At 58.0% G+C, this 57671-nt stretch carries 55 protein-coding genes (1 of these 55 running past the window's edge); 17 read left to right on the top strand and 38 right to left on the bottom strand.

What is annotated here, in order from left to right; translation table 11 throughout:
- Together CLV97_RS09920 and CLV97_RS09915 are read right to left on the bottom strand one after the other, a co-directional pair.
- Positions 1 to 626: the 5' portion of an RluA family pseudouridine synthase gene (locus CLV97_RS09920; protein ID WP_170070446.1), read on the bottom strand. Its footprint begins 301 nt before the window's first position; only the first 626 of its 927 coding nucleotides appear in the window; it begins with the start codon at positions 624 to 626; its stop codon lies off the left edge, out of view.
- 13 nt (positions 627 to 639) lie between these two features.
- Entirely contained in the window at positions 640 to 2322 is a 1683-nt protein-coding gene (locus tag CLV97_RS09915) for a transglutaminase domain-containing protein (RefSeq protein ID WP_106345368.1), read from the bottom strand.
- A gap of 419 nt (positions 2323 to 2741) precedes the next feature.
- Here CLV97_RS09915 and CLV97_RS09910 point away from each other — a divergent pair, with 419 nt between their 5' ends.
- The 3 genes from CLV97_RS09910 (at position 2742) to CLV97_RS09900 (ending at position 6411) form a co-directional block, all read left to right on the top strand.
- A complete protein-coding gene (locus tag CLV97_RS09910; protein ID WP_170070445.1) occupies positions 2742 to 4142 on the top strand; it encodes a helix-turn-helix domain-containing protein in 1401 nt (466 codons plus the stop codon).
- 226 nt (positions 4143 to 4368) lie between these two features.
- The gene (locus CLV97_RS09905; protein WP_170070444.1) at positions 4369 to 5478 is read left to right on the top strand and encodes a YheC/YheD family endospore coat-associated protein; all 1110 of its coding nucleotides are present in this window, start codon (positions 4369 to 4371) and stop codon (positions 5476 to 5478) included.
- Between the two features lie 48 nt (positions 5479 to 5526).
- The gene (locus CLV97_RS09900) at positions 5527 to 6411 is read left to right on the top strand and encodes a HipA family kinase (protein WP_106345365.1); all 885 of its coding nucleotides are present in this window, start codon (positions 5527 to 5529) and stop codon (positions 6409 to 6411) included.
- Positions 6412 to 6448: 37 nt separating this feature from the next.
- Here the strand turns inward: CLV97_RS09900 and ligA are convergent, their stop codons facing one another.
- The 5 genes from ligA to CLV97_RS09875 all read right to left on the bottom strand — a co-directional run bounded on the left by ligA (position 6449) and on the right by CLV97_RS09875 (position 13180).
- Positions 6449 to 8458, bottom strand: a complete 2010-nt coding sequence (gene ligA / locus CLV97_RS09895) for an NAD-dependent DNA ligase LigA (protein ID WP_106345403.1) — start codon at positions 8456 to 8458, stop codon at positions 6449 to 6451.
- Positions 8459 to 8517: 59 nt separating this feature from the next.
- The gene (pcrA, locus tag CLV97_RS09890; RefSeq protein WP_106345364.1) at positions 8518 to 10698 is read right to left on the bottom strand and encodes a DNA helicase PcrA; all 2181 of its coding nucleotides are present in this window, start codon (positions 10696 to 10698) and stop codon (positions 8518 to 8520) included.
- Between the two features lie 77 nt (positions 10699 to 10775).
- Entirely contained in the window at positions 10776 to 11486 is a 711-nt protein-coding gene (gene pcrB, locus CLV97_RS09885) for a heptaprenylglyceryl phosphate synthase (RefSeq protein WP_106345363.1), read from the bottom strand.
- Between the two features lie 232 nt (positions 11487 to 11718).
- Positions 11719 to 12027: a YerC/YecD family TrpR-related protein gene (locus CLV97_RS09880; protein ID WP_106345362.1), complete on the bottom strand. Its 309-nt coding sequence runs from the start codon at positions 12025 to 12027 to the stop codon at positions 11719 to 11721.
- Between the two features lie 154 nt (positions 12028 to 12181).
- Entirely contained in the window at positions 12182 to 13180 is a 999-nt protein-coding gene (locus tag CLV97_RS09875; RefSeq protein WP_146130462.1) for a DUF3048 domain-containing protein, read from the bottom strand.
- A 622-nt stretch (positions 13181 to 13802) separates the two neighbouring features.
- Between CLV97_RS09875 and CLV97_RS09870 the strand changes: the two genes are divergently transcribed.
- Both CLV97_RS09870 and CLV97_RS09865 read left to right on the top strand, forming a co-directional pair.
- On the top strand, positions 13803 to 14723 hold the full coding sequence (locus tag CLV97_RS09870; RefSeq protein ID WP_106345360.1) for a hypothetical protein: 921 nt from the start codon (positions 13803 to 13805) through the stop codon (positions 14721 to 14723).
- On the top strand, positions 14720 to 14911 hold the full coding sequence (locus tag CLV97_RS09865; protein WP_106345359.1) for a hypothetical protein: 192 nt from the start codon (positions 14720 to 14722) through the stop codon (positions 14909 to 14911). Before CLV97_RS09870 ends, CLV97_RS09865 begins: the two co-directional genes overlap by 4 nt.
- Positions 14912 to 15045: 134 nt before the next feature.
- Here the strand turns inward: CLV97_RS09865 and CLV97_RS09860 are convergent, their stop codons facing one another.
- From CLV97_RS09860 to CLV97_RS09850, 3 genes are all read right to left on the bottom strand, one after another.
- Complete coding sequence (locus CLV97_RS09860; protein WP_245891463.1) at positions 15046 to 16380, bottom strand: CDP-glycerol glycerophosphotransferase family protein; 1335 nt, start codon at positions 16378 to 16380, stop codon at positions 15046 to 15048.
- Positions 16381 to 16469: 89 nt separating this feature from the next.
- Complete coding sequence (locus CLV97_RS09855; protein ID WP_106345357.1) at positions 16470 to 17261, bottom strand: SDR family oxidoreductase; 792 nt, start codon at positions 17259 to 17261, stop codon at positions 16470 to 16472.
- Positions 17261 to 17947: an IspD/TarI family cytidylyltransferase gene (locus CLV97_RS09850; RefSeq protein ID WP_106345356.1), complete on the bottom strand. Its 687-nt coding sequence runs from the start codon at positions 17945 to 17947 to the stop codon at positions 17261 to 17263. The genes CLV97_RS09855 and CLV97_RS09850 overlap by 1 nt, the downstream gene beginning before the upstream one ends.
- 349 nt (positions 17948 to 18296) lie before the next feature.
- On the opposite strand from CLV97_RS09850, the gene CLV97_RS09845 reads away from it, so the two are divergent.
- Genes CLV97_RS09845 through CLV97_RS09815 form a run of 7 tightly spaced genes read left to right on the top strand, consistent with a single transcriptional unit; the run spans position 18297 to position 24518 of the window.
- The gene (locus CLV97_RS09845; protein WP_106345355.1) at positions 18297 to 19340 is read left to right on the top strand and encodes a glycosyltransferase family 2 protein; all 1044 of its coding nucleotides are present in this window, start codon (positions 18297 to 18299) and stop codon (positions 19338 to 19340) included.
- Complete coding sequence (locus CLV97_RS09840) at positions 19300 to 20064, top strand: CDP-alcohol phosphatidyltransferase family protein (protein WP_106345354.1); 765 nt, start codon at positions 19300 to 19302, stop codon at positions 20062 to 20064. The genes CLV97_RS09845 and CLV97_RS09840 overlap by 41 nt, the downstream gene beginning before the upstream one ends.
- A gap of 21 nt (positions 20065 to 20085) precedes the next feature.
- Positions 20086 to 20799, top strand: a complete 714-nt coding sequence (locus CLV97_RS09835; protein WP_106345353.1) for a phosphocholine cytidylyltransferase family protein — start codon at positions 20086 to 20088, stop codon at positions 20797 to 20799.
- Between the two features lie 15 nt (positions 20800 to 20814).
- The gene (locus CLV97_RS09830; protein WP_106345352.1) at positions 20815 to 21909 is read left to right on the top strand and encodes an iron-containing alcohol dehydrogenase family protein; all 1095 of its coding nucleotides are present in this window, start codon (positions 20815 to 20817) and stop codon (positions 21907 to 21909) included.
- 14 nt (positions 21910 to 21923) lie between these two features.
- Positions 21924 to 22736 carry an ABC transporter permease gene (locus tag CLV97_RS09825; RefSeq protein WP_106345351.1) on the top strand — a complete coding sequence of 271 codons (813 nt, stop codon included), beginning with the start codon at positions 21924 to 21926 and terminating at the stop codon, positions 22734 to 22736.
- A 2-nt stretch (positions 22737 to 22738) separates the two neighbouring features.
- The gene (locus CLV97_RS09820; RefSeq protein ID WP_106345350.1) at positions 22739 to 23485 is read left to right on the top strand and encodes an ABC transporter ATP-binding protein; all 747 of its coding nucleotides are present in this window, start codon (positions 22739 to 22741) and stop codon (positions 23483 to 23485) included.
- A 7-nt stretch (positions 23486 to 23492) separates the two neighbouring features.
- On the top strand, positions 23493 to 24518 hold the full coding sequence (locus CLV97_RS09815; protein ID WP_245891459.1) for a CDP-alcohol phosphatidyltransferase family protein: 1026 nt from the start codon (positions 23493 to 23495) through the stop codon (positions 24516 to 24518).
- Between the two features lie 183 nt (positions 24519 to 24701).
- On the opposite strand, the gene CLV97_RS09810 is transcribed toward CLV97_RS09815, so the two are convergent.
- The 3 genes from CLV97_RS09810 to CLV97_RS09800 all read right to left on the bottom strand — a co-directional run bounded on the left by CLV97_RS09810 (position 24702) and on the right by CLV97_RS09800 (position 27609).
- The gene (locus CLV97_RS09810; protein WP_106345348.1) at positions 24702 to 25565 is read right to left on the bottom strand and encodes a CDP-alcohol phosphatidyltransferase family protein; all 864 of its coding nucleotides are present in this window, start codon (positions 25563 to 25565) and stop codon (positions 24702 to 24704) included.
- Positions 25566 to 25794: 229 nt separating this feature from the next.
- A complete protein-coding gene (locus tag CLV97_RS09805; RefSeq protein ID WP_106345347.1) occupies positions 25795 to 26685 on the bottom strand; it encodes an LCP family glycopolymer transferase in 891 nt (296 codons plus the stop codon).
- Between the two features lie 225 nt (positions 26686 to 26910).
- Positions 26911 to 27609, bottom strand: a complete 699-nt coding sequence (locus CLV97_RS09800) for a uracil-DNA glycosylase (protein ID WP_106345346.1) — start codon at positions 27607 to 27609, stop codon at positions 26911 to 26913.
- Positions 27610 to 27788: 179 nt separating this feature from the next.
- On the opposite strand from CLV97_RS09800, the gene CLV97_RS18795 reads away from it, so the two are divergent.
- Together CLV97_RS18795 and CLV97_RS09795 are read left to right on the top strand one after the other, a co-directional pair.
- Positions 27789 to 27914 (top strand): hypothetical protein, encoded by a 126-nt coding sequence (locus tag CLV97_RS18795; protein ID WP_281257604.1) that lies wholly within the window; start codon positions 27789 to 27791, stop codon positions 27912 to 27914.
- 16 nt (positions 27915 to 27930) lie between these two features.
- Complete coding sequence (locus CLV97_RS09795) at positions 27931 to 28863, top strand: prohibitin family protein (RefSeq protein ID WP_170070443.1); 933 nt, start codon at positions 27931 to 27933, stop codon at positions 28861 to 28863.
- 125 nt (positions 28864 to 28988) lie between these two features.
- Here CLV97_RS09795 and modB read toward each other — a convergent pair whose 3' ends face one another.
- From modB to CLV97_RS09740, 12 genes are all read right to left on the bottom strand, one after another.
- Positions 28989 to 29645 carry a molybdate ABC transporter permease subunit gene (gene modB, locus CLV97_RS09790; RefSeq protein ID WP_106345344.1) on the bottom strand — a complete coding sequence of 219 codons (657 nt, stop codon included), beginning with the start codon at positions 29643 to 29645 and terminating at the stop codon, positions 28989 to 28991.
- On the bottom strand, positions 29642 to 30439 hold the full coding sequence (gene modA / locus CLV97_RS09785) for a molybdate ABC transporter substrate-binding protein (protein ID WP_170070442.1): 798 nt from the start codon (positions 30437 to 30439) through the stop codon (positions 29642 to 29644). The genes modB and modA overlap by 4 nt, the downstream gene beginning before the upstream one ends.
- A 13-nt stretch (positions 30440 to 30452) precedes the next feature.
- Positions 30453 to 31466, bottom strand: coding sequence for a GTP 3',8-cyclase MoaA (moaA, locus tag CLV97_RS09780; protein WP_106345402.1), 1014 nt, complete (start codon positions 31464 to 31466; stop codon positions 30453 to 30455).
- 241 nt (positions 31467 to 31707) lie between these two features.
- Positions 31708 to 32334 carry a nucleotidyltransferase family protein gene (locus CLV97_RS09775; protein ID WP_106345342.1) on the bottom strand — a complete coding sequence of 209 codons (627 nt, stop codon included), beginning with the start codon at positions 32332 to 32334 and terminating at the stop codon, positions 31708 to 31710.
- A gap of 19 nt (positions 32335 to 32353) precedes the next feature.
- Positions 32354 to 33169: an XdhC family protein gene (locus CLV97_RS09770; RefSeq protein ID WP_211295721.1), complete on the bottom strand. Its 816-nt coding sequence runs from the start codon at positions 33167 to 33169 to the stop codon at positions 32354 to 32356.
- Entirely contained in the window at positions 33166 to 33558 is a 393-nt protein-coding gene (locus tag CLV97_RS18355) for an XdhC family protein (protein ID WP_211295720.1), read from the bottom strand. Before CLV97_RS18355 ends, CLV97_RS09770 begins: the two co-directional genes overlap by 4 nt.
- 5 nt (positions 33559 to 33563) lie before the next feature.
- A complete protein-coding gene (locus tag CLV97_RS09765) occupies positions 33564 to 34844 on the bottom strand; it encodes a vWA domain-containing protein (protein ID WP_146130461.1) in 1281 nt (426 codons plus the stop codon).
- A 49-nt stretch (positions 34845 to 34893) separates the two neighbouring features.
- A complete protein-coding gene (locus CLV97_RS09760) occupies positions 34894 to 35850 on the bottom strand; it encodes an AAA family ATPase (protein ID WP_342749791.1) in 957 nt (318 codons plus the stop codon).
- Positions 35851 to 35892: 42 nt separating this feature from the next.
- Positions 35893 to 36750 (bottom strand): FAD binding domain-containing protein, encoded by an 858-nt coding sequence (locus CLV97_RS09755; RefSeq protein WP_106345340.1) that lies wholly within the window; start codon positions 36748 to 36750, stop codon positions 35893 to 35895.
- Positions 36747 to 39095 (bottom strand): xanthine dehydrogenase family protein molybdopterin-binding subunit, encoded by a 2349-nt coding sequence (locus tag CLV97_RS09750; RefSeq protein ID WP_106345339.1) that lies wholly within the window; start codon positions 39093 to 39095, stop codon positions 36747 to 36749. The genes CLV97_RS09755 and CLV97_RS09750 overlap by 4 nt, the downstream gene beginning before the upstream one ends.
- A 2-nt stretch (positions 39096 to 39097) precedes the next feature.
- Positions 39098 to 39637 carry a (2Fe-2S)-binding protein gene (locus CLV97_RS09745; RefSeq protein ID WP_425440559.1) on the bottom strand — a complete coding sequence of 180 codons (540 nt, stop codon included), beginning with the start codon at positions 39635 to 39637 and terminating at the stop codon, positions 39098 to 39100.
- A gap of 26 nt (positions 39638 to 39663) precedes the next feature.
- Positions 39664 to 40116 (bottom strand): SRPBCC family protein, encoded by a 453-nt coding sequence (locus CLV97_RS09740; protein WP_106345399.1) that lies wholly within the window; start codon positions 40114 to 40116, stop codon positions 39664 to 39666.
- Between the two features lie 398 nt (positions 40117 to 40514).
- On the opposite strand from CLV97_RS09740, the gene CLV97_RS09735 reads away from it, so the two are divergent.
- Complete coding sequence (locus tag CLV97_RS09735; RefSeq protein WP_106345338.1) at positions 40515 to 41258, top strand: ABC transporter permease; 744 nt, start codon at positions 40515 to 40517, stop codon at positions 41256 to 41258.
- Positions 41259 to 41671: 413 nt separating this feature from the next.
- Complete coding sequence (locus tag CLV97_RS09730; protein ID WP_106345337.1) at positions 41672 to 42490, top strand: ion transporter; 819 nt, start codon at positions 41672 to 41674, stop codon at positions 42488 to 42490.
- A gap of 178 nt (positions 42491 to 42668) precedes the next feature.
- Here the strand turns inward: CLV97_RS09730 and CLV97_RS09725 are convergent, their stop codons facing one another.
- The 3 genes from CLV97_RS09725 to CLV97_RS09715 all read right to left on the bottom strand — a co-directional run bounded on the left by CLV97_RS09725 (position 42669) and on the right by CLV97_RS09715 (position 46104).
- A complete protein-coding gene (locus CLV97_RS09725; RefSeq protein ID WP_146130460.1) occupies positions 42669 to 42971 on the bottom strand; it encodes a hypothetical protein in 303 nt (100 codons plus the stop codon).
- Positions 42972 to 43145: 174 nt separating this feature from the next.
- Entirely contained in the window at positions 43146 to 43496 is a 351-nt protein-coding gene (locus CLV97_RS09720) for a hypothetical protein (RefSeq protein WP_106345335.1), read from the bottom strand.
- On the bottom strand, positions 43483 to 46104 hold the full coding sequence (locus CLV97_RS09715) for a phosphoenolpyruvate synthase (protein ID WP_106345334.1): 2622 nt from the start codon (positions 46102 to 46104) through the stop codon (positions 43483 to 43485). The genes CLV97_RS09720 and CLV97_RS09715 overlap by 14 nt, the downstream gene beginning before the upstream one ends.
- A gap of 308 nt (positions 46105 to 46412) precedes the next feature.
- On the opposite strand from CLV97_RS09715, the gene CLV97_RS09710 reads away from it, so the two are divergent.
- Positions 46413 to 48170: an ABC transporter ATP-binding protein gene (locus CLV97_RS09710; protein ID WP_106345333.1), complete on the top strand. Its 1758-nt coding sequence runs from the start codon at positions 46413 to 46415 to the stop codon at positions 48168 to 48170.
- 286 nt (positions 48171 to 48456) lie between these two features.
- Here CLV97_RS09710 and CLV97_RS09705 read toward each other — a convergent pair whose 3' ends face one another.
- The 10 genes from CLV97_RS09705 to CLV97_RS18350 form a co-directional block, all read right to left on the bottom strand.
- A complete protein-coding gene (locus tag CLV97_RS09705; protein WP_106345332.1) occupies positions 48457 to 49509 on the bottom strand; it encodes an aromatic ring-hydroxylating oxygenase subunit alpha in 1053 nt (350 codons plus the stop codon).
- The gene (locus CLV97_RS09700) at positions 49506 to 50648 is read right to left on the bottom strand and encodes a GNAT family N-acetyltransferase (RefSeq protein ID WP_106345331.1); all 1143 of its coding nucleotides are present in this window, start codon (positions 50646 to 50648) and stop codon (positions 49506 to 49508) included. Before CLV97_RS09700 ends, CLV97_RS09705 begins: the two co-directional genes overlap by 4 nt.
- On the bottom strand, positions 50639 to 51109 hold the full coding sequence (locus CLV97_RS18600; RefSeq protein ID WP_245891458.1) for an ATP-grasp domain-containing protein: 471 nt from the start codon (positions 51107 to 51109) through the stop codon (positions 50639 to 50641). The genes CLV97_RS09700 and CLV97_RS18600 overlap by 10 nt, the downstream gene beginning before the upstream one ends.
- 30 nt (positions 51110 to 51139) lie before the next feature.
- Complete coding sequence (locus tag CLV97_RS18595; RefSeq protein WP_245891457.1) at positions 51140 to 51781, bottom strand: ATP-grasp domain-containing protein; 642 nt, start codon at positions 51779 to 51781, stop codon at positions 51140 to 51142.
- Between the two features lie 73 nt (positions 51782 to 51854).
- Positions 51855 to 53198, bottom strand: a complete 1344-nt coding sequence (locus CLV97_RS09690) for a F390 synthetase-related protein (RefSeq protein WP_106345330.1) — start codon at positions 53196 to 53198, stop codon at positions 51855 to 51857.
- Positions 53195 to 54055 carry an MBL fold metallo-hydrolase gene (locus tag CLV97_RS09685; RefSeq protein ID WP_106345398.1) on the bottom strand — a complete coding sequence of 287 codons (861 nt, stop codon included), beginning with the start codon at positions 54053 to 54055 and terminating at the stop codon, positions 53195 to 53197. Before CLV97_RS09685 ends, CLV97_RS09690 begins: the two co-directional genes overlap by 4 nt.
- On the bottom strand, positions 54021 to 55019 hold the full coding sequence (locus CLV97_RS09680; RefSeq protein WP_106345329.1) for an NAD-dependent epimerase/dehydratase family protein: 999 nt from the start codon (positions 55017 to 55019) through the stop codon (positions 54021 to 54023). The genes CLV97_RS09685 and CLV97_RS09680 overlap by 35 nt, the downstream gene beginning before the upstream one ends.
- Positions 54916 to 56160, bottom strand: coding sequence for an ATP-grasp domain-containing protein (locus tag CLV97_RS09675; protein ID WP_146130459.1), 1245 nt, complete (start codon positions 56158 to 56160; stop codon positions 54916 to 54918). Before CLV97_RS09675 ends, CLV97_RS09680 begins: the two co-directional genes overlap by 104 nt.
- On the bottom strand, positions 56150 to 57139 hold the full coding sequence (locus tag CLV97_RS09670; RefSeq protein WP_106345327.1) for a beta-ketoacyl-ACP synthase III: 990 nt from the start codon (positions 57137 to 57139) through the stop codon (positions 56150 to 56152). The genes CLV97_RS09675 and CLV97_RS09670 overlap by 11 nt, the downstream gene beginning before the upstream one ends.
- A 253-nt stretch (positions 57140 to 57392) precedes the next feature.
- Positions 57393 to 57671 (bottom strand): hypothetical protein (locus CLV97_RS18350; protein ID WP_211295719.1); only part of this gene is annotated, 279 nt, incomplete at its 5' end.

The raw sequence follows: 57671 nt of genomic DNA, 5'->3' as shown, positions 1-57671 counted from the left end.
ACCGCCGGGGCTCCCCCTTCCATCACGCAACGGCGGGAGGGACGCTCCGGACATCGGGCGATCGGAGCGTCGATGACGCCGGTCTCCTCGTGCACTTCGCCGTGAACGACGGCCAAATACCCCCGCATGTAGCGGCGGCGGGACATCTGTCCCGCCAAAAAGTCGTGGGCATAGGCGTGTTTCGCGATCACCATCAGACCCGAGGTGTCCTTGTCCAAACGGGTGACGGGGTGGATTCCGTGGGCTTCACCCCGCTCCGTCCAGCGGTGCACCAGCCCGTTGGCCAGGGTATACTCCCTGTAATCCTTGGTGGGATGAACCACCAGTCCCGGCGGTTTGTCGACGACGACCAGATCCTCGTCTTCGTGGACGACGGCAAAAGAGACCGGCTGTGGAGGAATATCGGTACGTTCTTCCGGCAGCTTCACCTCAAGAAGGTCCCCTGCCTCCACCCGATCGGCCAACCAGACGGTACGGCCGTTCACCGTCACCCCGCCGGACTCTTTCAGCCTGCGAAAAAGACGACGCGAAAAACGGTAACGGTTTCGAAGGACGTCCCGGACCGTCCTTCCGGACTCCCGTTCCAGAACGCGGTGAACAAAATCGGCAGTCTCATCCCGGCTCACCGGCACTCCCCCTTCAATACATCACCCCGGTACGGGTGTGGGTTTTCCGGAATTCGGCGGGAGATGGATCGAAGTATTCGGGATTGTATCTTTTCACAAACCACCCGTTCGGATTCAGGTAACCGGAGCCCCAGGTGGGATCCATGGTCAGCCATCGGCCGTCCACCTTGACCTCCACCCACGCGTGGCGGATGCCGTCGGCAATCCCTTCGACGAAACGGGCCTCCATTCCGATTGAACGCAGGAGAGCGATGGCGAGGAAGGAGTAGTCCTGGCAAACCCCCTTTTTCCGCTCCAGGGTTTTCAGGGCGCTGTCGTCCAGGGCGAATTCGTCGTTCCTGTATTTTTGCACGTCGTAGGTGATGTTCTTGGCAACATAGTCGTAGATCGCCCTGGCCTTGCTCCGCTCGCTCTTTTTCCCGGCGGTCAGCCGCTCGGCGAGCTCCTTGATTTCCGGCGCGTCGGACTGAATCCCCCGGGACGGCAGCAAATAGCGTTTGTCTTCCTTCGCCGTGCTGATCACGCTAAATTCGGCCACGCTGTAAAAGCGGAAGTAATCCCGCCGTTCATCGGTAATCTCCGGCACATTGACGGTCACTTCATACTTGCCGGGTCCGAAGCGCAACCAAAACTCCCCGTCAAAGCGGTAATTTTTTACCGGTATGAAATAGGTCGCCTCTTCACCGTTCTTTTTGGTCTGGATAATCAGGTGGGTGGTTCGGGAAGCATCGGGCGCCTGCGGATCGATCGTTCCGGAGATCCGGTAACTCAAGCCGGCCTTCTCCCCGCCCGCCACGGGATGTTCCAGATGAACCCCCCGTTCCTCGTACTGTTTGTAATATTTGATCGGCTCCCGCTTTTCGGTGGAGGTGTTTTTCACCAAGAGGGAGGCCCCTTCTTGGTAATAGCTCTTTCTGTCCGGGATGGGAACCATCACTTTCAACTCGTGTATGCCCTTGCCGAAATAGAGGGGAACCTTCACTTCAAACCGGCCGTCCTTCAACCGGACCATCCGCTGCCATTTCTCGGAACCCTTTTGCACCAACACCATGATATAGGGGCTTCCGTAGGAGTTCGAAATGCTGCCCTCCAGAACAAAGATGCCGTCCACCGCTTGGTACCCCGTCTTCGGCCGGGTCAGTTTCAGCCCTGCTTCCAGGCCGGCGGGAGTCCAGCCAATATCCCGCTTCACTTCCGGATTGACATTGACCACCCTAAACCGGGCAAAGTCGTGGTAATACCCTTCCGTCGCCTCGCTCGGCATCCGGACGGTGACCAGATATTCCCCCTTGCCGGCGAACAGCTGCACCCTCTGTTGGAAGGTCCCGTCCTTCAACGGCGTGTAGTACGAAAATTTCTCCGCGCCGGGGATTTTACTCCCGCCCGTTTTCCTGATATCGATCCACACGTGCTTCGACTTCATCCCCGTCGTTTTCTTCACCGAACCGGCCACCGTAAAGGAACTGTTGACCGCAAATTTCTGATAACGAGGCTCCCGCAGCTCACCCCCCACCTCTTTGGCGTAGGGTTCCAGTTTCAGCGGCTTCAAACCGATCTTTTCGTTTTCCTGCTCCACCAGCTGCTGCCATTTGTCCTTCGGCTGTCCGCTGAGCACCCCCAACCCGCTGCAGGCGGCGACGAAAACGAGAGAAAAAATCAACAGACCAAAAACCGTCAAACGAAGCCGATGTTTCACTGACTTTCCCCCATCTTTCTCGTTTCTACATTATATTTCTTCAGGGAATTCCCGCGATGCCGTTCCCCAAAACATCCCGCACGGAACCGTCAGTAACATTATATCGATTATTCCCCGGCTCGACCTCCCCGATTGGAAAAAAAAGAGGGATCGCCTTCAGAAGGCAATCCCCGAGGTCGAGACCAAGATCAAAAGACTCAGTTTCAAAGCTGAGGCTATCTTTATTTTACTATGAATCGGGAAAACTTTGTTTTTAAAACTTCGACTCATTTCGACAACAGACGACACGTTTTGCAAGCCAAATCCCCTCCTATGGGACAGATGTTTTAAAACATCTTAATGAAAGCCCTTTCATTTGGCACTTTTTCCTTGACAGTCGATTTGTTCCGGGTATGATTGTTTGTACAGTATCACATCCTGTGAAAATTGCTCGACAAGGGGGGTGGCAGCCGATCGGCCTAGGCAACAACATTCGCCGCCGGCGAAAAATCCTGGGCATGACCCAAAGGCAGCTGGCGGAAGGAATCATATCCGTTCCTTATCTCAGTCTGATCGAAAACGAAAAGGCGCTGCCCGGCGAAGACATTTTAAAACTGTTGGCGCGGCGGTTGAATACGGATCCGGAAACGCTGATGGGCATCCGGGACGCCAAAAAGGCGGAGCAGTTCCGGGAACTGGTGGAACAGGCCCGAACCGCCCTGAATTACGAGGAGCACTCCTCTTCCGAAAAGACGATCCAGTCCCTTCGCGACCTGGCGTCCACCGTTGCGGACCCCGACATGCTGGTGCAGATCGAACTTCTGGAACTCAACCTGTTGGAACACCGAAGCACTCCCGAACAGTCCGAGAAATTGCTGGAACAATTTGAAGAGCGGTGGAAATCTGCCCTGGATCACCCCGCTGTCAAAGTCCCCTACCTGCGCATCAAAGGAAACATCCAATATCGGAAAGGCCATTTCGAAAAGGCGCTTCACCATTATTTGGCGGCAAAACAACACCTTCCCGAAATTACAGATGATATTGAAAAAGGATACGTTTACAGCAATCTTGGAAAAACCTACGTTCTCCTGGCCCACCCGTCGATGGGCATTCTGTACGCGGACAAGGCCCTGGAGATCATGAACCGCCACGACCGACTGCTGGAGGTGTGCAACCTCCTGCACCTGAAGGGAACCTGCCTCTGTCACATCGGAGAATACAACGAGGCGATCCTGCTGTTCGAGCGGATCATCCGCATGTGCAATCAGTTTTTGTTGTGCCAACTTTTCGCTTCCCGGGCCTATCACGGAATGGGCATCTGCCACATGAAACGCGGAAACTATCACACCGCCATCCGCCTCTTTCACCAATCGATCCGGGTTGTCAGTCCGAATAAACTGCCGGAATGGGAAATCGGAGTCGTCCACCAAGCCCTGGGATATACCCACCTGAACGCGGGCAACCTGAAAAAGGCCAAAAGATATGTCAAATCGGCGATGAGGCGCTTGAAGGATCGGCCCAACCTGTATGCCGAATGCCTGGTGTATCTCGGCATGATCCATCATGCGGAGGGAGATCTCAGGCGCTTTGAATTTTGCTACCGCCGGGCGATTGACATCTTTCTCTCCCTCGGCATCCATGAAAAAACGGCGCGGGCCGCCCAAACCCTCGGGGAGTTTTTGAGCAGAGCCGACAAACCGTACCAAGCCGTCCGGTACCTGAAGATCGCCGCCGAACACTTCAGCAAGCTGGTCCCCACCGTCGACTTCGACTCCGAATTGCCGGGATGGGACAAAAACGAGAGGCAAACTTCAAAAACAACACAACATCGCATCGTGTGAAATCCTTCCAACCACCTCCTCCCTCCGGCCCATCTTTTCATCCTTCGATTATTGAAATTTCCGTCACTAAGACCGGCGTGTGTGCCGGCCTTCTTTTTTTTCAGGGATCGACTTTACCCGAAAAAACCTCCGATACGCCGAAGCGGATATTGAGGAATCCTCCTTTCCCGCCTATACCGCAATCCTCCGGAAACATAAGTTGATAGAAGGAGGGGAGGTGTCCCTTTTGGAGAATCACTCGGTCGGTATTTTATTAGGAAGTCCGGTGGTTCACAAAATCATTTCCGGAAAACCGACCTATGAAAAGGCGGAACTTTATTTTGAATGCGGTCAACGAATCGGTATCGTTCCGATTCTGTTCGATCTGAAGGGTTTGGATCTGGTAAAGGAACAAGTGTCGGGATTCGTCTGGAGTCCAACAAACAAACGATATCTTCAGTCGGTTCAACCCATCCCCCCGGTGATCCACAAGCGAATCTTGTCTCCCTCCCCGAAACTGGCCACCCTCTCCCGGCAACTGGGCAGAAGATTGTTTAATCCTCCGATCAACCGCAACAAATTACGGATTCATGAGTTGCTCCAACAAAATGCGCGTCTTCAACCCCACCTCCCCGACACCCGCAAAGGAAGCGATGGGGATCCGGTTCCGGAAATGTTGCGGCAGTACCCCGCGATCTTCATCAAACCCGTTTACGGATCCCTCGGGCATTCCATCCTCAAAATCGAAGCGACGGGGGATGGCCGATATCTGCTTCAATCTCATCAGGGTAAGAAACGAATTCTCTCCAAGGATCAATTGAAAAGGATCCTCGCAAAACGGTTTTCCTCCCAACGCGATTATTTCCTCCAACAAGGCATCCCCTTGGCCAAATATCGCGGATCTCCCTTCGATCTCCGGGTATCGGTGCAGAAGGGAGAGGGAGGACGTTGGAAAATCAGCGGAGTGGTGGCCAAGGTGGCTCCGCGAAGGGGAATATTGACGAACCTGGCGCAAAACGGAAAGGCCGTGCCGGCAAAAACCGTTTTATCCCATGCATTTCCCGGCAGAAATCCCGAAGATCTCCTGGAAATGATAAATCGCCTCTCTCTGGACATTTGCCAAACCTTGGAGAAAGCCCATCCCGGTTTCGCCGACGCCGGACTGGATATCGGAATCGATCAAAAGGGAAAGCCCTGGTTTATCGAAGTGAACTTCCGCGATCTCAGATATTCCTTCCGTTCGGCCGGAGAATACCAAATGTTCCAAAATACCTATCTCAACCCCATGTGTTACGCAAAGTTTTTAATAAGTCGCCGAACAGTCAAATCCGGCCGTTTCGAACGCACCCACCGATGAACGCTCCTCAGGCCCGTTTAAAATCCGTTGAAAAAGGATGATTAAATCATGACGATACGACCTGTCAAGCATATCCGGGGGATGCCCAGGGGAAGCTCGCGTCCGCAACTGATCCTCTTCAGTGACGGACGCCACTATATTGTCAAATTCAAAAACAATCCCGTCCAGGGGACCCGGGCCCTCGTCAATGAATACGTCGCGGGCCGGTTGGCACAACTCCTCGGCCTTCCCGTCCCGCCTTTCAAGATCGTTCATATAAGCAAACACTTCTTTAAAGAGAATCCCGTTTTATTCCGGCATCGCTTTCTGCCCGGCCATCAGTTTGCCAGTGAATACATCCCCGACTGCCTCAAAAAAATCGACAAGGAATCCCTGTCCGGATTGAACATCGTCAACCGCAGACATCTCGCCGGAATCATCGTGTTTGATCAATGGGTCAACAACGTTGACCGCCGGAGAGGAAACATCCTCCTGCGTCCGTTATCCGGGAACCGCGGCTTTTGGCTTTATATGATCGACCAGGGCCACAGTTTCTCCTATTATGATTATCTGAGCCGCAGACGGGAATGTCGTTGGACGCCGGCGGGGCTTCGTATCCTGCCGCAAAAACTGAAGTCCAACGCCTTTTATCGCTGGTGCAAGCAGCAGAGCCGCGAGGAAGACTTCGCTTACTACCTGGATAAAATTCAGCAGCTGTCGGAGCAACAAATCCGCCAGGTGATCGCTTCCATTCCGAAGGATTGGAACGTATCGCGGGTGGAAAGAGAAGCCCTGTACAAATACCTGATCAGGGCGAAAAAAATGCTTCCGGACTTGATCAAACCCTATCTCCGTAAGACCGATGAACAAGCCGGACCCGAAGAAAATGCGCACCCCTTCCTGTCGAAAAGAGTGCGCGTCACGAAAACTACCAGGCAGAGGAAAGCCCGTTGACAGGTTCCCCCCGGTGTTTGCGGGCCGGTCTCGAACGTCACCCCTCCTGCCCCAGCATCTCCAGGAAGGTTTGCTCGTCAATGACCTGGACGCCCAGATCCTGGGCCTTTTTCAGTTTGGATCCCGCCTTCTCCCCGGCGATGAGCAGGTCGGTGTTCTTGCTGACGCTGCCGGTCACCTTGCCGCCGAGGGCTTCGATCCGCTCCGAAGCCTCCTTGCGGCTGAAGTGCTTCAGGGTACCCGTGAGGACGACGGTTTTGCCGGCGAAGGGGCTTTCCGCCGCCTCTTCCGGCCTCGTCCCCTTGAAGGAAAAATTGACGCCGGCGGCGCGCAGGCGTTCCACCACCTCGCGGACCTCGGGCTTGGCAAAGTAAGTGACGATGCTGTCAGCCATCTTGGGGCCGATCTCGTTGATCGACTCCAGCTCCTCCCGATCCGCCTCCATGATCCGGTCCAAGTGACCGAAATGGCGGGCGAGGATCAAGGCCCCCTTCGACCCGACAAAGCGGATACCCAGGCCGAAAAGGAGACGTTCCACCGAATTCTGCTTGCTTCGCTCGATGGAGGCGAGAAGGTTCTCCACCGATTTTTCCCCCATCCGCTCCAGGGGAAGCAGGTCTTCCTTCTTCAGGTAATACAGGTCGGCCACGCTGCGGACCAGGCCGGCCCGAAACAGCTGGGTGACCACCTTTTCCCCCAGCCCCTCGATATTCATCGCACCCCGGGAGACGAAGTGAATGATTCCCTCCCGGGTTTGCGCCGGACACTGGGGATTGATGCACCGCAGCGCCACCTCTCCGTCCAGGCGGACCAGCCGGCTGTTGCATTCCGGACAGTACTCGGGCATGCGGTAGGGGCGTTCCTCCCCCGTCCGCCGTTCCGGCAGCACCCCGACGATTTCGGGAATAATGTCCCCCGCCTTCCTCACGATGACGTGGTCGCCGAGAAGGATGCCCTTTTCCCGGATGATGTCCTCGTTGTGGAGAGAGGCCCGCTTCACCGTCGTCCCCGCCAGGGTGACCGGATCCAAAAGGGCGGTGGGCGTGACCGCGCCGGTGCGGCCCACGTTGATCTCGATGTCCCGCAGGATCGTCACCGCTTCTTCGGCGGGAAACTTGTAAGCGACGGCCCAACGGGGGCTTTTGGCCGTCGTCCCCAGGATTTCCCGCAGGGCGAGATCATCCACCTTGATGACGACCCCGTCGATCTCGTATCCCAAGTCCGCCCGCCGCTGCCGCCATTCTTCGACGTAGGCCATCACGTCCTCGATCCGCTCCACCGCCCGCCACGCGGGGTTCACCTTGAAACCAAGGTCCGCCAGGAACCGGAGAGACTCCGCGTGGGTTCCGGGCACCTCCCCTTCCATCCAGCCGATCCCGTACAAAAAGATGTCCAGAGCCCGTTCGGCGGCGAGCCGCGGATCCAGCTGCCGAAGGGAGCCCGCCGCCGCATTGCGCGGGTTGGCAAAGAGGGGTTCGCCCCGCTTTTCTTTTTGCGCGTTGATCCGCTGAAACTCCCCTTTGGGCAAAAAGGCCTCGCCCCGCACCTCCAGTGTGACCGGGCGCCTCAGCCGCAGGGGCAGGGAGCGAATCGTCTTCAGGTTTTGCGTGATATCCTCCCCGGTCTGTCCGTCCCCGCGGGTGGCCCCCCGGACGAACACGCCGTTTTCATACCGGAGGGAGACGGCCAGTCCGTCGATCTTCAGTTCACACACGTAACGGACCTTATCCACGCCGGTTGTCCGCCGGATCCTCCGGTCAAATTCCTTCAGATCCTCCTCGCTGAAGGCGTTGCCGAGGCTGAGCATGGGAACGGAATGCTCCACCTTTTCAAAGAAGGGCAGGGGTTCACCCCCCACCCGCTGGGTGGGGGAATCCGGGGTGATCAGGTCGGGAAAGGCTTTCTCCAAGGCGGTCAATTCCCGCATCAGTTGGTCGTACTCCGCATCGGTGATGACCGGATCGTCGAGGACGTAGTAGAGGTAATTGTGCTCCTCGATCTCCCGGCGGAGCTCTGCGATCCGTTTTTCGGCTTCTTGCCGGTCCAACGCCATCGGCCTCCTCTGCATGACAGATCCAAACGCCAAAGATCTCTCGCTTCAGGGCATCACGCCCGGCTGATCGGCGCGAAGCGGGCGAGCAGCCGCTTGATGCCCACGGGACTGGGAAAGGCCACATCCAGTTCGGCATCTTCCCCTTCGCCTTCCACCTTGACAACGGTACCCGTTCCCCATTTGGAATGGCGCACCTTGTCCCCCACCTTCCAATCCGCGGTCGAACCGCCGGCCGGGCGGACCGGACCCCGTTTTTGGGGCGGGAAGTGGAACACCTGGGTCCGGGGTTTGACGGGTTCCAGGAGATGTTCCGGTATTTCGTCCAAGAAGCGGGAGGGAGGATGGCTCACCGTATGTCCGAAGACGGACCGGATCCGGGCCCGGGTGAGATACAGCTCCCTCTTCGCCCGGGTGATCCCGACATAGGCGAGCCGCCGCTCCTCCTCCAGGGCATCGTCATCTTCCAGGGAACGGATGTGGGGGAACAGCCCCTCCTCCATGCCGACGAGGAAGACGCAGGGGAATTCGAGCCCCTTGGCGCTGTGCAGGGTCATCAGCACGACCGCTTCCTCGTCCGCCTCCTCGTCCAGGGTGTCGATATCGGACAGGAGCGCCAAATCGGTCAAAAAATCCACCAGGGACTTGTCCTCGCTCCGCTGCTCAAACTCCTGGACCACCGACAGAAATTCACCGATGTTCTCCAGGCGTCCCTCCGCCTCCAGCGTTCCTTCCCGCTCCAGGGATTCCCGGTAACCAGTCTTCTCCAACACTTCTTCGGTCAATTCCCGGGCGGACAGATATTCCGCCATTCCATGCAGGTCGCGGATCAGGGCGGTGAAGGACTGAAGGGGCCGGAGAAAGCGGGGAGCAAGCCCCATTTGCTCCGCCTCCAACAGGGCGCGGTAGAGGGAAAGCCCCCTTTCTTCCGCGTAGCGAACGATCTTTTCCATCGTTCCTTCCCCGATCCCTCGGCGCGGCACGTTGATCACCCGCCTCAGGCTGAGGTCGTCATCGGGGTTGACCACCAATCGAAGATACGCGAGGAGATCCTTGATCTCCTTCCGTTCGTAGAACTTGATGCCGCCCACGACCCGGTACGGGATGTTGGACTTGAGCAGCACCTCCTCCAGCACCCGGGATTGGGCGTTGGTCCGGTAGAGGACGGCGTAGTCGCCGTAGTTCCTGCCTTCCCGCTTGCCCTGGAGAACGGTTTCCGCCACGAAGAACGCCTCTTCGTGTTCGTTTTCCGCCTCAAACAGGCGGATCGGTTCGCCGGTACCGTTTTCCGTCCACAAATTTTTCGGCTTTCGCTGGGTGTTGTGGGAGATCACGCCGTTTGCCGCATCCAGGATCGTCTGCGTGGAGCGGTAGTTCTGTTCCAGCCGGATCACTTCGGCGTCGGGATAATCCCGCTCGAAATCCAGGATGTTGGTGATATCCGCCCCCCGGAAGGCGTAAATCGATTGGTCCGAATCCCCCACCACGCAGATGTTCCGGTGATGGGCCGCCAGAAGTTTGGCGAGAACGTATTGGGCGTGGTTGGTGTCCTGGTATTCATCCACGTGGATGTACTGGAATTTCCTCTGATAATAATCGAGGGCATCGGGCACCTGGCGAAACAGCCGGACCGTCTCCATCAGGAGGTCGTCGAAATCCATCGACTGATTGGCCCGCAGCTTGTTCTGGTAGGCCTCGTAGATCCGGGCGGCGATCTCCTCCCGGAAGCCCTCCGCCTGTTCCTGCATCTCCCGGGGCGTTTGGAGACGGTTTTTGGCCCGGCTGATCCAATAGAGATAGCTCCGCGGATCGTGCTGTTTCGCATCCAGGTTCTGCTCCTTGAGGATCTGCTTGATGACGCTCACCTGGTCCGGCACATCCAGAATGGTGAAATTGCGGGAATAGCCGATCCGCTCCCCGTCCCGCCTCAGGATGCGCACGCACATGGCGTGGAAGGTGGAAATCCAAATCTCTTCCGCTTCCGGCCCCACGAGGGCGGTGATCCGCTCCTTCATCTCCCGCGCCGCTTTGTTGGTAAAGGTGATCGCCAGGATATTCCAGGGGTGGACCCCCTTTTCCGAGAGCAGATAAGCGACCCGGTGAGTCAACACCCGCGTCTTTCCGCTCCCCGCGCCGGCCACGATCAGCACCGGCCCTTCCGTCATCTCCACCGCTTTTCTCTGCACCGGGTTCAGCCCGGCTAACAATTCCCGTCCCGTATCCGTGGGTCGGCTCATATTCGCACTCCTTTTTCCTCCGGTTCAAATGAAAGTAAACAGAATCGAAGACCACCCCCGGACAATCCTCCGAGGGGTCAGGACATCTCCTTTGGAGTCTCCTTCACATGGCGAACGGTTTGCACCGCGGCATCCACATTGTAGTAAATCAGATTGCCCACGACCACCGTATCCGCCAGGCGGGCGGCCTCCCGGGCCTGCTCCGGGGTGCTGATCCCTCCGCCGTAAAAAAGCCGGCTTCGGGAAATCCCCGCCCGGGCCGCCCGAATCAACCGGGGGTCGCCGAAACACCCGCTGTACTCCACATAGACAATCGGCATCCGAAAGAGGTGTTCCGCCAAGCGGGCATAGGCGGTCACCTCCTCCTCGGACAGGGAAGATCTGGCCTGCGTCAAGCGGGCAACCTTGGAATCCGGATTCAGGATCACATACCCCTCCGCCGCCACCCGCTCCCAGGGGATAAAGCTGCCGTATACCTTGACCGCTTCATGGTGGGCGCCGATCACCCAATGAGGGTCCCCCGCATTGAGAACGACGGGGATCAAAAAGCCGTCAAATTCGGGAATCACTGCCGACTTCTTAGAGATCTCCTGATAACAGGGCACATCATAGCGGCGAACCCGCTTGAGCAATTCCCAGGTGTTTTCATAGGTAATTCCGTCGGTTCCGCCAATGACCACCGCATCGGTCCCCGAACGGCAAATCCGGTCCAAGGCCCCGTCGGATATGACCCGGTTGGGATCCAGCTTGAACACGTGCCGCCACGAAGCCACCCGTTCCGCCAACATCTCGGGCTCCCCCCTGTCGTCGAGCGTCCAAACCCATTATACCTCATTGTGACAGGCGCCGCGCGCCATGGCAAGGCGTCGGCAACCCCCTCCGATTTCACCGTTTCCCGGAACAAAAAAAGCGGGATCACCCCGCCTCCTGGATCTATGCCGAAGTGCCGCATGAGGCAACCCCTTCCCCGCCGGAGCCCCATCATCCCTTCGGCCTCCCGTCGCTCCAGCTCAATCCCCTTCACTCGCTTTCGGATGCTTCCTCCTTGAGCCGGTCGAGGACCAGTTCGTAGCCGTTCATGCCATAATGCAGACAACGTTTCACCCGGGAAATGGTTGCCGTGCTGGCGCCCGTTTCAACCTCGATCTGATTGTAGGTGTAGCCTTCCCTGAGCATGCGGGCCACCTCCAACCGCTGGGCGAAGGCCTTGATCTCCCCGACGGTGCACAGGTCGTCAAAAAACTGATAGCACTCGTCGATGGTTTTCAAGCTCAGGATCGCCCGAAACAGCTGGTGCAGCTCCTTTTTGTTGATTTTATCCAACGGCATCCATCCTCTCTCCTTCCCGACGGGAGGCTCTTTTGCCCGATAAAAACGATTCGACCCGATCCGTCGAAATTCCTCCCCGTCGAGAAGGAACGGTCTTCACCCATGATATCCCGAACGGCCGGAAAATTTCCTCCCGGCCGAGCCGGAGGAGAAATCAGCGGTATGAGACTTTCCCCGTTTCCGGCAGGATATTGATCCAGGTTTTCCCGGGAAGGAGGGGAAGCATTTGCCCGTCCCGGACGGGGACGATCACCCCGTTTATATTCTCCCACTGAATCGGTATCGCTTTCCCCCGCTGAAACAACACACCCGATCCGGGCCCCTTCAAATCCACTTCCCGGTGTCCCGCAGCATCCGTCACCCGGTGCTTGGCCTTGATCACCAACACGTTATCCATCGTCAAGGGCTCGCCGCTTTCCCGATCCACCTGTTTTTCCCCCTGGGTATAGCGGACGTATTCCCCGGATTCCTCGTCATAACGGTATCCTGCCTCATAGAGCTTGTGATAAACCAGGTCGATTTCGGCCGCCGGCTCCCCCTCCGCCGTCGCTCCGTTCTCGTCGAACCGGAAAACCGGCTTCGTCTCCCGGTCCCCGTACCCTTTGGTCCTCGCAGCCTCCTGCAACCGACTCAAGTCCGTGTAGAGATTGTGGGGTGCGCGCCGGTCCCTTTCCCTGCGGAAATACCCGGCATCCTGATGGATCCCGTCCAGGCTCGGCCAATCGCTGGAGCGAACCTCCTGAAGCGCCGCCGTGGACCCACCGGCATGGACCGCCACCGCGTTCAATCCCCGGCCCAACTCCAGATAATAGGGGCGCAGACTGCGGACCGGTCCCACTTTCCCCTCGGTCCGGCTGTGATAAAAGGCGGCAAAGCGGGTGATCTCCCCCTCCGCCAGAATCTCCACGACCAGATCCGCCCGGTTCAACCCGGATTGGGGCCTCGCCTTCCGGTGATTGTTCACCATCACCATCAACGTGGGGTGAGCAGGCCCCTCCGAAGGCAACCCGGTGAGCGGATCCGGCGGAGGCGGTTCAGCCGTTTCCCGCGGTTCTCCCGTCGTCTCCTTCTCGGTTTTGGAGGGCATCCATCCACATCCCACCGGCAACATCAACAGCACCACAGCGAGCAGAAGTGCAGCCCCTCTGCGCAATGCGATCACGCTCCTTCTGAAAACCGAAGGGTTTTCTCTCCAGTATTGCCAAGAACCTTTTGATGGGCATCACCCGATGTGTCCGGACAAACGAACTTCAATTCCCTTTAATGAAAATAAATGGAATTGCCGGGCAAAAAGAAAAGCGTTCCGCTATCCCGGCCTTTCCATCCACGGTTCCATCCTCCGGAAGAAGGGATGGCCCCTTCCACCTACTTCTACTTTCTTCCTCCCCATTCCTTTCCCGATGCGTCGGGGTCGCGGAAAAGAGTTGACCCGGCATGCCGCCTACCGATATATCATAAGCATATGAAAAGGGAGCGCGGGAGGCTTCAAGGGGCAACTCGCCGCAGGAGCAACCCGGGCCGCCGATACGGCCACATTGTTCAATAATCCCTCCGATCCGCATAAAACATTAGCGTTTTCCGGACGGAACACCCTGCCGCGCGACACATCGACACTCCAATGTATACCTTATTATTCTTCCTCATAAATATTGCTTTTCGTTGCAGAAAAAATGGCAGCATAGTTTAAACTTTTATTATATAATATAAAATAGGAAGGAAACGCCCAATTGACAATCGAATAAAATTGTACTACAACTGGCTTCGGAGGAGATGCGATGCCGTCGTGGGATCAATATATCATCGGCAGCCTGGACGAATTTTCCTGGATGAAATATGTCATTCTCGGGTTTGCCTTGGTGCTCGTCTTCGCAGCAATCGCAATTTGTTACCGAGTTTTCACAGGAAAATGGATCCCCTACGGGTTTCAAACCCCCGAAAAAAAGGGTATGGACAAAACGACGGGATCCGACGTGGAAATCAGCAGTCTTCCGGCCGAGATGGAGTTTGCAACCGAGGTTGCCCCGGGACTGCATCCGCTCAAGGACTACATGAATGAAAAGGATCGGAAGATCGACACATTGAAAAGAATATTGCAGGACATTGAGCGGGACATGAAAAAGGAGGCCGATCGGAACAACAATTTTATCGCCGTGCTGGAAATCCTGGCGGATGGGGTATCAACCGCGCTGACCCGTTCGTACAATAAATCGGGAGATGCTTTTGAGATCGACTACCCCTACGTGATCGACAGCATCCAGTCGGCCATGGCCAATGAGATTGCCGTTCATCCGGGTGTCGCCGTTTTCATCGTCGATCCGGAGGACCAAGGACGACTCCTTCCTTATCAAATGATCGGCTTCGGCTCCAGCTTCCGCAATTATCGCCCCTCCCTGACCGTCAAATCACCGGAAGGATGGGTTTGGCTGAACGAATCCACCAAGTATTGGGACAAACTATTGGACAGCGAAGTCCCCTTTACCGAGCTCCCGCCCCAAACCCGATCGATGATCGCCAGCCCGATCTTCGCAAACGAAGAGAAACTGGGCATCCTGACCGTGAACGCCGACGTGACCGGTGCTTTTGAGCACCCCCTGGATCCCCGATACGTTGCGGCCTTCGCAAAGGTGTTCAGTTCCTTGCTGTACATCGATCGGAAATTATCGCAAGGATCCTTTGAGGAGGGTAAACACGGATGAGAAAAAAGCCGACCTTCCACCAACGGGTCAAGGCATTGCACGACCAGTACCGAGCCGGTGAGATCAGCAGAGAAGAGTATATGGAGATGGTGAAAGCCGGCCGGTTTGACCAGGTGATCCAGTCTATCGACAAAAAATTTGAGCGGTATCGCCGAATGCTAGACAACCAAGCGGACAACAAGGCTTGATACACACCCGTTTGTTTTGGTTCGGCTTCCTGTCGACATCCACGGGAGAACGGCGAATCTCTCCCATTCCTTTCTTCTGCCCAAAATCTAGCCATGAAAAAAACCGGGATCCGTCATCCCGGTTTTTTCGTGGATCAGCCGACTTCCCGCTTCAGCTCCCGGATGGAAGCATCCTGAACTTCGGAATCCGATTTCTCCGCGGGAGACAGCTTCAAAACGTTGTTGTAGATGAAATCCACCTGTTTGTCGGTGACCGGAGACTGATTCTCTTTGGCGTAGAAGATATTGAGAACCCGTTTCCGTTCTCCGGCGTATTCGTCGCGGCCTTCTACCGCATCCGTCATCGCTTCGAGCAAAGCGTTGAAGTCCTTCACCCTGGGCCCGGGCGTCACCTCGAAATAGTCGAAATACATCTCGTTGGACTGCTCCAGGTACCGCTCCAGGTCGTAACAGTAGAAGATGACCGGCCGGTCGAGCAACAGGTAATCCGTGTAGCAGCTGGAATAGTCAGTGATGAGGACGTCGGTGTATTTCAACAGCAGTTGCGGATCCAAATCCTCCTGGCTGACATCCTTGACATGTTTCAGCGTTTCCGGGATCTGCCCCCTGCTGTACATGTGGCGCTTGATCAGGAAGATATACCCGTGTTCTTCGCAGAATTTGTCGATCTTCTCCAGATCCAGTACCTCGCTGATTTCACGGTCCAGTTTCCCGTAATATCGGTGGGTGGGCATGTAGGTGATCACGCGGTTGTTTTTGATGTACTCCGGAAACTGGTCCTCCTCCTCTTCAAACTCGCCGAAAAAGACGTCATTCCGGGCTTGCCCCAGGGAAAAGACATTCTCCTCGGAAACGAGGAAGGTTTCGGGGTAATAGGAGGAGACCCTTTCGCTCGTCGAGATGACGTAATTTTCCCGCCCGAACATCGTGCGGACCAGCAACATCCCCAAAAATTTCTTGATCGGGTTGGTTTCGTGAAGCACCTTGTAAGTGAAGGTCTTCTTATTGGCCGCCCACACCTTTTTCAGACCGACTCCGTGCCAGGTGTTGACGGAAATGGCCCCTCCCAGGAAAAAGCGGTCGAAATCGTCGTGGAACGAATGGGAATGAATGAACACCTTGGCGCGAAGTTGATAATAGATCCCCTTGAGGGAATGATAATAGTAGGCCTCGATTCCCTCACTGTTCAGGCGCTCGACGACGCTCCGATCCTTCAAAATCCAGATGCACCGAATTCTCGGATCCCGCCGCATCCGCAAAAAGAGGTATTTGGGATTCCCTCTGTACCCCCGTCCGCCTTCCGAACCAAATACGACGATCCTCCCGTTTCTCGGGAAAAGGCGGACGGTGTTGTACAGGAGAACACCCACCAGCCTTCGGGTGTGAACCTTTATTTTCTTCCTGTAGACCCCAACGAATACGCCGAACAGAAATGCCGCCGCGAGGCTCAGGAGGTACGTCAAATCCATCAATGGTATTACCTCTTTCCACGTTTTGTTTCCGGCTACGAAAGAGGACCTGCCCGAGATGCGCAGATCCCCTCATCCCATTCTTATTTTTACGCGGTGATCTCCTTTTCCAATTTCTCTTCGGCTTTGTCTTCGGCCTTTTTTTTCGGTTCCGCGTCGGACGGCTCCGCCTTTTTTTTCGGTTGCTGTTGCTGACGAATGACGATGTTTTGGCCGTCCAGGCAGATACCGCTTTCGGAAAGCAGATTGTTTACAACATCTGCCACGTGTTCCGGCTGCATGATCTTGGATTGATCCTCATCGGGGGCCAAAATCCTCCGCAGTTCCGTCGCGCACCGTCCCGGCGAAATGCAGTACACCTTGATTCCGTATTCCGCCAGCTCATCGGACAGCGTTTGCGACATGCTGATCACGGCCGCTTTGGAGGAGGAGTACGCAAGCCATCCGGGCCGCGAGGACATTCCGGCCGTGGAGGCCACGTTCAGAATCTTCCCGCCGGTTTTCTTCATGTGCTTGACCACTTCCCGGGTGATAAAGAACAGGGAGTGGACGTTGATGAGATAGGTCTGCGTCCAATTATCGATCGTGGTTTCCAAAAGGGATTTGGGCTCGGCATAACCCGCCACGTTGAGCAGGTAATCGATCCGGCCGTAATCCCGGATCACCTGATCCACGATCTTTTGGATCTCCTCAAACCGCGTAACATCCACGCTGTATAAATCCACCCGCTTTTTCGGGTTCATCAGCCTCTTCGTCTCCTCCAGGCCCTTTTGACTGCGGGACAGGAGGACAAAATTCTGGAAATCTTCCCGTTCGCTCAGCTTGATAGCGATCGCGCGGCCAATTCCTCTGCTGGCGCCGGTGATCAGACAAGTCGACATTATTCTCCCCCCAGAATGTACTCTTTGTATATGATCTCCCCGATGGTCTGGTCGATGGGCATCGTGATTTTGATGTTGTATTCGGTGCCTCGCAAGACCTTGATCCGTTCACGGTTGTAGTGGAAATAGAGGCTGACATCCTCCGTGAACGATTTTCCGTCCCTGATCGCCTGTTCATGGGCCGCAAGCAGCTTTTTGGCATCAAACTTCTGTGGCAGCTGGATGTTGATCAACCGGTCTCGGTCCAGGTTCCTTTCGATATACTCCTTGCCTTCCAATACCGTAAACGGAATATCCAAACCGTATGTTGCATTCTGCTCCCCGGTGCGGATCAGGCGCTCAAATTCCTCCTGCGTCACGAAGGGGCGAACCGACTCATGAATCAACACGTTCTCTTGCGTCACGCGCTTGAGCGCTTTATATACAGACTCCTGCCGAGTTTTTCCACCCTCGATCACTTGAACCGGCTTGCTGAATTGGTAATTGCGGATCACTTCGCTTGTTTGTTCCATATAATTTCGCGGAGAAGGAACGATCACTTCAGAAATTTCTTCAATATTCTCCAATTTTTCCAACACATGAACGATAATCGGTTTGCCGCCAATGGGCAAAAACTGCTTCGGAACACTCGCTTTCATCCTGGTTCCAATTCCGCCGGACAACAGAATCATGCTGATTTGTTCCATTTCCTCTTCCCCGCTTTATAAAATGTGTTAAAAAATCAAGGAACGATGGATACCCCTTTTTGTTCGGAAATAAGTATTTCACATTCATTACAGTTTGTCAACAAACACCCCCTCCCTCCTCCCCCGGAAAATCCCTCAATCCCCGGCACTTCAGAGGATCGGAAGGAAAGGGGAGATCAGGGTGGTTGTAATTTAAATAATGATTGGGAATATACCTAATTTTATCAATTTCGTTTTCCGCCAAGTTTTTCACTGTCGGAAAAAGAATTGTCGTAACAACGGGTACGTGTTATCATAGGTACGACCGAGGGATTAACTGCCGCAGTGCAGAAGAGAGAAGTGATCCGCCATCGAGGAGAAACCGATTTTTTCGTTTCTGCTGGTTGTCCGAAACGAAGAAAAATATTTGGAAAACTTGTTGGAAGCGATCTTAAATCAGGACTTTCCCCGGGACCGGTATGAGATCATCGTGGTGGACGGGGAGTCCATAGACCGCAGTCCGGAGATCATCGAATCGTTCCGGAAGCGTCACCGGGACCGGATCCGCGTATATAAAAATCCGAAGAAAACATTGGCGACGGGATGGAACCTCGGCATCCAGCATGCCAATGGGGAGTACGTGATTCGCGTTGACGGACACAGCCGGATTCCCCGGGATTTTCTGTCCAGCACCTACCGGGTTGTGCAAAGGGTGCCCTCCGCCTCCTGCGTGGGCGGAATCGTGGAGACCGTTGGCACCGGCTTTTGGGGGGAAGTCAACGCTTATGTCTATTCCCACCCCTTCGGGGTCGGCAATTCCAAGTTTCGAACAACCAAAGCGGATTGGGAAGGATATGTGGATACCGTACCTTATGCGGCATATAAAAGGGAAATTTTCGACAAAGTGGGCTACTTCGACGAGACCCTGAAACGAAACGAAGACCTGGAGATGCATGCCCGGATCCGAAACCGTGGAGGAACCTTTTTCCTATCCACCTCCATTCGTTCCACTTATTTCGTGCGCAGCACCCTGTCCGCCTTCATCAAGAAATCCTTCAGCGACGGCAAATGGACCATGGTGGCCAGCAAAAGGGGAATCGGGGTGCTGAGATGGCGCCATCTCATTCCCTTTTTGGCCGTGCTGGTGGGACTGGTTTTGAGCATCGGATCCTTTTTCAGCGCTCTTGCCGGTTACACCTTGCTCGCGCTGATCGGCACCTATCTCATACTGCTGACGTACTCTTCCTGGGGCATTGTCAAAGAAAAAGGCTGGAAATACTTTTTCCCCTGCATGTTGAGTTTTTTCCTTCTCCATTTCAGCCGGGGTTTCGGTTCCGCCGCGAGCCTACTGAGCAAGCACTACTGGAGGAATCATGAAAGAGCTCCCCAAGAACTTGCCGACGCTTCCCGTTGATTCAGCCAAGATCCTTGAATATCGCGCTCGGTGCCAGAAACCGCGGTGGAAGGAAGATCTCTGGACCTGGTATGTTCTCAGGAGAATCTCCATCTACGTCACCCTATTGCTTCGCAGTACTCCGATAACCCCCAACGCAGTAACCTGGTTCAGCCTGCTCTTTTTCATCCTTACGGGCTGGCTCATGCTCTGGGCAGAGCCCTGGGCGATGTTGATGGCCGTCCTCGCCTACAACCTCGGCTATCTGTGCGACTGTGTCGACGGCGAACTGGCCCGACTCAGGGGGACCACCAGCAGGCAGGGAGTATTCATCGACACGCTGATCCGTGCCACAAGCATACCCATTTTGGCAGCCTTCTCCCTGACGATTCATGCCTTGACCGCGGAAACTCCCCTTGGCCTGTGGACCGCCTCGGGGATTTACCTTACAACCCTGGTTGCCACGATGGGCTTGGCCATTCCCCTCGCCTACAACTACACCGATCTCAAAAACGATGAAAGCGATCCGGTAAGCGACATGCGGACCACATCCTTCTTTTGGGAATGCGTCGCCTTTGTCACCGGGCTGCCCGGCTTCTTCGCCGCGCTCCCCCTGCTGCTCTGTCTGGAATACCTGTCGAATCTGCCTGTGACCGTCTGGTTTATCGCTGCCTTTCTCGTCCTGTGGGGAGTAAAGACAGCGTTTCGGTTATACCATGTGCTGAAGGCACTGAATTCGAATTGAGGGTTCAAGGAGTGTCGTAAAATGAAAGTAGTGATTCTCGCAGCCGGTGTGGGCAGCCGATTGCGGCCGGAAACGGAAGATAAACCGAAGGCGATGATTCGGGTTCAGGACAAACCCCTGGTGCAATATCAGGTGGAAAGCGTGTTGAAGGTCGGTTTCAAGGAAAAGGACATTCACATTCTCGGCGGCTACAAGATGGAACGGATTCGGGAGCACTTCGAGGGCACGGAGATCCAATTCATCTACAATCCCCACTTTGACACGATGAACAACATCTACTCCTTTTTGCTGACTGAATCGATCGGAGATGATTTGCTCCTGATCAACTCCGACGATTTTTACGACGAGCGCATGATCCCCCTTCTCCTGAACCACGAGGCCCCGACGGCTATCCTCGTGGACCAGCAAAAGGAGCTCACCGAAGAAGCCATGCGCGTCAAGCTTGAAGACGGCCGGCTGACGGAGATCAACAAAAAAATCCCGCTGAATGAAGCAAACGGGGAATACATCGGAATTTCGAAACTGGCGAAGGCCGATCTGGAAATTCTCTACCGCACGGCCCGGGAGATGATCGAGGCCGGTGACACCGATGCCTGGTACGAGAACGTATATGAGGCCTGCGTCAATGCCGTGAAAATCGCCGGCGTGGATACCCGCGGATACCCCTGGATCGAAATCGACGACTTCAACGATCTGGATACCGCCCGCAAAATGGCCGCAACCGTGTTGAAATAAAACGGAGTGATCCCATTGGCGAACAAAATTCGCATACCCATCCATCTGATCATTGAACACGGCGCCGTCTCCCGCCTTCCGAAAACCCCGATATACGAAGGGTTGAAGGATAAAAAGGTGTTTCTGATCTGCGGGAGCAACAATACCCACCAATTGGCCGAAATGATCCGAGACACCATCCGGCCCCAGGCGAGAGAGGTCCACATCCTGTCCTGCGAAAACAACACGCTGGACATCATCAACCGCTTGGAACGGAAGGTGTTGGAGGAAACCCCCGATTACATCTTCGGCATCGGCGGCGGAAAGGCCCTGGACGTGTCCAAGGTGGTGGGAACCCGGTGCAACGTGCCGGTGGTCCTGTTCCCCACGGCTGCTTCCAGTGACGCCATCTGCTCGCCGGTTGCCGTTATCAAAATGAGGAACAGGAGCACCAGCATCGGAGTCCGGATGCCCTTGGCGGTGGTAATCGATCTGGACATCCTGGCATCCTGTCCCCCCCGGCTGGTGTCCGCCGGAATCGGCGATCTTCTGTCCAACAAAACCGCCCTGTTCGATTGGCAACTAGCGCACCAGGCCGGCGTTGAAGAAATGAACACCTTCGCCGCCTTGATGGCCAAAAATGCGGTCGAGTCCTTCATGAACACCGTCAACCGGCGGGACCTGGACCGGTCCCGCCTGTTAAAGTCCGCCGCCGAATCGCTGATCATGAGCGGGATCGCCATGTCCGTGGCCGGTTCTAGCCGCCCCTGCAGCGGGTCGGAACATCTGATCAGCCATGCCCTGGACTTCCACTGCGGAGCCAAGGCCCTGCACGGAGAGCAAGTGGCCATCGGCGTCCTGATCTCCCAATATTTGCAGGGGAAACGGCAACAAGTGGAGGAGCTTCACCCCTATTACGAAAAGCTGGGACTGCCGACGCATTATGAGGATATCGGCTACACCAAGGAGGAAATGCGCCGGGCCATCCGTCTGGCTCCCTCCATGCGAAACCGGTACACCATCCTCGATGAATTCAACCTGACGGACAAAGAGATCGATTCCATTTTGGAAGAAGTCTTCCCCGAGGAAGCGAAAAACCGCTATCGCTCGATCGGTTCATCAGCGAAATAAGGAGTTCATCCGGAATGCTTGCAGAGATGATGAAGTACAAGGAATTGCTTTATTTTCTCGTCCACAAAGAGGTACGCATCAAATACCGCAACTCGTTCTTCGGCTTTTTCTGGTCTCTCTTGGAACCGCTGGGACTGATGGTGATCTACACGATTGTGTTTTCTCTTATTCTGGGAATCGATGGAAGAGGGGGGGAGAAGATTGAGCATTACCCCCTGTTCATCCTTTCCGGGCTCATTCCATGGACCTTTTTCAGCAACGCGGTGAGGGCGGGAACCAAAGCGCTTTCCAGCAACTCCTCCCTCATCAAAAAGGTGTACTTCCCCAGGGAGATCTTTCCGATCACCATCCTGCTTTCCAACCTGGTGAACTTTATCCCGGCCTTCGCCTTGATTCTCTTGGTCGCACTGGCCTTCGGCCATCCGATCCACTGGGACAAATTGGCCTTGCTTCCGGCCTTTTTGACGTTGCAGTCCGTCTTTACCCTGGCCTGCATGTTTCTGGTTTCCATGCTCAACGTATTCTACCGGGATGTGGAATTCATCACCAATCTTCTGATGCGGGCCTGGATGTACCTTTGCCCCATCATTTATCCGATCAGTTTCGTCATGAACAGCGACTCTCCTTTCGTCGAGCGGTTTGCCGATTTCTATCTGCTGAATCCCATGGCTGTCATGATTTCCCTGTATCACACCATTTTTTACGGGGATACTCAGGGAGTCGATATGAAGTGGATTTTTTACGCCATCATCATTACGATCGTCATCTTTTTCATCTCCTGGGGGGTCTTCAAGCGGCTCAATCGTAGAGTAGGGGAAGTGATTTGACCATGGATGCGATTGTGGTCAGGAATCTGACCAAACATTTCCGAAAAGCCTACGACAAGACGTTGAAGGGATACCTCATCTCTTTGACAAAGGGAGAAAAGCGATACACGGAGTTTACCGCCCTGAAAGACGTCTCCTTCTCCATCAGGCAGGGGGAATCCTTCGCCATCGTCGGCAATAACGGAGCGGGGAAAAGTACCCTGTTCAAAATTCTGAGCGGAATCATCTATCCCGACAAAGGAGAGGTGCAGGTCAACGGAAAAGTGGCCCCCCTCATCGAGCTCGGGGCGGGGTTGAGCCGGGACCTGTCAGGAGCCGAAAACATCCGCCTCAACTGCGCCATTTTCGGACTGAACAAGGATCAAATCCAAGAGGTTTATCCCAAGATCGTGGAGTTCTCGGAGCTTGAGGAGTTCATCAACACGCCGGTGAAATTCTACTCCTCGGGGATGAAGGCCCGCCTCGGCTTCTCCATCGCCATTCACATCGACGCGGACATCATCCTGATCGACGAAGTGCTCGCGGTGGGTGACAAGGATTTCAAGAAAAAATGCTACGCCAAAATGGAGGAGCTGCGGGATTCAGGGAAAACGCTCGTGATCGTGTCTCACAGCTTGTCTCCCCTGAAGAGCATCTGCGATCGGGGGCTGATTTTGGAGAAGGGACAAGTCAAGGACATCGGGGACATCGATGCCATCATCGACAAATACCAGAAGGAAGGAAAGAAAAAGAAGAAGAAAGGGGCGTGATCCCAGATTGAGCAATAAACGCACTTATACAATGGAGGATGTGAAGGAAACCTTTAAAAAGAAAGACGCATGGTGGACCGTGCTGTTGGTGGATCCCATCGCCGCGCGGCTGATTCTGCCGGTGGCCAACCGGACCAACATCACCCCCAACCAGCTGTCCATCGCGTCTTTTATTATAGGGATGACCGCCGCGCTCTGTTTTTACCTGGGCTGCTATCTGGCCCTGGTCATCGGGGCGCTTTTGTATCACATCAGTTTCATCATCGACTGCATGGACGGAAAAATCGCCCGGCTGAAGGGAACCGGGACCAGTTTTGGGATCCTTTTGGACATCAGCCTGGACCATGTCCGCGTTGCCCTTTGCGGCGTGGCTTTGGCCTTCGGCCAGTTCCGTCTCACCGGTGACGTGACATACCTTTACCTACTGACTCTGTTTTTGATCGCTTACTTTGCGCGTCACATCAACGCCCTTCACCTGTACAAACTGCGCCGGGAGATGCGAAAAAAGCTGCGGAAAGCCCGAAAGGAGCTGTATGAAACGGCGGAAGCCGCCGGAATCGTTCTGAAACCGGAAGAGAAGAAAGCGGAGGAAAGGGAAGAGGACGAGGAGTCCTCCGAGGATGGGCTCCAAGAAAAGGGTGGGCCAAAATCCCTCGCTCCCCTGGACATCCCGGTAAACTCCAGAGCCGATCTGCAACAGGCGTTTAAGTCCAAATTCACTACCTACATGAAAATCCGGGAGTTTTTGCTCGCGAAGCGGATCCGCATGCACCTCTTCAGCGGCATCGAATTCCAGATGTTCATCTTCATCGTTGCGCCGATCCTCGGGATCATCAAGGAAACGATCCTCGTCGGCTCTTTCCTCCTGTTCGCCTTTGAGGCGGCCATCATATATAAGATGTGGCTGAGCACCCAGGATTTCGAAAGGGAGCACAACAAAATTCTCAAGTCCAGGGAATCGATCGCGGCGACGCTGCCGAAAGATCCGAAAACGGAAGAGGCCGCCAGCCAACAGACCAAACAAACCGGTTGACGGTCCGTTTTAAACTGCGCGGGATATCGCCGTCAAAGAAGCGCAGGATGGGGCCGCTTCCCCTTCAACGGAGAGGAGATTGCGCCGTTGCCTTTTTAACAAGGTTGCGGCGCAATTTTTTCATCCGGCACCCTAGGCGGGGGCGGATCCCCCGCCGACGACACTCACCTTCGGGAGATACCATCACGTGACATTTTGCAGGCTATGTTTCAGTTTTTCCATCTCTTTTTTGAAGTCCAGGGTGCTGAGCCAAAGCTTATACAAGATGGCCAGCTCAAAGATGAGAAGCAGAACGGAGCTGATGATAACCATCTCTTCAATCAATCCGACAAGCGGCCCGATGATGAAAATGAACATTTGATACTCGATCCCGCTGAACAGATGAGGCCGGACCCGATATTTCTCCAACCAGTCTCTCACGCGAAGATAAAACCCGAACTTGGATTTGAAGTATTGATTCAGGTCCACAACCCTCGAATTTCTTTCCCCGACAGACTCCTCCTGCTCCTCGGACTGCTCCTGCTGAGTTTCACCGTAAATTTGCCTTAAGGTCTTCCGGACTTCCTTCTTCATTTTGGAACGAATCTTGAATATGTGGAGGGCGTTCATATACCGAGTCATGTCCAAAAAGACGATCAGAAAGGCCAAGTAGATGAACAAGGGTTCATTGGTTTTTAAAAACTGGCCCGTCATCAACGCCAAACTACACAAAGCGACCCGCGCCCGGTCAAGCATGTAATCCAGCCACATGCCGAACATGGTTCCGTTGCCTTTGAGCCGGGCGAGCTTTCCGTCAATGCAATCGAAGGTAAAGCTCAAATGAAACAGCAGGGCCCCGGCGATCAAAAAAACGGGGGTTCCCTGAAAAAAGCAGACGGCAGACAAAATCCCCAGTAGGAACGCAATCACCGTAATCTGATTCGGCGTGATATTGGTGTGGTTGGCGATGGGCAGCATAATCCGAGAAGCGATCGGATCCACCAGAAAAACGGTCCACCAGGCATCGCGTTTCTTGTAGGTCGATCGCACATCATCCATTGTGTACATGCATGACTCTCTCCCCGTCAAAAACGTCTAAAATTTAGTTTAGCACACTCAATGAATTCATACAAGTAAATCTAATTATTTATTTTTTATCTCCCTTTATGCGGACAATTTGTTTTCCATCATAAAAAATTTTATATTTTGTTTTCCAACAATACCCTTTCGTGTGCCTCCGCCGGATCGGGTTTCAGCCGCAGACCTTCAGACAGGTCCTCCGTCCATGAAACGGGATTTATTCCAGTTCCAGCTGTTTTTTGACCAGAGACCGTATCCGCTTCTTTTCTTCCTCGCTGACGATCAAATAGTAGATGCCGTTAATCTTTTGTCCGCGCCCCTTGATTTCCAAGGTGTCAACCTTCCGAATGGCGTTTCGGTAGTCATCTCCCAATTTTTTCATTTCATCAAAGGTGATGTTGGTCGTCACGCTGGATCCCAGGCTCTCCAATATGGTGCCCAGATTGGCCACGATCCCGGGCGATGCCGCCTTCTTGATCATCGACTTCAACACCTGGCGCTGGCGTTCATTTCTGCCCAAATCCCCGCGCGGATCCTCATAGCGCATGCGCGCATATTTCAAGGCCGTGTCGCCGTCCAGATGGATGCGCCCCTTCTCAAAGGTGTGTCCACCATACTGAAAGGCGAAAGGATTGTCCACCTCCACCCCTCCCAGCGCATCCACGATCCTCGCAAATCCCTGCATATTCACCTTTGCGTAGTAATCGACCGGGACATCGAGAAATTGTTCCACCGTCTCGATGGACATCTTCACCCCGCCGTAGGCATAGGCGTGGTTGATTTTGTCCTGGGTCCCGCGACCTACGATTTCGGTGCGCGTATCCCGCGGAATGTTGAAGAGCAGGGCGGACTCCTTCCGGGGATTGACCGCCATCACCATCATGGTATCGGAACGGCCGCGATCGCCCTTCCTTTCATCCACGCCCATAATCAAGATGCAGAAGGGCTTCTCCTTCTCGATGATTTCCTTGGCCTCCGTTTCGCCCGTGACGGGTTGATACATCCGATCGGCCGTCTTTTCGATCGATTTGTACAAATAAAACGCATACCCCCCGACGGCCCCGCCGGCGACGATCAACAGCGCGAGGAAAATTTTCAACCATTTCATGCTCAACGGCCCCTTTTCCAAACAGATCATCCAATCTTTACTCTATTCCTTGTCGCGAAGCAAAATCAAGTAGGAAAGCAAATCCTTCCTCGCCGGAAAGTCGCCGGTTTTCCATTGACGTTTATTGCTTTGCGGTCCGGACACCCCGCCTCCTCCTGGAAAAGAGCCAAGAGTCGGTTCCCGGTGACAACCTGTTCCGCGCATTCGATGATATCGCCCTAGCTCTTATATCCTCCCTTCACCTTTTAGACGTTGCAACTGCTCAAAAAAGTTGCACTTTCCTCCGTAAGATGGGTGGCGAAGGAAATAAACCGTTTTACGCAAACCGTTTTCCTTTTCAAGCCGGCGAAACACCTCCCCCGCCCTTTCGCCTGCTGCCAAGACCGTGTCGACGGACGGAAAGAGGTCGAAAAGGGCTATCAGGTAAGGAAGCCCGAAGGCCAATGTTTCCGCGACCAGCGCCGGGAGGCGGTTGCTCCGGGGATTGCCGGAACGGTGCGGATGGAAGGGAAGGACGTTCCACAAAAGGGGCGGATCCTCAAAATAGCGGTGAATCCCCTCCCAGATGATCGATGCGGACGCCTCCGAAACGGGAGGGCGGTCGGACGGAATGAAGTACCCCACCCCCGGACCCACGACGGTACCGGAGCACGCCAGCCGCTCGCCGGAAGGAAGGGTTCCCCGGGCGGCGATCGCTTCGCTGGTAAAGGGGATTCCGGTGAGCGCGCATCCTCTGTGGCCGGGATCCCGTCCCACCAGCAGTACGCGGGGGCGCCGGCGCCTCATGAGGGTGAGATAGAGGCGCAGATTCTCCCGCCGGCGGGGATCCGAGTAGGGATTTCGCAGTTTGTCCTGATACGGACCGGGCACGCGAAACCCGGCCAGCCTCGCCACAAACAGCGACACGGGATCTTCAAAAGCCATGACCGCCACCTCCTGCCGCCGTCCATTCCGCCTCTTCGGCGGCCAAACATTTTTCGACGGATTCCCTGAGGCATCCATTTTTGCCCTCACAATTGGTATATTTATAATTATCCGCAGGTTGGTGCGGGAAAAAGCACCCACAAGCTCTTGCCGACAAATACCGGATGGGAGGGTCACCCGTGATCGCCGGCATCCTGTTGGTCCTTCTCGGCCTGATCTTTATCTATGTTTTGCTGGCCAAAGCAGGGATTTTCCAAAAAGTGGGGGATTTTGTGATCAGGTTCTTCAATTCTTTCAAACAATAACGAAGGAGCGATGCCCTTGAACAACGCCGAAAACGTTCAACACCCCGCACTCCCGGACCGTCCCAACCGGTCCTTCCGGGTCGGCGCAGCCGCGGTGGGAGTGGCCTTGATCCTGATTGTGATCCTCGCCTTTCTGATGCTTGCCCGAATCGAACCGGGATTCGCCGGAGTGGTGTACAGCCCCAGCGGTGGTGTGGAGGAGGACGTGCTGAACCAGGGGTGGCACGTCATCGCCCCCTTCAAGCGGGTGACGGAATATCCCGTGTCGACGGAGACCGTCTATCTTTCGAAGGATGGCGACGATGAGGACAACAGCTTCGACATCTCCACCAAGGACGGAAAAAATGTGAATGTGGACGTGGTCTACTCGTACCACATGGACCCGGAAAAGCTTCCCGGCATCTTCACCAAGTTTCGGGGGCAGGAAAGCGATCTGATCGAAGCCGGCTTCATGAAGGACCGGCTGAAGGAAGCGATTCAGGAGATCACCACGCAGTACGACGTGATGGAAGTCTACGGGGAGAAGCGCTCGGAGCTAAACCGGAAGGTGTTTGAAAAGTTCCGGGATTCCCTCAAGCCCCACGGGATCATCGTGGAAACCTTCAACTTCTCCGCCATCCGGCCGGATAAGGAATCCCTGAAAGCGATCCAGGAAAAGGTAAATGCCAAGCAGCGCCTGGAGACCCTGAAGGTGCAGCGGGAACAGGCCAAGGTCCAGGCGGAAAAGATGAAGATCGAAGCCCAAGGAAAGGCCGAGGCCAAAGTGATCGAAGCGAAGGCCCAGGCGGAAGCCAACCGGATCCTCCGCGCCTCCCTCAGCCCGGTTCTCGTCCAGTACGAAACCGTGAAGCGCTGGAACGGCCAACTCCCCATGATGACCGGCGGAAATGCCATGCTCAACCTGCCCTCCAACTGGTTCGTTTCTTCTTCGGAATCGAAGGGCAAGTGAAGGTAAAGCCGGACCCAAGGTCCGGCGGGGGCTTTTTCCTTCCTGTATCCGTCCCGCAAGGGGCGGGGAAGCGTCCAACCCGGAACAGAAGGCACCGCCTATGGAGGCGGTGCCTTTTCATGCCGTCATTTCATCCTTTGCACAATTCCCAGCAGCAGAAAAGAGAGGAAGACGACAGCCATCACCCAGGAGGCGGCCAGGTCCATGCGCCCCGTCTCCACGGCGATGTAAATGGCCGTCGGAACCGTTTGCGTCTCCCCGGGAATGTTGCCCGCCACCATCAAGGTGGCGCCGAATTCCCCGATTCCCCTCGCAAACCCCAGTACCGTTCCCGTCAACAAAAAGCGCCAGGACAACGGAAGGGTGACGTGCCGGAAGACTTGCCCTTCCCCCGCCCCCATCGCCCGGGCCGCATCCTCCAGATCCCGATCGACGGACTCAAATCCCGCTTTGAAGGTCTGATACATCAAGGGAAACGCAACCACCGCCGCAGCGACCACCGCCGCCCACCAGGTAAAGATCACCGGTTGATGCAACAGCCACTCGACAAACCGTCCGACGGGTCCGTTTCGTCCCAGAAGCACGAGCAGGCCGAAACCGACGACGGTGGGCGGCAGGACGAGGGGGAGCATCAAAAGGGTCTCCAGGATCGTTTTCCCCGGAAACGACCGGTCTTTCAGCCACCAGGCGAAGGCCGTCGCGGCCGCGAAGGCGATCAGGCTGGCGGTCACGTTCACTTTGAAGGACAGGAGAATCGGATTCCAGAAATCGGTGGAAATCATTTTGAGGACGGTGCCGCAACTCCTTTAAACCCGTACTTTTCGAATATGGACCGGGCCTCCTCCCCCTGCAGCCAGCGATAAAGGGCCTGCGCTTCCGACGGGTGTTTCGTCCCCTTGACCACCCCGAGGGGATACACGATCCGTCTGTGGCTTTCGGGAGGAATCTCCGCGATGACCGAAACTCCGCCGTGCCGGCTGTCCGTCCGGTAAACGATGCCCGCATCCGCATTTCCCGTCTTCACGTAGGCCAACACCTGCCGGACGTCCCCCGCGAAAACCAGTTTCCGCCGCAACTTCTCCCACAGGCCGAAGTGCGCAAGCGCCTCCCGGGCGTATGTTCCCGCCGGGACCGTTTCCGGATGGCCGATGGCGATCCGCTTCGTCCGGTGCGAGGCCAAATCGGCCAAGCCCTTCAAGGACGTGCCCTCGGGCGCGATCAGAACCAGTTCGTTTTCGAGAAGTTCGACATGAAACCGGGAATCGATCCGATTCTTTCCGACCAGTTCCTCCATCTCCCCGGTTCCCGCGGACAGGAACAGGTCGGCGGGCGCCCCCCTTTCGATCTGCTGTTTCAGCCGGCCGGAGGAGGCGAAGGTCGGAACGAGCCGGACGCCCGGATGGTCGGATTCGTACCGGGCTTGAATCTCCCGGACCGCATCCGTCAAACTGGCCGCCGCCAGCACGTAAATTCGAACCTCATCGGCGCGCCCCTCCGTCGTCCCGACGGAACAGGCGGAGGAAAAAAGCAGGGAAAAGGAACAGAGCAGCGCCGCGATCCGTCGGAATCCGAGCATCCCCCGCCTCCCCTCACCCGCCGATATAGGACATTTCCACTTTCCTGCGATGGCGAAGCTCCGCATCATGAAGCCGCTCCTCCGAATACCGGTCCCGCCGGCGATTCCACACCCGCCGAATGCGCTCCTCGATCTCCTCATCGCTCTCCCCGGCCCGCAGCGGCCCCCGCAGGTCATACCCCTCGGAGGCGAACAGGCAGGTGTACAACTGACCGTCCGCGGACAGCCGCGCCCGGGTGCAGGTGGAACAGAAGGAATCGGTCACCGAGGAGATCACCCCGATCTCCTCGTCGCTTCCCCGGAAGCGGTAACGGGAGGCGACTTCGCCGTAATGGGTCGGGTTCACCGGTTCCAGGGGCATCTCCCGATGGATCCGCTCGAGGATCTCCCGCTTGGAAACCACCTGCTCCAAATTCCACCCGTTGTTGTTGCCCACATCCATGAATTCGATGAAGCGCAGGATGTGACCCGTACCGCGAAAGTGGCGGACCATGGGCAGAATCTGTCCGTCGTTGACCCCCTTTTGGACCACCATGTTGATCTTCACCTTGAGACCGGCCCTCGCCGCCGCTTCGATGCCTTCCAACACGGGGCGGACAGCGGACCGGCCCCCGTTCATTCGGGCGAAGATGTCATCGTCGATCGCATCCAGGCTGACATTGACCCGCTTGAGCCCCGCCTCCCGAAGAGCCCCGGCGAATCGTGCCAGCAGGGTCCCGTTGGTCGTCAGGGCGATGTCCCGTATCCCCTCCACCCCGGAAATCATCCGGATCAAATCGGGCAGATCCCGCCGAAGCAGGGGCTCACCCCCGGTAATCCGGACCTTCTCCACGCCCAGTCCGGAGAAGATCCGCACCAAGCGGGTGATCTCCTCAAAACGGAGGATCTTTTCCCTGGGCAAAAAGGGATAATCGGGACCAAACACTTCTTCAGGCATGCAGTACCGGCAACGAAAATTGCAGCGGTCCGTCACGGAAATGCGCAAATCCCGAAGCGGACGGCCAAGGGCGTCTTTGATCCCCGTCATTTTTTTCACGCTCCCCCATTTTTACCGCATTTCCCGCCATGACCGCCGACCACAGCGCCCGTCGACAGGGTTGAAAAGCGAAAGATTGAAAGGGAACAGGCAACATCTCGATCGGTGAACCCTTGGCGACTTGACGGATGTTTCTCCAGGTCATGCGGATCTTTGCTGTCTCCGACAGCCGATCGCAACTCTCTTTTCAGTATATCACAGGAGGCCTCGAGACCCCGGTCCACGGGATCGCTCATTCCTGCGAAGGAAAGGCGAGAAGCCGAAGGCTTTCGTAGGCCTGCGGGGTGTCCACATCCATGACGACCCCGGGATCCTCCACGGGAAGAAGGGTCCGGTTCCGCACGTGGCAAAGCAATCCCCTTGCCCCCGTATCTCCCCTCAGTCGGACCCAATCGATCCTCCGGCAATTCCCGAGAAAAACCGGATGCCCCGGAACTCCGCGAAAGGACGGGCGGACCACCGCGGGCTCCGAGGAATCCCCCAGCCGGAGCCTGGATATGCCCTCTTCGGCAATGCGGCGAATCGTCTCGCCCTCGAGCAGGGGCAAATCCCCCAAAAAGATCATCGACGAATGGCCCTTCCCGGATCTCACCCCGGCCAGAAGCGAACTGCTCTGCCCGGAGGAGTAACGGCGGTTGACGACCCAGCGGAAGCGTCCGTCTTCGATCCGGATCGCGCTTTGGATCTCCGCCGCGCGGTAACCGATGACGGCGATCACTTCCGAAAAGGGGTGGTCCAGCACCTTGCGGATCACCGCCTGGAGCAGCGGGACACCTCCCCAGTCGAGGAGCTGCTTCGGCCTTCCCATCCGGGAAGACGTCCCCGCCGCAAGGATGACGGCAAACACGCCCGTTTCCATGCCCAACACCCTCTCGGCCTCACAGGGGCTGATGGATGCTGTCCCGGCTGCGCTCCCGCAGAAAGCCGCCCTTATGGCCGCTGCGAAAGGCCAACACCTCGGCCAAGATGCTGACCGCCACTTCCTCCGGAGTTTCGGCGCCGATGTCGAGACCGACCGGACTGTACATCCGGGACAGCTGCTCCTTTTCGAAGCGGACCCCTTCCTTTTCGAGGGCCTCCAGCATCCGCTCCCGGCGGGACCTGGGTCCGAGCACACCCACGTAGGGAGCGGGCGAATTCAAGGCGAAGCGGATGGCGGCCCGATCCCGCTCCAGGTGGTGATTCATCACCAATACAAACGTCCGCCGCCCAACCGTCACCTTTTCCTCCCACGAATGGCGATCGGCCAGGATGATCCGGCTTCCCGGAAAGCGCTCCCCGGTGGCGTACGCCGGCCTCGGATCCACCACCGTCGTGCGGAATCCCAGCTCCAGGGCAAACTTGGCCACGGGAACGGCATCGTGGCCGGCGCCGAAAATCATCAGCTCGAAGGGAGGGAGGTTGATGTCGAAAAACACCTGCACCTGTTCTCCTCCGGGCAGGGAAACGGGACAGGTTTCCGAACGCGGGTACAAGGTGGCCAGTTTTTCCCGGGCCCGTTCGATCACCAACCGGTTCAGGGAGGGGTCCCCCAGATCTCCCATGGGCTCCCCCTCCTCGGGGATGAAGAGGCGGGCGCCCGCCTGAAGATCCGGCGAAGAGGATTCCAGAAGGCGGGCGAGCACCGCGGCCCGCCCCTCCCTGAGACAGCGGAGCCACGATTCATAGAGCTCCTTTTCCCTTTGCCCGCTCACGAGGATTCCTCCCTTCCCTCAAGCCCTTCCGCTTTCCGCGCCTCGCGAAGGGTGCGCGGGACATCCGTGTCCGGAACCGGCTCGATCCAGATGTCGACGGTTCCCGGACAACCCAACCCCAGCCCCCAAACCAGTTCCTCGTCCAACTCGTAGCTCTTGAGGACGGGTCGCCCGTCGGCCATCACCTTTTTCGCCACCTCCGCCACATCCGGTTCCAGGCAACCGCCGGAAATTACGCCGACGGTGTTTCCTTCCTCATCGATCAGCAGTTTGGCGCCCTCTCGGCGATAAGCGGACCCCTTCACGCGGACGACGGTGGCCAATGCCACCTTCCGGCCCGCCCGCTTCGCTTCCTCCATCGCCCGGGCAATGTCCCGATTCTCCTTCACGTCCGTCACCTCCGGAAGGAAATGCGTTTGGCCAGTTTTCGGAAGGAAGGGGGATCGCAAGCCTCCGAAAAGATATCGATGTATGGAAGCGCCGCCTTCATCCCTTCCGCCTCCGGACGGTAGCCCCGGAGGGAGAGGAGCGGATTGAGCCAGACCACCCCGGCGGACCGGCGGCGAAGCTCGGCCATCGAGCGGGACAGCCGGTCCGGCCCCCCGGCGTCCAGGCCGTCGCTTGCGATGATCACCAGGCTGTCCCTGCCCAGCATGCGTCCCCCGTGTTCCCTCAAAAAGCGTTCCAGCGATTCGCCGATGCGCGTGCCTCCGTCCCACTCCGTTCCCAAACCCGTCAGTGGGGGCAGCCGCCCCTTCGCGTCCCTGCGGAGCTCGTCGGTGACGCGGCGGATATCCGTCGAAAAGAGAAAGACTTCGACGCGGCGGGCCTTTCGGGTAAGGGCGTAGGCGAATTGGAGAAAACGTCCGGCAAAGGGAGCCATCGACCGGCTGCCGTCGCAGAAAAGGATGAACCGGGCCTGGCGGCGGCGATAGCCCGACCAGGCCGGAAGGGCCAACTCCCCTCCCGAGGTGGCGCTTTCGCGAAACACCCGGCGGAAATGGAGGCGGCTTCCCCGCCGCATCGGCTTCAGCCGGCGGCTTCGCCGAATCCGGATCCGGGAAACCAGAGCGGCGGCCGCCTCCATCATTTCCTCCAGTCCGTCCGCGGGGATTTCGGCGGTCGATCGCCCGGACAGACGGGCGGCGCTGTAGCGGGCCACCCGCGCGAGGGGAACATCCCACTTCTCCCCCTCCCCTGCCGGATGCCCCTTCCCGTCTCCTCTCCGGGAACCCTCCTCCGCCCTTCCGGAATGCGGAAACCCTTCCGTCCCGGTCCGCTCCGATCCCGCGAATTTCCCTTCCGCCCGGACGGCTTTTCCCCCTTCCCGGCGGGAAGGCCGTCCGTCCGGCGGAACCTTCCTTTCCCCTTCTTCTTCCGCCGCCCCCGCTTCCGGGATGAGCTGGATGGAACGTCCGCCCGCATCCGATTCCGCCGCCAGGAGAAACCGTTCAAAAAGGGTGTCGAACAGCGCCTGTTCCTCCCGGCTGGAACACAACACAAGGCGCAGGGCCGAAGCGAACTCCTCCCGGTCCCCGATATCGACCGCCTCGAGGGCGCGAAACATGTCGATCTCCTCGCCGGGACCGATGGAAAAGCCCCGGGAGCGGAGAGCCCGGCACAGCCGGAGCAGATGATCGACAAGGTTGGGGGGTGCAGAAGAAGATCGGATCATGGACGGACGCTCCTTTCGATAGACCCTCACGGCACCGGCGACGCCCTCCTCATGTCCCCGTTCCGGCGTCCCGAAGCAGGTTCCCCTTTTCCAGCTCCCCCTCGAGGGCCTCCCAATCTTCCTGATCCTTCACGAGACAACCGAGGGTTTCCCGGATGGAATCCCTGTCCAGCTCCCCCCGGTGCAAGGCCATCAGCGCCTGGGCCCAATCCAGGCTTTCGGCGACTCCGGGCACCTTGTGGAGGGCCATCGTCCGAATCCGGGCCATCACGCGGGCGATTTGTTCCGCCAGCCTCCGCCGGATTCCCGGAAGTCTCGCCTCCAATATCCGGACTTCCTTCTCCGGGTCGGGGTAGGGGATCCACAGGTAGAGGCAGCGGCGGCGCAGGGCATCGCTCAATTCGCGGGTCCGGTTGGAGGTGAGGACCACATAGGGCTTGTGCTCGGCCCGAATCGTCCCCAATTCCGGAATGGTCACCTGAAACTCCCCGAGAATCTCCAGCAGAAACGCCTCAAATTCCTCGTCCGCCCGGTCCACCTCGTCGATCAGAAGGACCGGTGACGCCTCCTCGTCGGAGATGGCCTCCAGAAGGGGCCTGCGGAGCAAAAAGGAGGGGCTGAAAATCTCCTTTTCCCTCTCTTCGACCGTCGCGCCGCTGTTTTCCGTGAGGCGGATGTGCAGCATCTGTTTCGGATAGTTCCACTCGTACAAAGCCGTGTGCACATCCAGTCCCTCGTAACACTGCAGCCTCACCAGCCGGGTGTCGAGCACCGCGGCCAACACCTTGGCGATTTCCGTCTTTCCCACCCCGGCCGGACCTTCCACCAGCAAGGGTTTACCGAGGGTGCTCACCAGATGAAGGGCGGTCACCAGGGGACGGTCGGCGATGTACCCCTGCTCGCGAAAAGCCTTCTCGATGGACTGAATGCGATCCAGTATGTTCCGGCACCCCCTTTGGACAATACAGGGAAAGAAAAGGCCGGGACCGGCACGACGTGCCCGCACCCGACCTTTCGGCCCTCTTGCGTTGCGGTCAAAACCGAACGGCTAGCCCAGCAGCTTTCGCAGCGCCCGCGCGGTATACACCTGAACCAGATGGCGGCGGTAGTCGCTCGAGGCAAACAGATCCCCGTTCATCTCCCTGCCTTCCGCCGCCCGGGCGGCCGCCTCGCGGATCGCCTCCTCCGTCGGCTTTTTCCCCAGCAGGGCCTGCTCCGCCGCCTCCGCCCGGTAAGCCGTGTCGGAGGCGCCGGTGATGCCGATCCGGGCATAGTTCACCGTCCCGTCCGCCCCGGTGCCCAGTGCGGCCGCAACGCCCACCACGGCGTATCCCGAAGCAGGATGGGGGTATTTCACATAGGTGCTTTTCACTCCTTCCGGCGGGATGGAGAAGGAGACCGACGTCAGGAGGCCGTCTTCGGGAAGGGCCGTAACCAGCGGGCCGAGGAAGAACCCGTCGGCGCCGAAGGTTTGCTTCCCGTCCGGGCTCTGCACCTCCAATTCCGCCTCCAGGGCGACGGCGACCGCCGGCAGGTCGGAGGCGGGGTCGGCGTGGGCCAGATTCCCTCCCACGGTCCCCCTGTTGCGCACCTGAAGATCCCCGATCTGAGACGCCGCCTCGGCCAGGACGGCAAGGTGCTCCCGAACGAGGGGATCGCCGGCCACTTGGCGGTGGGTGGTGAGGGCTCCGACCACCAGGCGGTCTCCTTCCCTGCGAATCCCCCGGAGCTCCCGGATCTGGCCGATGTCGATCAGCTTCCCGGGGGATGTCAGCCGAATCTTCATCATGGGCAGGAGGCTGTGCCCTCCGGCCAGGAGCTTCCCCTCCCCGTCCGCCTCCTTGAGCAGCCTGAGGGCTTCTTCCACCGAACCGGCCCGCGCGTATTCAAAGGTGCTGGGAATCACGCGTCTCCCCTCCCCTTCTGCATCGCTTTCCACACCTTCTCCGGCGTCAGGGGCATATCCAAATCCTTCACGCCAAAGGGTTTCAGGGCGTCCACCACCGCGTTCACCACGGCGGGGGTGGAGGCGATGGTTCCCGTTTCCCCGATTCCCTTCACCCCGAGAGGGTTGACGGGAGAGGGCGTCTCGGTAAACGCCGTCTCGAAGTTGGGGAAGAAACGGGCCTTCGGCATGGCATAATCCATGAAGGTTCCGGAGATCAACTGCCCCTGTTCGTCATAAACCGCTCCTTCCCAGAGCGCCTGTCCGATCCCCTGCACGATTCCGCCGTGGACCTGCCCCTCGGCGACGACCGGGTTGATCACCGGTCCGGGGTCGTCGACGGCCACATACCGCTTCAGCTCCACCTCGCCGGTCTCTCCGTCCACTTCCACCACGCAGATGTGGGTGCCGAAGGGATAGACGAAATTGCTGGGATCGTAGAAGGCCTGAGCTTCCAGGGCGGGCTCCACACCCTCCGGCAGGTCCCAGGCGAGATAGGCCTTAAGGGTGACGTCCTGGAAGCTGATCTTTCTGTCCGGAACCCCCTTCACCTGGAACGCGCCCCCTTCGAATTCCAGATCGGCTTCGGAGGCCTCCAGGGCGTGGGAGGCGATTTTTTTCGCCTTTTCCAGGACCCGGTCGCAGGCGATGGCGATGGCGCTGCCGGCCACCGGCGTGGTCCGGGATCCGTAGGTGCCCCAGCCCATGGAGATCCGGTTGGTGTCCCCGTGAATGATTTCCACGTCTTCAAAGGGAACGCCGAGCTTCTGGGACACGATCTGGGCGAAGGTGGTCTCCTCCCCTTGTCCGTGGGGGGACGCGCCGGTGAAGACGGAGACTTTGCCCGAGGGATGGACGCGGACCGTGGCGCTTTCCCAAAGCCCCCCCTGGAAGCCGACGGCGCCGGCCACCTTCGAGGGGCCCAGCCCGCAGATCTCCACATAGGTGGAGAAGCCGATTCCCAGGTAGCGCCCCTGTTTGCGCGCTTCCTCCTGCTCCTTGCGGAACGCATCGTAGTCGATCATCTCCAGCGCCTTGTCCAGCGCCCGGTGATAGTTTCCGGAGTCGTACTGGAGTCCCAGGGCGTTGTCATAGGGGAACTCCTCCGCCCGGATCAGATTTTTCCGCCGCACCTCCACCGGATCCATGCCGATCTCGTCGGCGAACAGATCGACCATCCGCTCGATCTGATAGGTGGCTTCCGGCCGACCGGCCCCGCGGTAGGCGTCCGTCGGGGTGGTGTTGGTCATCACCCCGATCACTTCCACCCCCACCTGGGAAATCTTGTAGGGCCCCTGAACGATCAGTCCGTGCAAAATGGTCGGAACCCCCGGCGCCGCCGTCGACAAATACGCCCCCATGTTCGCCGTGTTTCTGATCCGGAGCGCGGTCAGGGTCCCGTCCCGCCTGCCGGCCAGCTCCACGTCGAGGATCATGTCCCGGCCGTGGGTGGTGGCCATGAAATTCTCCCGCCGCTCCTCCGTCCACTTCACCGGGCGGCGCAGATCCCGGGCCACGTAACCGGCCAGGGCCTCGTCGGGGTAGACGGGAATCTTGCAGCCGAAACCGCCCCCCACGTCGGGTGCCACCACCTGCAGCTTCGACTCGGGAATCCCCAACACGCCGGAGAGGATGAACCGGTGAATGTGCGGGTTCTGGGAGGTGCACCAGATGGTCATCTCCCCGGTGGAGGGGTTATACTTGGCCACCGCCGCCCGGGTCTCCATCGGGTTGGGGATCAGGCGCTGCTGGCGGAAGCGCTTCCGGATCACCACCTCCGCGTTTTCGAAGACCTCGTCGGGCACCTCTCCCGCCTTCCAGCGGAAGGCGATATTGTTCGGCACGTCCTCGTGAAGCTGCGGCGCTCCCTCCTTCATCGCCTCCTCCTGGTCGACCACCGCCGGAAGCTCCTCGTATTCCACCTCGATCAGCTCCAGGGCGTCCCGGGCGGTATAGCGGTCCTCCGCCACCACCAGGGCGACGCCGTCCCCCACGTAACGCACCTTGTCGACGGCCAAGGCGTGGTGAGGAGGCGTTTTGATGTCGGAGTCCGGCACCAACCACGCCGTGGGAATGGTGCCCATCTTCCCTTCCAGATCCTTGCCGGTGTAGACGGCCACCACCCCGGGCGCCCGGCGGGCAGCGGAAACGTCAATCCGCTTGATGCGGGCGTGGGCGTGGGGACTGCGCAGAACCGCCATGTACACCATGCCCGGCAGTTGGATGTCGTCGGTGAAATTCCCCTGTCCGGTGATCAGGCGGGGATCCTCCCGCCGTTTGAGCGGAGTGCCAAACACATTCGGCATCGTCAGCGTCCCCCCTCTGTTCCGCCGTCACTGCCGGCAGCGGCCGCTTCCCGCCGCCCTTCCTCCTCGGCCAGGCGCGCGGCCGCATATTGCACGGCGCGGACGATATTCTGGTAACCGGTGCAGCGGCAGATCACCCCTTCCAACCCTTCCCGGATCTCCTGCTCCGTCGGGTTGGGGTTTTGCTTCAAGAGCTCCACCGCCGTCATCATGACCCCCGGCGTACAGAATCCGCACTGCAGTCCGTGCTTTTCCCAGAATCCCTCCTGAACGGGATGCAGGTTCTCCAGGTCGCCCAGCCCTTCCACCGTGGTCACCTCTGAGCCGTCGGCCTGAACCGCGAGGACGGTGCAGGATTTGACCGCCTCCCCGTTCAACAGGACCGTGCAGGCCCCGCACTGGCTGGTGTCGCAGCCGATGTGGGTGCCGACGAGGCCCAGCTGATCTCTGAGAAAGTGGGCCAACAACATCCGGGGCTCCACTTCCGCGCTCCTCCGGACGCCGTTGACCGTGATGGTCACGTTCACCTTGCCGGTTTCCAAAAAGCCCACCTCCCAAAAGACTTTGGCTACCTGTCCACCGGGTGTCGTTGAATTTCCTTTTCCACCGCCTTGAAGAACTGTCCGAGGATCAGCTTGGCCACGCTGGCCATGATCCGCTGTCCGACGGACGCCAACACGCCCGTCACCTGAGCTTCCGCGTCGCAGACGAGAAGCGTCCCACGCTCCGCTTCTTCGAGGCGAATCCGGGCGTCTCCCCGGATCTCGCCGGGTTTTCCCTTACCGCTCATGGTGAGGCGGTAGGATTCCGGCTCCTTCAGCTCGGACAGCTTTACCTCCCCTGTAAACACGCCCTTGACGGGCCCCACGTTCAGCCCCAGTTCCGCGTCATACGCGCCTTCCGACACTCCCTCCAGCTTCCGGCAACCCGGCAGGGAGCGCCGCAATACCTGCTCATCCTGAAGAGACGACCAGACCACTTCCCGCGGAGCTGAAAAGGTGTGCCGAAACTCCAGCTTCAAATCATCCCCCCCTCGCGCCAACGGATGAAAAAAAGCCTTTGAAGCCTCATCGTGTTGCACCCAGTTATCCATGCAAAATGTGTACCAATCCGTCCTCCCGCCATTCTGCCGGGAAACCGCCTCTCGCGGCTGTTTCACAAACTGTTCCGAAAATTGTTTCGGTGTTTCGTTTTGGTACAATCCCTCGAACACTGAGATCCCCTCTACTTCGCCGAAGCCGACCGGATCGGCGCCTTGGACGAATCGCCCCTTCCGGGTCTTCAGGAGAAGCGGAGACATGAAGGTCTTACTCCTTTTCGCTGCCCCTGACTGCCCGTCAAAAAAAAGGGGAACAAGAAAAATGACGTTGAACGTCGCCGTTCCATCACGCATCCACTCCACTAAACGGAAGGGTTGCCATGAATATCGATTTGACTGTGCTCATGTTGACAGCGACCGTCGTGATCATACCGCTGTTCATCTCCTACCGTCAGCACCTCGGCCTGGAAAAAGACATCCTGTGGTCCACCCTTCGGGGATCGGCACAGCTTCTTGCGATGGGCTACCTGATCGCCTGGATCTTTTCCATCGAAACGGGATGGCTTTTGGCGGGACTGCTGCTTTTGATCATCACCATCGCCTCCCGCACCGCATCCAAGCGCGGCAAGTGGCTCAAAAAACCCTTCGCGATCGCCTTCGTTTCCATTTTTCTGGGCCAGGCCGTCTCCCTCTCCGTTTGGCTGCTCTTCGGCGTCGTTCCCTTCCAGGCGCAGTACATTCTGCCGATGAGCGGGATGATCATCGGAAACGTGATGGTCATCGCCGGGCTCTCCTTCGAACGGCTTTTCCGGGAATTCCAGCAAACAAAAGATCAGGTCATGGGGAAGCTGGCCCTCGGCGCCACGATCCGCCAGGCCAGCCAAGACCTGATCGAAACGACGGTGAAAGCCGCCCTGATTCCCAGCATCGACTCCTTCAAAACCATCGGCGTGGTTCACCTGCCCGGAATGATGACGGGCATGATCATCGCCGGCACCTCCCCGATCATCGCCGTCAAGTATCAAATCGTGATCCTGCTCAGCTTGATGGCCTCTTCGGTGACCTCCGCCTTGACGGTCAGCTTTCTCAGTTACACGCGCTTGTTTAAAACATCGATGTTCTAATCGCTGCGGGAAAATCAAATCCCGACGGTCAGCCCCTCGCGGCTGAAGGTCGGGATTTTACAACGGATATACGGCAGCGGTTGCTCGCCAGAAATATCCCCCCTGAACGGCGAGGGTGTGGTAATATTAAAATGAACGGGAAAGATTTTTGAAGGGCCCGTTTCACACGGTCCGAACCCATCGCGTTTCGGATGACCTTCCAGTTGACTGATCCCCTTCCGTCCCCCCGCATATGTGCAGAAAATCGACCAGCGGAGAATCACTCGTCTGTTGGTGAAAAAGGAAAACAACGTGAGCACCCCAAAGAACTTAGGAATCCCCGGGGCTAATGCCGTGAAAACGTCGAAAATTCTTAAAGGAAAAAGCGAAGGAACCTATATACTTAGAATTTCAGTAAGAAAGGAAACTGTGGGATGTCAGAACTGCAAGTGGAAAAACAACGTGTGAGATGGTGGAGTAGATATTGGATTAAAAAAATTGTTAGGCATCCTCTCTTCTCAAATACCGTCATCGTGATGATTTTGCTTAACGCCATTCTTGTTGGCTTAGAGACCTATCCTCAAATAGCAAATAAACATCATACGTTGTTTTATATAATGGACCAATGTATACTCGCTGTATTTACAATCGAATTGGGACTCCGCCTCTTGTCGGAAAAGCCGTTTTATCGGTTCTTTCAGGACCCCTGGAACGTCTTTGACTTCTTTCTAGTGGTTAGTGGATATGTCTTTGTCAGTGCTCATTTTATGACTGTGTTTCGAGTCTTACGTATTATCCGCGTTCTAAGAGCAATCTCTACCATTCCTTCGTTACGCCGCTTAGTAGAAGCTCTCATCTTGACGATCCCAACCTTAGGCAATATTTCGTTATTACTCGGATTATTCTTTTACATATTTGCTGTAACGGGTACAATTCTATTTGCTAACGCTTCTCCAGAGTATTTTGGTTCGCTCCATCAATCTTTCCTCACTCTCTTTCAAATGGTTACGCTGGAGGCTTGGGCGAGTGACATTATGCGGCCCTTACTGGAGAAGGTACCATGGGCTTGGATCTATTTTGTGTTATTTATCATGATGGGTACCTTTGTCATTTTAAATTTGTTTGTGGGAATTATTGTCAATAAAGTAGAAAACATAGAAGATACGAAGGTAGATGATCTGTACCGAGAAGTTCATCTATTGCGTTTAGAGATCGCTGAGTTAAAAAAACTGATTCACCAGGCTAAAGAATGACAATTAGACTAAAGTATAGACAAAGGTGTGAGGCTGATCCTGCATATTATGATAAGAGCGTTTGATTACACATGATTTTCCCCTACATGCCAATAAAGAAAGCCAGGCAGGGAACATCCCCGCCCGGCTTTTTTGTGCCATTGGTCTCTGATCTTGGCCCCGAATCCAATTTTACTGCCTACATGCTAAACCGCTCCATCACGATCTTGTCCTTGTACTTCCCGATGTTTTCCTTGACCAGATCCATCACAATCCCTTTATCGGTAAAGAAACCGATCTGTTTGCCGTCGACGTAAAAGAGGTTATAGTTCCGGGTGGCCCCGGGGGCGGATCCGGATTCTTTTTCAGCCCGAAGATTTCTGCCAGGGCCGCCGCCATCTCCCGGGCGAATCCTTCCAGGAATGCATCGTTCTTCAACAGGTGACAGTTCCTTCAGCCCACCCTCCATCGCTCCCGAGGACATGCCCGGGCGAGTCATCATCCGGGGTTTATACACTCCCCCGGCACATCCGGGGGAGCGGTCTTCCGACGCACCGCATGGACGTTGATGTTTCACGCCGCACTGCAGGCCGTCGCGACCCCGATGGCCATCTTCAAGCCCGGAGCACCTCACGATACAAAGCGAAACCCCGCCATGCCGGCAAAGAGCAACACATCAATAATCCCGGCGAAATCGTTTCGCCAAAGGTGCGGCGATGAAGCTGGCCAGCCAAACTCCCGACCGGCGAATCATTGAGGCCGGCTGGAGGGATGCAGCCCTCGCCATAAATGCGTCATGGGCTGGACGACTAGGGGTATTCGCTTGAGATGACCGCTTCACATACCGAAGAGCGGGATCGTCATCGTGGACATGAGCCGATATCCGCCGAAAACGGAACAGAGGGGAATCCCCCAGCTCCACGACCAGCGGCAAAATGGTTGCCACGACGACTTTCATCATCGGTTCGCCGCCGCCCCCGGCAAGATCCCCGTGAGCACCCGGGCGGGCCTGTTTACTTATCGGCATCCTTCACAATCTCCACATATCCCCGGTTTCCGTCCACCCGGATGCGCTGTCCGTCCCGGATTTTCCGGGTGGCATCGTCCACCCCCACCACGGCGGGAATTCCGTATTCCCGCGCCACCACGGAGCCGTGGGTCATCAGCCCGCCCACTTCGGTCACCAAGGCCCTGGCCGATTGAAACAAGGGGGTCCAGCCGGGATCGGTGTGGGGGGCGACCAGGATCTCCCCTTCCGAAAGCGACGCCCGCTCCGGGCTCAGGATGACCCGGGCCTTCCCTTCCGCCACGCCGGCGGAAGCGGGCATCCCCACCAGCGCCCCCTCGGGATATTCGCCCCGGCGGGGGGTGCCGGTCACGATCTCCCCTTCACTGGTCATCACCTTGGGGGGTTTCAGGGTTTGGTGCCATGCATATTGCTCTTTCCGCTCCTCGATCAACGCGGAAACCTCCCGGTCGGACTCCCCTTTGGTCAGCCGGATCAACTCATCCAGGGTCAGGAAAAAGGCGTCTTCGGGCTCCTTGAAAACCCCCTTTTTCGTCAGTTGCTCCGCCTCGGCCAAAATCGCCTTCCGGCACTCATCCAACACGGCAGTGATCAGGTACTTGGGATGCTCCCGAAGCCCGCCCATCTCGCGGTACACCACCATCAACCGCTGAACCCGCCGGGCGCGGAAGCCGCGACGCCCCACGCGGTCCAGGATTCGTTCCGCCGCCTCCCGGGCCTCCCGCTCGCCCTCCTCAAACCGCCGCCGGTGCTCCCCCGGCTTCACGCTGCGCATGTGTCCCAAAATGGCGGAAACCAGCAGGGTGGGCGCCTCGCGCCAACGGGGCCGGGTCAGGTCGATTTCCCCCGGACAGCGGTGACCGTATTTGTCGAGAAAGTCCTCGAAAGCCTCTTTAAACCGCTTTCCGCCCTCCACTTCCGTCAAACCTTCGAAAAATGTCTCATCCTCCGCCCGCTTCAGGTACGCCTCCACCTCCGGCAGTTCCCGGAGCAGGTCGGCCAGATCGCCGATCGCAAGCCCCATCTCGCTGGTGACGTTGCCGGGAAGGGATTTGTTCAGCTGATTTAGTTCGTCCACGTCCCCCAGGAGCCGCCTGAGCAGCAGGAAGGAAACCGGATAGCTGAGCACGTAGGGAAACAAATTGGGCACCACTTCCCTGGGCAGAAGACGAACCTGCCGCCGGACTTCCTCCAGGCGGCGGGGGCCGCTCACCCCCTGCAGGGCTGCGCGGACCTCCTCCCGTTTTTCCCGGATGAAACGCTCCACGTTCGCTCTCACCGTCTTCGGATCGTTTTTCCAGAGGTTTTTCCACAGAGTCTTCGCGATGGGAAGCACGTGCCTGCGAAAAAACCGACCGGTCCCCGGCGGCGGGGGAACGCGGTGAAATTCGGGGCGCCGGATCACCTCTTCGACAGCCTGGCTGATGGATTCATCAAACACGTTTTTTAATGCTTTGGGAAACAGCTTGCGGCCCGGTCGGGTGCGAAGCACCGCCGTCGGGTTGACAAACAGGCGCCCTCCCGCTTCATACAGGAACGTTTTCGGAAAAACGGTGCGAAAGATGGAAAGGGCCAGCGGCTTCATGGCATCGGTCATCATCTGGAAGTGGCCGAAGGACATCAGGACGCTGAGGGGTTCCTGCGGCAGGTCGGCGGGCAGGGGATACAGGGACGTGATCGGACGGCTTTGCACGACATAAATCTGTCCCCGTTCCACGCAAAACTCGATGTCCTGCGGCGCGCCGAAATGCTTTTCGATGCGCTTGCCCAGCTCCGCCAGGCGCAGGATCTGATCGTCGGCGAGAGCCGGCCGGTTCCTTTCCTCCGGCGGCACGTCTTCGGTGACCGTCCCCCCCTCCGGCAGGGAGCGGATGACGATTTTTTTCTCCGAGATCTTTTTCTGAAGGATGTTTCCCTCCTTCACCTTGTACAGATCCGCCGACACCTTTCCGGAAACGATCGCTTCCCCCAGCCCGAAACTGGCGTCGATGGTGACGACCCGCCGGTTTCCGGTCAGCGGATCGGCGGTGAAGAGGATGCCGGAAACCTCCGGGTTCACCATCCTTTGCACCACGACGGACAAATACACCTGCCGGTGGTCATAGCCGTTTTTCATCCGATACGCGATCGCGCGGTCCGTAAACAACGAAGCCCAGCATTTTCGGATGTGTCGAAGCAGCTCCTCCCGACCCTTCACGTTCAGATAGGTGTCCTGCTGTCCGGCGAAGGAAGCGGTCGGCAAATCCTCCGCCGTCGCGCTGGAACGGACGGCGTAGGCATGCGCTTCACCGGCCCGTTTCCAGGCGTCCGTAATTTCCCGCTGAAGGGATTCGGGGATCTCCAGCTCCAGCAGATGGGTGCGGATCCGCTCGCCCAGCGCCCGCATCCCCTCCACATCCTCCGGATCCAGGGCGCCCAGTTCGTCCAGAAGCCCGTCCATTTCGGAACTGGCGGCGACAAATTCCCGATAGGCGGAAGTGGTCACGCAAAAGCCTTCCGGGACGGGAAAGCCCGCCTTGGCCAGTTCCCCCAAGTTGGCCCCCTTTCCCCCGACATCGGGCAGACTGGAGCGGTCCACTTCTTCAAAAAACAACACGCGGGGTTTCATGAAGGAATCACCCTTTTCAAAAGGAATTCGGCGGACAATGAAGAGCGGAGCTTTGCTGAGCGGTGATCGAGGAGTGGTCATTCCAAATCCATTGTAATACGAATTCTCTTGGCAGTAAAGTGAGTACTCACTTTTTATTGGTGAAAGGGACGGGAAACGGCAAGTGTACTATAATTAAAATTGGACTTTCATCCGGAAAACACCGGCGGGCGGGGGGCCGGGAAAAGCTTTAATGCCGTCATCCCGCCGCTTGTGCCTCCGCGGCACCTCCCGAAATGTTGTCATCCTCCCCAGAAAGGAACGTGTCCATGCAAGAACGCGATCGGCAGCAACCCGGGAAACCGTTCTCCTCCTTTCTCAAGCTGCTTCGCCTCGGCAAACCCGCCAAGGGAATCTTCGCCGTCGGGATCCTCTTCAGTCTGATCGAAGCGGCCTCGGGCTTGATCGTCCCCCTCCTGACCAAACAGCTCGTCGACGCGATCACCGCGTCCGGATGGAGCCTCCTGCCGGTGCTGTGGCTTGTAGCCGCCTTTTTATTGCAGACGGTATCCGGAGGCTTGTCCCACTACTTGATGGCCTACATCGGGGAAGGGTTTGTCCGGAACATCCGGGAACATCTCTGGGACCACATCCTGAGCCTTCCCATCCCCTATTTCGACAAGCACCAGTCCGGAGAGACGATGAGCCGCATCACCCAGGACACCAACACGGTGAAGGCGCTGATCTCCCAACACATCATCTCCTCCCTGTCCAGCATCATCACCGTCCTGGGATCCGTCGTCATCCTGTTCATCATGGACTGGCAAATGACCCTGATCCTGTTTACCGCCGTGCCCCTGTCGCTCCTGGTGATCATGCCCCTCGGCCGGGTCATGTACCGGATCTCCAGGCGCACCCAGGATGAAATGGCCTTCCTCAACGCCAATCTGGGCCGGGTGCTGGGGGATATCCGCCTGGTCAAATCCCACAACGCGGAGGACATCGAAAAGCGCCGCGGAAAAGAGAGCATCCGGAGGCTTTTCTCCTTCGGGCTGAAGGAAGCCAAGGTGATGGCCATCATCTCCCCGCTGATGACCACGGTCATGATGCTGGTCCTGGTGATCCTGATCGGCTACGGCGGCGTCCGGGTGGCTTCCGGAACGCTGACGACCGGCTCCCTGATCGCCATCATCCTCTACATGTTTCAGATCATCGTTCCCTTTACGCAGCTGGCCTCCTTCTTCACCGCCTTCCAGAAAGCGATGGGGGCCACCGAAAGAATCCAGCAGCTGCTCGTCCGTTCGCCGGAAGCGGATAAAAAGGGCATGGAAACCCTGCCCCTCGATCAGGAACTGGTCTTCGACCGGGTCAGCTTTTCCTATGAGGAGGGAAAACCGATTCTCCGGGAGATCGATTTCACCGTCAAGCCGGGGGAAACCGTCGCCATCGTGGGGCCGAGCGGCGGCGGCAAAACCACCATCTTTTCGCTGATTGAACGGTTCTACACCCCCGACGCGGGCCAGATCCGGCTGGGCCCGCTGCCCATCGACAAACTGGATCTGACCGCCTGGCGCCGGTCGATCGGCTACGTCTCCCAGGAGAGTCCGATCATGTCGGGAACGATTCGGGAAAACATCTGTTACGGCTTGAGCAGAGAGGCGGGAGAGGACGAAATCCGGAGGGCCGCTCAATTGGCCAACGCCTCCGAATTTATCGAAAGACTCCCCGCGGGGTACGAAACCGAGGTGGGAGAGAGGGGGATCAAGCTGTCCGGAGGGCAGAGGCAGCGGATTGCGATCGCCAGGGCCTTTCTCCGAAACCCCCGGATCCTTCTGTTGGATGAAGCCACCTCCAATCTGGACAGCGAATCGGAGATGTACGTCCAGCAGGCGCTGAAAAACCTGATGAAGGGCCGAACCACCCTGATCATCGCCCATCGCCTGTCCACGGTGGTGGAAGCCGATCAGATCCTCGTCCTCGAGGAGGGACGGATCACCGGCAGAGGAGCCCACGAGGAATTGATGGCCACCCACGACCTGTACCGGCGGCTGGCCAAGCAGCAGCTGCAAACCGCCCGCACCCCGTGACGGCGAAGGGGAGGGAGGCTGTGATCGCCCCCTCCCCTTCGCCCGTTCGGGTCACAATTTACAAACGACGACCGATTCATCAAAAACACCCTTCCCGTCGGGGAGAGGGTGACAAACTTTTTATAATCGCCTCCGGGAAAGCGGTTTCCCGAACGTCTCACGTCCTGATGCGGAAAATCCCCCTTTGTCGGGAGGTGCGGGACGATTCCAGGCGGCGTTTCCGTCACAAACGGGAAATAGCCCTGAAGCGGTTTTCCGCGTCGAACAGGGTTCCCCACGCCGCCCGTCACAACAGAAGCTGCACCTCCCGCTCCAAGGGCTTTTCGTAGTAGCGGCCCTTGGTCAGCTGTTCGATAAACGGGCGCATCAGGTCCGCCTCGGTGGATACAAGCCTTCCTTCCCCGCATCGTTCGATCCAGTTCTGCTGCAATTCGACGATGCGGAGGTCCTGTTTCAGGGCCGTTTTGAAAAAGGGAGCGATGACCAGCCTCTTGATGAAATTGGGAACGATCCCCCGTTTGACGGTGATGATGGCATACACATCCTGGACGGCTTCGGAGACGGGGCGGGCCACCGCCGTGATGAGCATGCTCAACCCCTTGCGGGACCGGTATTCGATCTGGGCGATCCCCGGCATGAAAAACCGGCCGTAGCTCGTCTGACGGTCCCGCTCCAGCAATTGGGAGATTAAGCCGGCCTGCTTCGATTCCCCGCTGTATTCGATTTCCACGTGATCGCGGTGGGCGGTCAGTTTGGCGCTGACCTGCTGCCGGTTGGAATCGGTCCGGATGAGACCGGCATGGACAAAATGGGTGTGGGTTCCGTCCAGCAGGTTTTCGAAGGCGTTGACCAGATTTCCCTTCACTTCCACCTTCCAGATGAAGGAATAGAGGGAAGGGTCCCGCAGGAAGGAGAGATCAAAGGGTTCCTTGGTTCCGCTCCCTCCGGCCTCCTCGTTTCCACCGGGCTCCTCCCGCAGTTTGATCCAGACAAAGCCGTCCCGCACCCGGACCGGCAGAGCCGTCACCCGGATCTGCTTTTTGCAGCGATCATCATCCATTAATCCCGGCACGCGCCGACAGACGCCTTCCCCGCTGAATTCCCATCCATGATAGGGGCACACGATTGCCTCTTCCTTCACCCACCCCTTCGACAGCGGCACCCTGCGATGGGGACAAACGTCCCGCAGCGCGTGGATTCCTTGCCCGGTCCGAAAGAGGACGACGGGTTCATCGAGCACGGTCACCCCCACGGGCTTGCGGCCCAGCTCGCTTTCCCGGCAAGCCACGAGCCAGTAGCGCTTCAGCACTTCCTTCATGTGTACGTAGTGATCTCTCATAGCCGGTACCTCCTCATGATCGGAACCCCCACCCGGTTCAGCAGAAAGCTCAACAGCTCCCAGACGATCCTTCTGCCGACAGGCAGATGCCGGAGATAGACGGCGCTGTACTCGATGGCGGGCTTCCCGCCGCGGAGCCGCTTGAAGTGGGCGGCTCCGGAGCTTAAATGAAGGAGCATGTTTCGCTCCGCCGCTTCCTGCAACACCATGGACATCAGCATCCGGTACAGGCCGGTCCGTTGCGGAAGCGCCGTATTGTAGCCGACGATGGGTACCGTCATGACGCCTCCCCGGATAAAGCAGCCGACAACCCCCTGCAAAACCCCGTTGCCGTCCCGAAGGCCCCGCATGCGGATCAGCTTTTGCTTGTGGGCGTTTTCGATGTACGCCGTCGTAAACTGCGGATTGATGGGGGAGTACTTTTCGATGTAGAGCAGATCGTACAGCTCCTTGATCCTCGGATAGTCCTCCGGTCGGATCGCGTCGTGTTCGACGAGGTCATAGGGGGCTTTCTCCAACAGCTTGCGATCCCACACATTGTTCTTCTTCCGCAGGTAATCGGGCGCCCGGCCGTCAAAAAAATACACCTGCCGGCTGGGCACCAGGATATAGCCCAGACGGTGCAGTTCCCCCATCATGTCCCCATTGGTCACACGGTTCAAGGAGCGAAAAATCAGGGCGTGCCCGGGAAACTCACCGGTGAGGCGGCGGGTCAGTTCCCGAAGCACCTCCCGCTCCATCGGTTCGTACAAGTTGGTGGACAAAAGCCAATTGTTCAGGTGGACGTTTTGATCGATTCGGGCCTTTTTCAACAGGGGCGCAATCCCGTCGAGCGCGGCGCCGAGGAGTTTTCGCAGGAGGCGGGACTGAAGCAGATAGAGCTCCTCCTGCGCATAGCGGATATAGGTGGAGTAGGGCGAACACACATAGGAATTGTCGTACTCCGCATCATTGACGGTGATCGGCAGGAGATGGCCGCCCGCCTGCAGCAGTTGAACATCGGTTTTCGCATTGCTGACGTAGGCGGAGGATCCTTCCCGGATGAGCGGCAGCGCATAGGCGGTTTCCATCTTCCACTGCGGGTGATGCGACAATTTCTGCAGGCCCGGATGGTCTCGACCGAATCTTTCTATCCGCATGGCTCGATTTCCTCACCATCCCACTCGATGTCGGCTGTGGCCGCCTCCTTGAAACCGACGCCCCGGGATAAGCTGACGCGGACGGTTTCCAGGAGGCTGATCAAATGATAGAGGGGCACCCAGGGATCCCGCGGATCGAACAGCACATCCTCCGCCCTCGCAAAATCCGCCGCCCAGCGGCGAAATCCCCGGGTGCCGCGGTCGAAAGGCCTCAGGAGCATCGCGTAGCCGATCATTTTGGGCCTCCCGTCGCGGCGCGGGGCGCCCCGCCACCCCGACGAAAAGGGCCCCGTCAGCTCCCCCGGCGCCAGCAGGTGAATCCCGCTGGTGGCGCGGGGATTGCACTCCAACACGTACATAGCCCCCGAGGACGTCTCGATGAAGTCAAAGGCCAGATGGCCGGTGAATCGCAGCTTCCGCGCGATCTCCTCCGCAAACCGGGCGATGGCCGGCTTCTCCACCGGCTGAAAATAGTATCCGGAGGCCCTACCCTAGCGGTAAACCGGCCGATAGCAGGCATGGGCCCGGATCTCGCCCTCCACCGCCAGGTGATAGCTGCAGTATTCCGCGCCCTGCACGTACTCCTGGGCGATCCAGAGGTCGTCCTTGTCCGGTCGGACATCGCGGAAATCCCCGGACCCGAACCGGTTGCGGGCGGCAAAGCGGCCATACACCGGCTTCAGCACATACCGCTTTTCGGAACCTTCAAGACGCTCCACATCTTCCTGCGATGTGAGGAGGATCGTCGCGGGCGTCTGCACCCGGCACCCCGCGGCAAGTCTGGAAAACTCCCATTTGTTGTGAAGTCGGACCAGCTTTTCCAGAGCGTCGCAATAAACCCGGCAATGGTTCCGAAGTGGGCCCAAACGGCTGGCGATATAGAAAATCTCCTCGCTGCTGGGCATCAAAAGATCGATGCGATACCGCTGGATGATCCGGATGAGACCGTCGACAAATCCGCGCAAGTCCCTCCGCGGCGACGGCAGCAGAAAGGATTGGGTCACCGCCCCGGATCCCCGGCAGACGGGAAACCTCACGCTGTCCGCCGCATAGACGTCCCACCCGGCTTCCTTGAATCGGCGGGCCATCTCCAGGGCGGCATAGGATCGGGAACCGGTAATCAGCACTCTCATGCCATCCCTCCGCAAACGTCGTCCTCGCTCACCGTAAAGGGCTTTTTCCTCCAGATCCTGCCAAAGCGCTCCGTCACGGCGACCAGATCCGCTTCACCCGCCGCAGCTTCCTGTCCGCAGGCGGGTGCCGGTACGGCGCAAATCGGATCGTCGCCGCCTCGACCTTCAGCCGCCGAAACAGCTGGGCAAAGGCGGACCGGATCGCCTCCTCCATCCGCCGGCGGTCCATACCGCTCCGCTCTTCAAAGGCGACGACGATTCGGTCCGGAGCCTGTTGAACCACCTGATAGTGAAGAATTTCATCCCCCGCCTGCCACATCGCGCGCCGGATGAAATCGGGAAACACCGCACGGTATTGCCCGTTGCCCGCATCTTTCAGGTAAAGGATATCGTCACAGCGCCCCTCCACCCGGTCGATGGCGGTCATCGCCGATCCGCAGGGGCACGGCTTGTCGGACAGCACCAGGATATCATTCAAGCGGTAGCGGATGATGGGCTGGGTCCTTCGGCAAAAGTCCGTGATGATCGGGACAAAGCGGCCGCTTTCCCGGTCGATCCACTCCCGCTCGATATGGACGATATCCTCGTTGAGGTGAAGGGTACCGTGGGAACACGTGGCGGCCAAAAACCCCTCCGTACACTGATAGATCTGATGAACCGGCTTCCCGAATTGCTCTTCGATCTTTTGTCGGTCCCGGTCATCCAGGACGTCGGCGACGGAGATCACCTTGACCGGAGCGATGTTCAGCCGCCCCCGCTCCTTCTCCTCGCTCAGGAAGGACAACACGGCCGGGGGCGCCACCAGGATGGTGGGCCGTTGCCGGTTCAGCCGCTCCACATGGGCGGAGAGATCCTCCAGCAGATCGTAGTAGGCAAAGGTGAGCCGCCGCTGTCGGACGGAGGTGTACAGATTGCTGTTGGCCCGGAGGAAGAAGGCCACGCTCTCCCGGCGCGTGACACCTCCTGGCAACAGCTTGGCGAGCACGGTGCCGGCCCACCTCTCCCGCTCTTCCTTGCTGACCAAAAACAATCCGCGGTTGTTGGAAGTGCCCGAGGAGAGGCCGACCGTCACGTCGCCGATCTGGGGGGTGAAATCCCGCGTCTCCTCCGCCCGCCATGCGAGGCGAAACGCTTCCTCCTTTCGGATGCCGGCGGTGTTCAGCTCATCGAAATGGGACATCATCGTCTCCTTGTCCATCAGGGGCAGCGTCTGCAGCCGCTCCCAGGTCAGCTCCGGACTGTCCCACCCCTTCATCGCCTCCTGAAAGCGGCGGCGGTAAAAGGGCGAGTGCTCCAGGACAAACCGGAAGTGACGCCTGAGCAGGCGCAGCTGGCGCTCCTCCAGCTTCCGGCGGGAGCGGATCGCCATCGCCCGCTTGGCCCGGATGTAAGCCAACCCCAGACGGAACAGGTTCATCCTTCCACCTCCTCCGCCAACGCCGCCGCTTCGGGACAATGGGAGGGAAGGATGCGCACCGACGGGTTCAACCGGTGAAACTCCGTCAGCTGACGAAAACTGCGGCGAAATTCCCGCCGCCCTCCCATCACGGCGAAGGTGAGGGGATGGGGCTCCACTTGCCGGCGGACCGCCGCCATCGACCAGGTGGCGTCGGCACACAGCAGGATGGGACCCTGATCCTCATCGACGAAGAAGAGGCCGTACTGGCCCGGGGCGTGTCCCGACAGGCGGACGGCGAGGAGTGATCCGTCCCCGAAACAGTCGAACACCGGATCGAACACGCCGTAGCGGTCCCGAAAGGGGAAACGCTCCTTGTCTTCAATAAACTGAACCCGCTCGGCAAAGTCCGGGGGCAGCAATCCGGGCACAAAACCGTTCCGCACCGCCCGCATCCCCCGCTTTCCCCGGATATGGTCATAGGCTTCGCGGGAACAGAGAATCGACGCCTCTGGAAAGTCCCGGACGCCTCCGATGTGGTCTCCGTGAAAATGGGACAGGAAGATATACCGGATCTCCTCCGGGGAAATCCCCAGGGCCTTCAATTGCTCCACCAGCGCCTCCTCTTTCCGGAAAACCACCGGAACGGTCCATCGGTAAAGCAAATAGGGGAGGCGGGATGTCTCCCTGAAGAAATGGGTGGAATAGCCGGTATCAAACAGGATGAGCCCCTCTTCGGGATGCCGGATCAGCGCGGCCAGCGAATAAAAGGATGCCCGGCGAAGAGGGGCGTCCCTCCGGGCCATCTTTTCGAGTTGCCGGCAGTAGCCGGTGCGGAACAGCCTAGATTTCACCTTGATTTCGGTACCACTCGACATACCGATCCACTCCTTCGTCGACGCTGATGCGGGGAGCGTATCCCAATTCCCGGCGCGCCCGATCGATGTTGAGAGTCTGACTTTTCCCCAGCACGCTGACGGTATAGCGGGTGAAGGGCGGCTCCTTCATCCGGGGAATGCACCGGGCGATCCCTTCCATCGCCCAGGCCGCATAAAAGGCCGTGCGATAGGAGACCGGCTTGGCGCGCAGGGGCAGGCCCAGCTTTTCAAACAACCGGCGCAACACGTCGATCAGCAGCACCGGTTCCCCGTTGGTGATGTGATATTTCCGCCCCAGGCAGGACTCCGGAGCCGTCTCGCAGAGCAGCAGGGCGTCGACGGCGTTTTCGACATATGTCAGGTCCACCCACACCTTCCCCTCCTTCATCAGGGGAATGAACCGCCGGCGGTTGGCCTCGATCAACCGGGGGATGATGGTGGTATCCCCCGGACCGAACAGGGCGCGGGGACGGATGGTGATCACGGGCAGACCATCCCGGAAGGCCCGGTCCGCCAGCTGTTCCGCCAGGAATTTGGTCTTGGCGTAATGGTTGGCGAACCGCTTCGGCAAAGGAGCCTCCTCCGAAACGTCCAACCCTTCATTGTAGCGGAAGAGGAGGGACGGGGTGGATACGTGAACCAGGCGGCGTACGCGGTGTTTGAAGCACGCCTCGATTACATGTTTCGTCCCGATCACGTTGCTCTCGTAAAAATCCCGGTAGCGTCCCCAGGGAGAAGAGAGAGCGCCGCAGTGAAACACCACCTCCTGCCCCTCGCAGGCCGCCATCACCGACTCCGGGTCCTGCAGTCTGCCCCGCACAAAGCGGATCCCCTCCCGTTCCAGCTCCGCACCGACGGCCTCATTCCGGCCGAAAACGGTCACCTCCCGTCCCGACTGCCTCAGGCGCCGGGCCAAGGCTTGTCCGAGAAATCCCGTTCCTCCGGTGATCAGTGCCCTTGTCATGCTCTTCTCCTTCCCATTCGATGTCGTGTGTGGTCAGCTCCAGCAGCGGAATCCTCCGCCGGAGGGACGTCATGCACAGAGAAAGCAGGGAAATCCCCTGTCCCAGTGAAGGCAGCGGATCCCTCCGGTCAAAGATCACATCCCGATATGTGGCGAGGGTATTCAGCCACTCACGGAGTTTCCCCTGCCTCCGCCCGTACAGCAGCACCGGGATTCCCAGCATCGCTTTCGTGCCGGGGTCGGGAAACGCAACGTCGGAGGGACTTCCCACCATGGCCTTCACCAGGGATGCGTCCGTAAACAGATGAATCCCGCTGGTGGCGCGGGGATTGCATTCCAGGGGATAATACTTTCCATCCTCGTCCGATCGAATGAAATCAAAGGCGATCTGCCCGGTGTAACGATACCGCTTCACCAGGCGCTCCGTCCATCGGTACAAAAGCGGCTCCGCTTCGTGCCGAAACGTGATCGACGAACCGGTCCCCACTCTGAATACCCTCCGGTAACAGCTGTAGGCCGTCAACCGCCCCCGGTGCGCCACCGCATAGGTGGAAAGCTGGGGCCCCGGGATCCGCTCCTGAAGCACCCAGGGCCGATCGAGGGAAACGGGCGGCTCCGCCGCCGGCTCCTCCAAAAAATGCACCTGCGTGGCAAACCGGGAATAAGCCGGCTTAAGCACGGCGGGAAAGGGAATCTCCTCCACGGCGCGCCGCCAATCCGAGAGGTCGCAAACCAACGCGGTTTTCGGAACGAGCTCCCCCGCCCGCTTGAGCTCCTCGATAAAGACCCCTTTGTGGTGAAGCCGGGCCAAGGTGTCCAGGTCGTCCGTGAGCACCCGGCAACCGGTCTCCAATTCCCCGCGATATTTGGCGATATAGAAGGTTTCCTCGCAGGTGGGAATCAACCAGTCCACACCCTGCTCCCGGATCAGGGACGCAAGCCCCTCCACAAAGCCGGCCTCATCGGCGGCGGGGCCCGGCAGGGAAAAACAGCGATCCACGGCGTTGGAAAAGGAGAGCAGCGGGTATTTCATGCTCTCCGCCGAAAGCACCCGAAACCCGGCTTTCCTGAACAGCCGCGCCAGGTGGAGCGCCACCGGCGCCCGGCCGCCGGTCAAAAGAACCGTGGGCTCAGTAGACAAACACGACACCCCCGAGGGAGGCGCCCGCCGATGTCCCCAGCATCATCACGAGGGAGCCCCGGTGCAGGCGTCCCCGTTGGACGGCTTCATGCAGGGCCATCGGGAGGGACGCCGCGATGGTGTTGCCGTGGTCTTCCAGGATGGACAGAAACTTTTCCTCCGGGATGCCCAGCTTTTTCCGCAGCAGCTCCATGGCGATCCCGCTGGCCTGGTGGGGGATCACCAGATCGATGTCTTCCATCCCGACGCCCGCCCGGTCCAGCAATCGGTCCACAAAGGAGGGAAGATGGCGGGCGACCAGGCGGTACACCGCCGCTCCGTTCATCTCGAACAAAAAGTACTCGGCCGGCGGGTTGGTGCGGGGATGATGCTTGGTGCCTCCGCCCCGGATCTGAATGTAGTCGGTTCCCTGGCTGTAGGTTTCCATATCCGACGCCAGGATCCGGGAGGGACCTTCGGCATCGCCCTTCTGCACGACCGCCGCCGCCGCCCCGTCGCCGAACAGGACACAGCTTTTCTTGTGCTCCCGGTTCAATCCGACGGAGGCGATCTCGCTCGCCACGAGCAGGACGCGGCGGTACTGCCCCGCCTGGAGCGCGTGGGAAATAAGATCCAGCCCCGTGATGAAGCCGAGGCAGGTGGAGTTGATGTCAAAGGCGGGAATCGGGCGGCTTCCCCCCGTCAGCCGCCGGTGAATCAGGGCGGCGTTGCAGGGGATCGCCTGCTCCATCGTTCCGCTGACCGATACAATGCAGTCTATGTCCTCAATCGAAAGCCCCGCTTTCCGCAGCGCCTCCTCCGCTGCCAGGGCTCCCATCTCCGACGCCGTCTCCTCCGTCACGTACCGCCGGGTCCTCACACGGGAATGCTCGTAGCTCCACCCCCGCGGCACCCCCAGCTTCTCATCCAATTCCTCCGAAAAGACAATCTTCCCCGGCAAATACTTTCCGGTACTCGCGATCTGTATGGTTCGCTCCATCTCTCTCTCCCTCTGTCTCTGAATTCTTCTCTTGAGAGGAATCTGAAGGGCTGGCAAGCGGCGGACAATCTCCGCCGCGGTACATTTTTCTTTTCCGATCTAACAAGGGAAAATGAATTCAAAGGCCCATGCGCATCGGGCCCTTTGCCTTCAACTCCATTAAGAGTTTTACAGGCAACTGCCCAGTCTCATCCGATCCCTCCCCCAAATCTCTCATTCTCTCATGTTACTATAAACGGAAATGGTTTTCTCTTTAAAATGCAATAAAACAGGCCCACTGAACTGAAGATGAGCAGGCGATCCGGTGATCCGGCCACCTTTTCAGTGCATCCGAAGGACGCAAAAAAAGCGCTCTCCCAAGAGAGAGCGCCGAGATTGATGACAAACCCCCTGGCTCTTTTCGCAAGAAAAGCGCCAGGGGTTGCATGTTTATGGGAAATAAACAGATAAAGGAAATTAGATTTGGTAAATTAGGCGGATCACAAAGCCTTTTCCTCTCTTCGAGAGGAGCAAGGCCATTTTTTTGATGTTT

This window comes from Planifilum fimeticola, from assembly GCF_003001905.1.
GTDB lineage: Bacteria > Bacillota > Bacilli > Thermoactinomycetales > DSM-44946 > Planifilum > Planifilum fimeticola.
This window is presented reverse-complemented; position numbering and strand designations above follow the sequence as displayed.

Coding starts and splice junctions, on each gene's coding strand:
- CLV97_RS09735 (WP_106345338.1), top strand. CDS start 40,515: ATGAATATCGATTTGACTGTGCTCATGTTGACAGCGACCGTCGTGATC.
- CLV97_RS09805 (WP_106345347.1), bottom strand. CDS start 26,685: ATGAAATGGTTGAAAATTTTCCTCGCGCTGTTGATCGTCGCCGGCGGG.
- moaA (WP_106345402.1), bottom strand. CDS start 31,466: ATGACGGGGATCAAAGACGCCCTTGGCCGTCCGCTTCGGGATTTGCGC.
- CLV97_RS09860 (WP_245891463.1), bottom strand. CDS start 16,380: ATGGATTTGACGTACCTCCTGAGCCTCGCGGCGGCATTTCTGTTCGGC.
- CLV97_RS09765 (WP_146130461.1), bottom strand. CDS start 34,844: ATGATCCGATCTTCTTCTGCACCCCCCAACCTTGTCGATCATCTGCTC.
- CLV97_RS09690 (WP_106345330.1), bottom strand. CDS start 53,198: ATGAACCTGTTCCGTCTGGGGTTGGCTTACATCCGGGCCAAGCGGGCG.
- CLV97_RS09870 (WP_106345360.1), top strand. CDS start 13,803: ATGCCGTCGTGGGATCAATATATCATCGGCAGCCTGGACGAATTTTCC.
- CLV97_RS09680 (WP_106345329.1), bottom strand. CDS start 55,019: ATGACAAGGGCACTGATCACCGGAGGAACGGGATTTCTCGGACAAGCC.
- pcrA (WP_106345364.1), bottom strand. CDS start 10,698: ATGAGCCGACCCACGGATACGGGACGGGAATTGTTAGCCGGGCTGAAC.
- CLV97_RS09685 (WP_106345398.1), bottom strand. CDS start 54,055: ATGTCGAGTGGTACCGAAATCAAGGTGAAATCTAGGCTGTTCCGCACC.
- CLV97_RS09700 (WP_106345331.1), bottom strand. CDS start 50,648: ATGCGGATAGAAAGATTCGGTCGAGACCATCCGGGCCTGCAGAAATTG.
- CLV97_RS09750 (WP_106345339.1), bottom strand. CDS start 39,095: ATGCCGAATGTGTTTGGCACTCCGCTCAAACGGCGGGAGGATCCCCGC.
- CLV97_RS09900 (WP_106345365.1), top strand. CDS start 5,527: ATGACGATACGACCTGTCAAGCATATCCGGGGGATGCCCAGGGGAAGC.
- CLV97_RS09800 (WP_106345346.1), bottom strand. CDS start 27,609: ATGGCTTTTGAAGATCCCGTGTCGCTGTTTGTGGCGAGGCTGGCCGGG.
- CLV97_RS09715 (WP_106345334.1), bottom strand. CDS start 46,104: ATGAAACCCCGCGTGTTGTTTTTTGAAGAAGTGGACCGCTCCAGTCTG.
- CLV97_RS09725 (WP_146130460.1), bottom strand. CDS start 42,971: ATGATGACTCGCCCGGGCATGTCCTCGGGAGCGATGGAGGGTGGGCTG.
- CLV97_RS09855 (WP_106345357.1), bottom strand. CDS start 17,261: ATGTCGACTTGTCTGATCACCGGCGCCAGCAGAGGAATTGGCCGCGCG.
- pcrB (WP_106345363.1), bottom strand. CDS start 11,486: ATGTTGGCGGAACGGGTGGCTTCGTGGCGGCACGTGTTCAAGCTGGAT.
- CLV97_RS09810 (WP_106345348.1), bottom strand. CDS start 25,565: ATGTACACAATGGATGATGTGCGATCGACCTACAAGAAACGCGATGCC.
- CLV97_RS09705 (WP_106345332.1), bottom strand. CDS start 49,509: ATGAGAGATCACTACGTACACATGAAGGAAGTGCTGAAGCGCTACTGG.
- CLV97_RS09820 (WP_106345350.1), top strand. CDS start 22,739: ATGGATGCGATTGTGGTCAGGAATCTGACCAAACATTTCCGAAAAGCC.
- CLV97_RS09880 (WP_106345362.1), bottom strand. CDS start 12,027: ATGCCGTTGGATAAAATCAACAAAAAGGAGCTGCACCAGCTGTTTCGG.
- CLV97_RS09670 (WP_106345327.1), bottom strand. CDS start 57,139: ATGGAGCGAACCATACAGATCGCGAGTACCGGAAAGTATTTGCCGGGG.
- CLV97_RS09710 (WP_106345333.1), top strand. CDS start 46,413: ATGCAAGAACGCGATCGGCAGCAACCCGGGAAACCGTTCTCCTCCTTT.
- modA (WP_170070442.1), bottom strand. CDS start 30,439: ATGCTCGGATTCCGACGGATCGCGGCGCTGCTCTGTTCCTTTTCCCTG.
- CLV97_RS09720 (WP_106345335.1), bottom strand. CDS start 43,496: ATGCCGATAAGTAAACAGGCCCGCCCGGGTGCTCACGGGGATCTTGCC.
- CLV97_RS09825 (WP_106345351.1), top strand. CDS start 21,924: ATGCTTGCAGAGATGATGAAGTACAAGGAATTGCTTTATTTTCTCGTC.
- CLV97_RS18595 (WP_245891457.1), bottom strand. CDS start 51,781: ATGAGAGTGCTGATTACCGGTTCCCGATCCTATGCCGCCCTGGAGATG.
- CLV97_RS09840 (WP_106345354.1), top strand. CDS start 19,300: ATGAAAGAGCTCCCCAAGAACTTGCCGACGCTTCCCGTTGATTCAGCC.
- CLV97_RS09850 (WP_106345356.1), bottom strand. CDS start 17,947: ATGGAACAAATCAGCATGATTCTGTTGTCCGGCGGAATTGGAACCAGG.
- CLV97_RS09730 (WP_106345337.1), top strand. CDS start 41,672: ATGTCAGAACTGCAAGTGGAAAAACAACGTGTGAGATGGTGGAGTAGA.
- CLV97_RS09835 (WP_106345353.1), top strand. CDS start 20,086: ATGAAAGTAGTGATTCTCGCAGCCGGTGTGGGCAGCCGATTGCGGCCG.
- modB (WP_106345344.1), bottom strand. CDS start 29,645: ATGATTTCCACCGATTTCTGGAATCCGATTCTCCTGTCCTTCAAAGTG.
- CLV97_RS09865 (WP_106345359.1), top strand. CDS start 14,720: ATGAGAAAAAAGCCGACCTTCCACCAACGGGTCAAGGCATTGCACGAC.
- CLV97_RS09775 (WP_106345342.1), bottom strand. CDS start 32,334: ATGGAAACGGGCGTGTTTGCCGTCATCCTTGCGGCGGGGACGTCTTCC.